General features: G+C 45.9%; 52 protein-coding genes (2 of these 52 running past the window's edge). 10 read left to right on the forward strand and 42 right to left on the reverse strand.

Translation table 11 applies throughout. The features are described from left to right. Window positions 1-683, forward strand: the 3' portion of a protein-coding gene (gene aqpZ / locus L1076_RS07240) for an aquaporin Z (RefSeq protein ID WP_009707332.1). It extends 16 nt beyond the left edge of the window; the window shows 683 of its 699 coding nt (coding positions 17-699); the start codon falls outside the window, past its left edge; its stop codon occupies window positions 681-683. Window positions 684-736: 53 nt separating this feature from the next. Here aqpZ and recR read toward each other — a convergent pair whose 3' ends face one another. The 7 genes from recR to L1076_RS07270 all read right to left on the reverse strand — a co-directional run bounded on the left by recR (window position 737) and on the right by L1076_RS07270 (window position 6566). Continuing rightward, entirely contained in the window at window positions 737-1336 is a 600-nt protein-coding gene (gene recR / locus L1076_RS07245; protein WP_038871307.1) for a recombination mediator RecR, read from the reverse strand. A 30-nt stretch (window positions 1337-1366) separates the two neighbouring features. Then, window positions 1367-1696, reverse strand: coding sequence for a YbaB/EbfC family nucleoid-associated protein (locus L1076_RS07250; protein WP_005380618.1), 330 nt, complete (start codon window positions 1694-1696; stop codon window positions 1367-1369). An 82-nt stretch (window positions 1697-1778) separates the two neighbouring features. Further along, window positions 1779-3938, reverse strand: a complete 2160-nt coding sequence (dnaX, locus tag L1076_RS07255) for a DNA polymerase III subunit gamma/tau (RefSeq protein ID WP_237303453.1) — start codon at window positions 3936-3938, stop codon at window positions 1779-1781. 8 nt (window positions 3939-3946) lie between these two features. Further along, window positions 3947-4492 (reverse strand): adenine phosphoribosyltransferase, encoded by a 546-nt coding sequence (gene apt / locus L1076_RS07260; protein WP_038871311.1) that lies wholly within the window; start codon window positions 4490-4492, stop codon window positions 3947-3949. Window positions 4493-4658: 166 nt separating this feature from the next. Then, entirely contained in the window at window positions 4659-5063 is a 405-nt protein-coding gene (locus tag L1076_RS07265; RefSeq protein ID WP_038871313.1) for a YbaN family protein, read from the reverse strand. A gap of 15 nt (window positions 5064-5078) precedes the next feature. Continuing rightward, complete coding sequence (locus L1076_RS26980; protein ID WP_005380608.1) at window positions 5079-5210, reverse strand: hypothetical protein; 132 nt, start codon at window positions 5208-5210, stop codon at window positions 5079-5081. A 249-nt stretch (window positions 5211-5459) separates the two neighbouring features. Next, window positions 5460-6566, reverse strand: a complete 1107-nt coding sequence (locus tag L1076_RS07270) for a response regulator (protein WP_237303454.1) — start codon at window positions 6564-6566, stop codon at window positions 5460-5462. Window positions 6567-6851: 285 nt separating this feature from the next. On the opposite strand from L1076_RS07270, the gene L1076_RS07275 reads away from it, so the two are divergent. Then, window positions 6852-7727, forward strand: a complete 876-nt coding sequence (locus L1076_RS07275; RefSeq protein ID WP_038871318.1) for a LysR family transcriptional regulator — start codon at window positions 6852-6854, stop codon at window positions 7725-7727. 69 nt (window positions 7728-7796) lie between these two features. On the opposite strand, the gene purF is transcribed toward L1076_RS07275, so the two are convergent. From purF to fabB, 10 genes are all read right to left on the reverse strand, one after another. Beyond that, window positions 7797-9311 (reverse strand): amidophosphoribosyltransferase, encoded by a 1515-nt coding sequence (gene purF, locus L1076_RS07280; protein ID WP_038871321.1) that lies wholly within the window; start codon window positions 9309-9311, stop codon window positions 7797-7799. 36 nt (window positions 9312-9347) lie between these two features. Continuing rightward, on the reverse strand, window positions 9348-9839 hold the full coding sequence (locus L1076_RS07285) for a CvpA family protein (RefSeq protein WP_005432921.1): 492 nt from the start codon (window positions 9837-9839) through the stop codon (window positions 9348-9350). 61 nt (window positions 9840-9900) lie between these two features. After that, entirely contained in the window at window positions 9901-10494 is a 594-nt protein-coding gene (locus L1076_RS07290) for an SPOR domain-containing protein (protein WP_038871324.1), read from the reverse strand. A gap of 14 nt (window positions 10495-10508) precedes the next feature. Then, window positions 10509-11771: a bifunctional tetrahydrofolate synthase/dihydrofolate synthase gene (folC, locus tag L1076_RS07295; RefSeq protein WP_045420152.1), complete on the reverse strand. Its 1263-nt coding sequence runs from the start codon at window positions 11769-11771 to the stop codon at window positions 10509-10511. Between the two features lie 46 nt (window positions 11772-11817). After that, the gene (gene accD / locus L1076_RS07300; protein WP_038871328.1) at window positions 11818-12744 is read right to left on the reverse strand and encodes an acetyl-CoA carboxylase, carboxyltransferase subunit beta; all 927 of its coding nucleotides are present in this window, start codon (window positions 12742-12744) and stop codon (window positions 11818-11820) included. Between the two features lie 195 nt (window positions 12745-12939). Beyond that, complete coding sequence (gene truA / locus L1076_RS07305; protein ID WP_237303455.1) at window positions 12940-13734, reverse strand: tRNA pseudouridine(38-40) synthase TruA; 795 nt, start codon at window positions 13732-13734, stop codon at window positions 12940-12942. Between the two features lie 90 nt (window positions 13735-13824). Next, window positions 13825-18330, reverse strand: a complete 4506-nt coding sequence (locus L1076_RS07310; protein WP_237303456.1) for a FimV/HubP family polar landmark protein — start codon at window positions 18328-18330, stop codon at window positions 13825-13827. Between the two features lie 199 nt (window positions 18331-18529). Further along, on the reverse strand, window positions 18530-19543 hold the full coding sequence (locus tag L1076_RS07315) for an aspartate-semialdehyde dehydrogenase (protein WP_038878778.1): 1014 nt from the start codon (window positions 19541-19543) through the stop codon (window positions 18530-18532). After that, complete coding sequence (locus L1076_RS07320; protein ID WP_038878786.1) at window positions 19540-20673, reverse strand: 4-phosphoerythronate dehydrogenase; 1134 nt, start codon at window positions 20671-20673, stop codon at window positions 19540-19542. Before L1076_RS07320 ends, L1076_RS07315 begins: the two co-directional genes overlap by 4 nt. Before the next feature lie 317 nt (window positions 20674-20990). Continuing rightward, window positions 20991-22202, reverse strand: a complete 1212-nt coding sequence (gene fabB / locus L1076_RS07325; protein ID WP_038878775.1) for a beta-ketoacyl-ACP synthase I — start codon at window positions 22200-22202, stop codon at window positions 20991-20993. A 128-nt stretch (window positions 22203-22330) separates the two neighbouring features. Between fabB and mnmC the strand changes: the two genes are divergently transcribed. Then, window positions 22331-24349 (forward strand): bifunctional tRNA (5-methylaminomethyl-2-thiouridine)(34)-methyltransferase MnmD/FAD-dependent 5-carboxymethylaminomethyl-2-thiouridine(34) oxidoreductase MnmC, encoded by a 2019-nt coding sequence (mnmC, locus tag L1076_RS07330; protein WP_039974155.1) that lies wholly within the window; start codon window positions 22331-22333, stop codon window positions 24347-24349. A 652-nt stretch (window positions 24350-25001) separates the two neighbouring features. Here the strand turns inward: mnmC and L1076_RS07335 are convergent. The 3 genes from L1076_RS07335 to L1076_RS07345 form a co-directional block, all read right to left on the reverse strand. Continuing rightward, entirely contained in the window at window positions 25002-25526 is a 525-nt protein-coding gene (locus tag L1076_RS07335) for an NADPH-dependent FMN reductase (protein ID WP_104023751.1), read from the reverse strand. 176 nt (window positions 25527-25702) lie between these two features. Then, window positions 25703-25966: a YfcL family protein gene (locus L1076_RS07340; RefSeq protein ID WP_005433127.1), complete on the reverse strand. Its 264-nt coding sequence runs from the start codon at window positions 25964-25966 to the stop codon at window positions 25703-25705. Between the two features lie 193 nt (window positions 25967-26159). Next, window positions 26160-26690: an elongation factor P hydroxylase gene (locus L1076_RS07345; protein ID WP_104036819.1), complete on the reverse strand. Its 531-nt coding sequence runs from the start codon at window positions 26688-26690 to the stop codon at window positions 26160-26162. Window positions 26691-27018: 328 nt separating this feature from the next. Between L1076_RS07345 and L1076_RS07350 the strand changes: the two genes are divergently transcribed. Continuing rightward, window positions 27019-27642 (forward strand): trimeric intracellular cation channel family protein, encoded by a 624-nt coding sequence (locus L1076_RS07350; RefSeq protein WP_009707348.1) that lies wholly within the window; start codon window positions 27019-27021, stop codon window positions 27640-27642. Window positions 27643-27727: 85 nt separating this feature from the next. Here L1076_RS07350 and aroC read toward each other — a convergent pair whose 3' ends face one another. Together aroC and prmB are read right to left on the reverse strand one after the other, a co-directional pair. Next, window positions 27728-28813: a chorismate synthase gene (gene aroC, locus L1076_RS07355; protein ID WP_005433120.1), complete on the reverse strand. Its 1086-nt coding sequence runs from the start codon at window positions 28811-28813 to the stop codon at window positions 27728-27730. 224 nt (window positions 28814-29037) lie between these two features. Then, on the reverse strand, window positions 29038-29970 hold the full coding sequence (gene prmB / locus L1076_RS07360) for a 50S ribosomal protein L3 N(5)-glutamine methyltransferase (protein ID WP_038871350.1): 933 nt from the start codon (window positions 29968-29970) through the stop codon (window positions 29038-29040). Between the two features lie 61 nt (window positions 29971-30031). Here prmB and smrB point away from each other — a divergent pair, with 61 nt between their 5' ends. After that, window positions 30032-30562, forward strand: a complete 531-nt coding sequence (smrB, locus tag L1076_RS07365) for an endonuclease SmrB (protein WP_038871353.1) — start codon at window positions 30032-30034, stop codon at window positions 30560-30562. A gap of 102 nt (window positions 30563-30664) precedes the next feature. On the opposite strand, the gene sixA is transcribed toward smrB, so the two are convergent. Next, window positions 30665-31129 carry a phosphohistidine phosphatase SixA gene (sixA, locus tag L1076_RS07370; RefSeq protein ID WP_038871355.1) on the reverse strand — a complete coding sequence of 155 codons (465 nt, stop codon included), beginning with the start codon at window positions 31127-31129 and terminating at the stop codon, window positions 30665-30667. A 376-nt stretch (window positions 31130-31505) separates the two neighbouring features. Between sixA and L1076_RS07375 the strand changes: the two genes are divergently transcribed. Then, window positions 31506-34283, forward strand: a complete 2778-nt coding sequence (locus L1076_RS07375) for an insulinase family protein (RefSeq protein WP_237303457.1) — start codon at window positions 31506-31508, stop codon at window positions 34281-34283. 69 nt (window positions 34284-34352) lie between these two features. On the opposite strand, the gene fadJ is transcribed toward L1076_RS07375, so the two are convergent. Both fadJ and fadI read right to left on the reverse strand, forming a co-directional pair. Continuing rightward, window positions 34353-36467, reverse strand: coding sequence for a fatty acid oxidation complex subunit alpha FadJ (fadJ, locus tag L1076_RS07380; RefSeq protein ID WP_104036816.1), 2115 nt, complete (start codon window positions 36465-36467; stop codon window positions 34353-34355). After that, window positions 36467-37774: an acetyl-CoA C-acyltransferase FadI gene (gene fadI, locus L1076_RS07385; protein ID WP_039974172.1), complete on the reverse strand. Its 1308-nt coding sequence runs from the start codon at window positions 37772-37774 to the stop codon at window positions 36467-36469. The genes fadJ and fadI overlap by 1 nt, the downstream gene beginning before the upstream one ends. A gap of 612 nt (window positions 37775-38386) precedes the next feature. Between fadI and L1076_RS07390 the strand changes: the two genes are divergently transcribed. From L1076_RS07390 to L1076_RS07405, 4 genes are all read left to right on the forward strand, one after another. Then, window positions 38387-38980: a sigma-70 family RNA polymerase sigma factor gene (locus L1076_RS07390; protein WP_042603324.1), complete on the forward strand. Its 594-nt coding sequence runs from the start codon at window positions 38387-38389 to the stop codon at window positions 38978-38980. Further along, entirely contained in the window at window positions 38973-39707 is a 735-nt protein-coding gene (locus tag L1076_RS07395; protein ID WP_039974173.1) for a DUF3379 domain-containing protein, read from the forward strand. Before L1076_RS07390 ends, L1076_RS07395 begins: the two co-directional genes overlap by 8 nt. 298 nt (window positions 39708-40005) lie before the next feature. Further along, window positions 40006-41274, forward strand: a complete 1269-nt coding sequence (locus L1076_RS07400; protein WP_042603322.1) for an outer membrane protein transport protein — start codon at window positions 40006-40008, stop codon at window positions 41272-41274. A 309-nt stretch (window positions 41275-41583) separates the two neighbouring features. Further along, complete coding sequence (locus tag L1076_RS07405) at window positions 41584-42873, forward strand: outer membrane protein transport protein (protein ID WP_237303458.1); 1290 nt, start codon at window positions 41584-41586, stop codon at window positions 42871-42873. Window positions 42874-42963: 90 nt separating this feature from the next. Here L1076_RS07405 and L1076_RS07410 read toward each other — a convergent pair whose 3' ends face one another. From L1076_RS07410 to L1076_RS07490, 17 genes are all read right to left on the reverse strand, one after another. Beyond that, entirely contained in the window at window positions 42964-43743 is a 780-nt protein-coding gene (locus L1076_RS07410) for a VacJ family lipoprotein (protein WP_038871377.1), read from the reverse strand. A gap of 204 nt (window positions 43744-43947) precedes the next feature. Beyond that, complete coding sequence (gene ccmI, locus L1076_RS07415; protein ID WP_045405687.1) at window positions 43948-45165, reverse strand: c-type cytochrome biogenesis protein CcmI; 1218 nt, start codon at window positions 45163-45165, stop codon at window positions 43948-43950. After that, window positions 45165-45650 (reverse strand): cytochrome c-type biogenesis protein, encoded by a 486-nt coding sequence (locus L1076_RS07420; protein WP_038882176.1) that lies wholly within the window; start codon window positions 45648-45650, stop codon window positions 45165-45167. Before L1076_RS07420 ends, ccmI begins: the two co-directional genes overlap by 1 nt. After that, complete coding sequence (locus L1076_RS07425) at window positions 45647-46201, reverse strand: DsbE family thiol:disulfide interchange protein (protein ID WP_010449576.1); 555 nt, start codon at window positions 46199-46201, stop codon at window positions 45647-45649. Before L1076_RS07425 ends, L1076_RS07420 begins: the two co-directional genes overlap by 4 nt. A gap of 1 nt (window position 46202) precedes the next feature. Further along, entirely contained in the window at window positions 46203-48185 is a 1983-nt protein-coding gene (locus L1076_RS07430) for a heme lyase CcmF/NrfE family subunit (RefSeq protein ID WP_038882174.1), read from the reverse strand. After that, window positions 48182-48667, reverse strand: a complete 486-nt coding sequence (gene ccmE, locus L1076_RS07435) for a cytochrome c maturation protein CcmE (protein ID WP_038864807.1) — start codon at window positions 48665-48667, stop codon at window positions 48182-48184. The genes L1076_RS07430 and ccmE overlap by 4 nt, the downstream gene beginning before the upstream one ends. Further along, a complete protein-coding gene (gene ccmD / locus L1076_RS07440; protein ID WP_038864808.1) occupies window positions 48664-48870 on the reverse strand; it encodes a heme exporter protein CcmD in 207 nt (68 codons plus the stop codon). The genes ccmE and ccmD overlap by 4 nt, the downstream gene beginning before the upstream one ends. Window positions 48871-48881: 11 nt before the next feature. Beyond that, window positions 48882-49625, reverse strand: a complete 744-nt coding sequence (locus L1076_RS07445; protein WP_038864810.1) for a heme ABC transporter permease — start codon at window positions 49623-49625, stop codon at window positions 48882-48884. Window positions 49626-49734: 109 nt separating this feature from the next. Beyond that, the gene (gene ccmB / locus L1076_RS07450) at window positions 49735-50403 is read right to left on the reverse strand and encodes a heme exporter protein CcmB (protein ID WP_038864811.1); all 669 of its coding nucleotides are present in this window, start codon (window positions 50401-50403) and stop codon (window positions 49735-49737) included. Between the two features lies 1 nt (window position 50404). Further along, window positions 50405-51022 carry a cytochrome c biogenesis heme-transporting ATPase CcmA gene (gene ccmA, locus L1076_RS07455; protein ID WP_038864813.1) on the reverse strand — a complete coding sequence of 206 codons (618 nt, stop codon included), beginning with the start codon at window positions 51020-51022 and terminating at the stop codon, window positions 50405-50407. Between the two features lie 199 nt (window positions 51023-51221). After that, a complete protein-coding gene (locus L1076_RS07460; RefSeq protein ID WP_038882173.1) occupies window positions 51222-51713 on the reverse strand; it encodes a DUF2802 domain-containing protein in 492 nt (163 codons plus the stop codon). A 14-nt stretch (window positions 51714-51727) separates the two neighbouring features. Then, entirely contained in the window at window positions 51728-52222 is a 495-nt protein-coding gene (locus L1076_RS07465; protein ID WP_038864816.1) for a chemotaxis protein CheW, read from the reverse strand. A 35-nt stretch (window positions 52223-52257) separates the two neighbouring features. Next, a complete protein-coding gene (locus L1076_RS07470) occupies window positions 52258-53415 on the reverse strand; it encodes a chemotaxis protein CheW (protein WP_237303459.1) in 1158 nt (385 codons plus the stop codon). Continuing rightward, complete coding sequence (locus L1076_RS07475) at window positions 53405-54184, reverse strand: ParA family protein (protein ID WP_038872059.1); 780 nt, start codon at window positions 54182-54184, stop codon at window positions 53405-53407. Before L1076_RS07475 ends, L1076_RS07470 begins: the two co-directional genes overlap by 11 nt. 8 nt (window positions 54185-54192) lie before the next feature. Next, window positions 54193-55314 (reverse strand): chemotaxis response regulator protein-glutamate methylesterase, encoded by a 1122-nt coding sequence (locus L1076_RS07480; RefSeq protein WP_237303460.1) that lies wholly within the window; start codon window positions 55312-55314, stop codon window positions 54193-54195. A gap of 29 nt (window positions 55315-55343) precedes the next feature. Further along, the gene (locus L1076_RS07485; RefSeq protein ID WP_237303461.1) at window positions 55344-57593 is read right to left on the reverse strand and encodes a chemotaxis protein CheA; all 2250 of its coding nucleotides are present in this window, start codon (window positions 57591-57593) and stop codon (window positions 55344-55346) included. 9 nt (window positions 57594-57602) lie between these two features. Then, window positions 57603-57671: the 3' portion of a protein phosphatase CheZ gene (locus L1076_RS07490; protein WP_038872065.1), read on the reverse strand. It continues 672 nt past the right edge of the window; 69 of the gene's 741 nt are visible here — the last part of the coding sequence; its start codon lies off the right edge, out of view; it ends in the stop codon at window positions 57603-57605.

The following is a 57671-nucleotide window of genomic DNA, read 5'->3' on the forward strand; positions in this document are numbered from 1 at the left end:
CAGAGGTTTTTGGTACTTTTTGGTTAGTGCTTGGTGGCTGTGGTAGTGCAGTGTTAGCGGCTGGCTTCCCTGATGTCGGCATTGGCCTGTTGGGCGTTTCTTTGGCGTTCGGTCTTACCGTACTTACAATGGCATTTGCTATTGGCCATATCTCAGGTTGTCACCTAAACCCAGCAGTAACTATCGGTCTATGGGCCGGTGGTCGTTTTGAGACTAAAGACGTAGTGCCTTACATCATCGCGCAAGTGATTGGTGGTGTTATTGCGGGTGGCGTACTTTACGTAATCGCAACCGGTCAAGCAGGCTTTGACGTAGTTGGTTCTGGCTTTGCTGCGAACGGTTACGGCGCGCATTCTCCAGGCCAATACTCTATGGTTGCTGCTTTAGTGACTGAAGTTGTGATGACAATGATGTTCCTAATCGTGATCATGGGTGCGACAGACAAACGCGCACCACAAGGTTTTGCACCTATCGCGATCGGTTTATGTTTGACTCTTATCCACCTAATCAGTATTCCAGTGACTAACACATCGGTTAACCCAGCACGTAGTACTGGTGTTGCCGTATTCGTTGGCGACTGGGCGGTTTCTCAGCTTTGGCTATTCTGGGTAGCACCAATCGTTGGTGGTATTCTAGGTGCACTTATCTACAAGAACCTTCTTGGTACAGAATCAAACGATTAATCGATTCTCGAACCTCAAGAACAAAAAAGCCGCTGAATTCAGCGGCTTTTTTATTAAATCTTGTGTCGACCTAGAAGAGAGTGAGACAAGGTTGTCCCGTCCACGAGCTCAAGCTCGCCCCCCACTGGTACACCGTGCGCGATACGGCTTGCATCCACTTGGTGTTCTTTACACAGCTCCGCGATGTAATGCGCTGTTGCTTCCCCTTCAACCGTTGGATTGGTTGCAAGAATCACTTCAGAAACATCACCGCGACGCAGACGGTAATCCAGTACATCAAGACCAATATCACTTGGACCAATTCCGTCCAGTGGTGATAAGTGCCCCATTAGTACAAAGTATCGACCCGAGTATTGACCTGTCGCTTCTACTGCCGCGATGTCTGCTGGACTTTCTACTACACAAATTTGGCCATTTTCTTGGCGCTTTGGGTTCGTACAAATATGGCAAACGTCTTCTTCAGTGAAGGTACGGCACTCGGTGCAATGACCAATTTCTGTCATTGACTGACTCAGCGCATCTGCCAGTTGCAGACCGCCTTTTCTATCACGCTGTAACAAATGAAAGGCCATACGCTGCGCCGACTTGGGGCCAACCCCAGGTAGACAACGTAAGGCCTCCATCAATTGTTCCAGCATATGACTGGTACGCATTGAAAATCCGCTTAGTTAGAATTCAGCAGATTAGAATGGCATTTTCATACCTGGTGGTAATTGCATACCGCCAGTTACTGAAGCCATTTTCTCTTTTTGAGTTTCTTCAACACGACGTGCTGCATCGTTGAATGCCGCAGCGATAAGATCTTCTAGCATCTCTTTGTCGTCTTCCATTAGACTCTCGTCAATATCAACACGACGCACACTGTGACTACCAGTGATTGTAACTTTAACTAGACCAGCACCAGACTCGCCAGTTACTTCCATATTCGCGATTTCTTCTTGAAGCTTTTGCATGCGATCTTGCATTTGCTGGGCTTGCTTCATTAGGTTGCCCATACCGCCTTTACCAAACATGTTTATCTCTCTGGTTTAATTAGGTGTTGCATCTGTTAATGGGGTTTTCACTGAACGTTTTCAACCCCATTCCGTTCAAAATTTAGATAGGTCTTACACTATCTTTATCGAGCTCTGCAGCGAAACGACGTTCGATGAACTGAACATGCGGATCGTTTTCTAAACTGTTCAGAGCTTGTTGCAATTTTTCTTGATACAGCCTGTCTCTAAGCTCAAGGGGTGTCTCACCGTTTTCGCCCACATCAATACTAAGATGGCACTCTTGTTCTAACACGCCATTTAACGCGTTCAACAGCTCGCTTTGCGCTCTGTCAGTATTCAAGTGTGCCTGACTGTCTCTTAATTGTAGCGAAACTGTCGAGCCTTCTTTGCTGTAATGCGAGTTTAATGCAAGTTGCTCCACCAGCTTGGGTGTATTCATTAAGCTGATCAGCTTTGCCCACTCACTGCTTTCCAATGATTCATCGACAAGCTTTTGCGCCATTTCTGGCGTCTTTTCGTGCTCAAGAGCTTTCTTGAGCTGCGTAGGTGTCAGTTGCGTATTCGTTTTTGTTTCAACCGGTTGCTTGGTTGGACGCCAACGATATGCTTCATCCTCAATGACAGGTTGTTCCGCTTGAGAAGAGGATGGTAGCGACACCTGCGCGGAATTGCCATGCAATTGCGCTAGACGGTCAATGACCGACTCTTTTTGAGCAGATGTCGCGTTAGGCTTTTTTGGGCCACCATTTTGCGTCGTCGCCTGTTGCTGACCCTGGCGTTGCGAGCGCAATTGATGACGAAGACCACTCAAATTACCTCGAGCAGGCGCTGGCGCATTCTCTGGCATAGGTTGAGCTTGTTGAGGAACCTGCTGTGTAGGCACAGGATTCTCACTCATTGGTGGTGCCATGTCATACTGTGGCGGAGCCATATCATAACCACCTTGATATTCAGGTTGGTATGATGGTGCTTCATTCGTCGGCTGCTGTGCTGCCTGAGACAGCGGTTGTGACGCCATATTCGGCGCTAACTGGCTTGGTCTAGGCTGACTTTGCGTTTGCTGTACAGGTGCTTGCTGAACTGGCGCTTGCGGTTTTGCCACCGATGCTGCTTGTGTTTGCACTGCACTTTGCGCAGTCTGCGATGAGGTTGAGATGACGGTGGCGCTGTTACTTGCAGATGGACGGAATGCCATCATGCGCAAAACGATCATTTCCATCCCAACGCGACCATTCGGTGACAACGTTAGGTCTTCACGGCCTTTTAAAGCAATTTGGTAGTAAAGCTGAACATCTTGTGGTGTTAATGCTTTACTCAATAATTCGATTTTTTCAGCATCAGGTTGAGTCTGATCTAAGGTCGATGGCAGAGCTTGGTACATCGCGACGCGGTGAAGCTGGGATGCCAATTGTTGTAGCAATCCATCCCACTCAACACCGTTTGATGCAAGTTGTTGGATTTTGTCCATCGCCTGTTGCGGCTGCTTACTGCTGACCGATTCCAGCAAATGAATCGCTTGGTCAGTATCAATCGTACCAAGCATGTGGCTAACGATATCGGTCTGAATCGTGCCGTTACCTAGGGCGATAGCTTGGTCAGTTAAGCTCAGTGCATCACGCATACTGCCATCTGCAGCATGCGAGATCATGCCAAGTGCTCTTGCTTCTGCAGAGACTTGTTCTTTTTCCAAAATATGGTCAAGTTGCTGATGAATGTCATCAACACTGATTGGCTTAAGGTGGAACTGTAAACAGCGCGACAGAATCGTTACCGGCAGTTTTTGTGGATCCGTCGTAGCCAACAAGAACTTCACATACTCTGGCGGCTCTTCCAACGTTTTTAACAGCGCATTGAAAGAGTGACGCGAAAGCATGTGTACCTCATCAATGAGGTACACTTTAAAACGTCCGCGAGCGGGCTTGTATTGAACGTTATCTAATAGTTCACGAGTGTCTTCAACTTTAGTACGAGAAGCCGCGTCGATCTCTAGTAGGTCAACAAAGCGACCTTCATCAATCTCACGACAAGTATCACACTCACCACAAGGGTTAGCGGTAATACCTGTTTCACAGTTCAGGCCCTTAGCAAACAGTCGGCCAATCGATGTTTTACCAACGCCTCGCGTACCGCTGAAGAGATACGCATGGTGTAAGCGATTTTGCGCCAACGCGTTTTCCAGAGCCGTAAGGACATGGCTTTGCCCTACGACTTGGTCAAACTTATTCGGACGCCATTTTCGCGCTAAAGCTAAATAACTCATTGAATGTATTAGTGTCCTTCAAACTCGCAAATGCTGTATACGTTCAGACCTAGACCTTCTAGGCGCTTATCACCACCAATTTCTGGCAGGTTGATAACGAATGCAGCGTGCTCTACTTCACCGCCTAGTTGACGGATAAGCTTTGTTGTTGCTTCGATCGTACCGCCCGTAGCAAGTAGATCATCTACAACCAATACTTTATCGCCTTCTACGATCGCATCAGTATGGATTTCTAGCGTATCAACACCATATTCAAGCTCGTAGGATTGAGCCACCGTAGGACGAGGCAGTTTGCCTGGCTTACGCACAGGGACAAAACCAACACCCAGTTCTAGTGCTAGTGGTGCACCAAACAAGAAACCACGAGCTTCTGTACCCACAACTTTCGTGAAACCCATATCTTTGTAGCGCTCAACCAAAAGATTGATTGTCGCTTGATACGCTTTCGCGTCCTCAAGAAGGCTGGTTACGTCGCGGAAAAGAATGCCTGGTTTCGGGTAATCTTCGATGCTTTTGATGCTAGATTTGATCAGTGAGATTGTTTCTGTAGTCATAATACCGATTTACTTAGATTGGCTCATCACCCTCTGTTCTAATCGCAGTATATATGAGGGCAACAAACAATAGGTTTTCATCACTATGTGCTTACTTTCGTAAAAGTCACAAGCGCTGAAAATACAAACGCCCACTCGAAGAGCGGGCACACTATTCTCTACAATCTTAGTGATTTTCTTCTCGGTCAGCAACCAACTCAGTCACAGGGAGACGCATAAACCAACTCAGTAAAACGATTAGCATCACTAAAAGCGCAATTTTTACCCAAACCATTGGAGCGACAATGATGGAGAAAGTAAAACTGAGTACGATGAAGACCGCGCCACGTTGTTTCACTTTGCGTGTGACTGCTCGGTGTTTATGCCAGTTTTCGAGTAAAGGTCCAAACGTTTTATGTTCATGTAGCCAACGATGAAACGCAGGGCTGCCTCGCATGAAACAGGCACTCGCTAAAAGAATAAAGGGTGTGGTAGGAAGAAGAGGAAGAACGATGCCGGCAATGCCAAGCAGCATGCAGAGTCCACCAGCTATATTGAAAAGGTAACGCTTAATACGAATGGTGGACTCCAATAAACTAACGCTAAATTAAAAGCCCGCGTAACCATTCATTACACGAAGCCAGGTTAACGTTGCAGGTAAAGTTGGGATCAAAAGGACTGCAATGAAACCTAAAAAGTAAAAAATATTATAAGGCTCTTTAAAATCTTTGTCTGCCATGATGTTTCTTCTCACTAGAGTTGAGTTGACTTCGCTTCCCCCACCTTACATCGTTAAATTATCGTTGCACAAATGGGTCATTATTGTTTTAAGCGATGACTATACCTTAAACAATTAACGCTAAACACCAACAAAAAGTAGGGTTATAAAGCGAAGTATCATTAGTTCGAAGCCAAGCAGCTAGAAATAAAAAAGCAGCGTAATGGACGCTGCTTTTGTTGATGTATCTATGTTTTTACCTGTTGCTCGTTATATCAATCGATTCAGACGAACCATATTGAGGGTAAAGCTGGATGTCCCAAGACAACCAATTGAAAGCTGCCCGTTAGTGCTGATTGGTAAATCTCGGGTGATGAAGTTTTTCATACTGCCGTCACCTAATTGATTACCAGCGGCTATGTGCTGATTTGAATGGCCGTCTGACCACTGACTATCCAAACCCGCTGGTAGTATAGAGACAGAAGACGAAGCAAGATCTGCGACACCGAAAACGGCATTTACGGCACCGGTACTATCAGAGCACTGAATACCTTTTTCAATAATGTCGACCATGTCTTTCAGGTCTGCACTAAAACTCTTTAAGTTACGTAAGTAGTCATCAAACAAAGCACGCACCAGCAGCGTTGTTGCCACACCATCGTGCGCTGATGACGCTGAATCAACGAGATAAAAGGCAAATTGCCCGTTCATCAGCCAACGGTAATCAAACACTAAAGGCATAACGTCGGTTGATTGCAATAAACGATAAGAGCATTTCCAATCGCCTTGTGATGCGTCTTTTTCTGGCAATAAAGCGTGTAGCAAGTCTCTTGCTGCATTTGGGTGTTGTTGTAGATATTCTAGGTGCCAGTGCAGTTCTTGATCGTCTGGCATTTCCCCACCGTCATCAACCCTAAACCATTGGCTCGAAAAATCTCGATGGTCAGAGTAGTGACAGTCTGATTCCTCAAGCGTGTTGTCGATCGCTTGAGATAGATGTTGATAGTTTCCTATTGGTTTAGGTAAGAAATCTTTAATACCAAAACGAAGCGCTTTCGCGACGTCAGACATCTCATCCGTTCCAGACACAACAATCAGTGGCATAGACGGATACTCTAAGCTAACTTCCTCGACAAATTCTATCCCGTCCAACACGGGCATGGATAAATCACATAAGACCAAATCAGGTTGGCATTCCCTTAGTTGTTGAAGCGCCTCCAGGCCGTTTTCTGCTTCGACCACCTTAAAACCCTGACTTTCCAAATAGGCATTAGTCACGCTACGAAATATCGGATCATCGTCCACTAACATGATGAGTTTATGATTGACCACTTCCTGCGCCGAGACCATTGCCGTTTGACTGTGAGTCTTAAACATACCTTTGCACCTCACAAAGCTCAGTCAAAAAAACAAATTTATATGTCGTTATTTTTGTTGTATTCACATCTTACAAAACGTTATGCAGCAAGACATCAGGCCCTTTCACCTTGTTATAAACCGTAGCCTGAAATTGACGTTTATACAAATATTCCATGGTCTATCAGTATTTACTCAGGGAGCCTTGCTGTGTTCAAATGACGCAACATGTTGACTTAAAGCAAACTTTGATCACAAAGTTAATTATAAATTAGCCATAAACGGTAGTTTAATGTGTCTGGAAATATGAAATTAGATGATCTAAACCTGTTTCGATTGGTTGTCGAAAATGGGAGCTATACCGCAACTTCGCGAAAAACCATGATTCCGGTGGCAACCATCACCCGACGCATTCAAGCGCTAGAAGACTCTGTCAATCTTCGATTGCTGAACCGTCATGCGCGTAAGCTTTCTCTGACCGAGGCCGGAGAACGCTTTTACCATGAATGCTCACCTCTGCTACAACGCCTAACATCGACAGCTGAGGAGATTACGGATGACTGTCGTGGCGCATCGGGCAAGATTAAGATTTCTGCACCGTACAACCTGACTAAGCGCATGATGATGCCTATGTTTAATGGGTTCATGAAGCAGTATCCTGACATCAACATCGAGCTGACGACAGAAAACAACGCCGATCAACTTGATCCTACCGAGTGGGACGTGATTTTCCGCGTTGGACCACAGCGTGACTCAAGCTTGATCGCTCGTAAAATTGGTGAAGTAAAGGATATTCTCGTCGCAAGTCCTGACTATCTCGCCGCAAATCCGGCACCAAACCACGCTGAAGAGCTCTCAAACCATTCTTTGCTGAAAGGCTACCCACTGATCAAGTGGACACTAATCAACAGCAAGGGAGAGTCTGTGGTGAATGCAGAACGTGGTCGTTTTCAAGCCAATGCACTGAATGTCGTGCGTAGCTCTTGCTCTGAAGGGTTGGGGATTACATTAATGCCTGACGTGATGATCAAAGAGTATATTGAAAGTGGCGATCTACTGCGTGTATTACCAGATTGGAGCGCTAACCCGCGCGACATCTACATGCTGTACAATCACAAAGACCACCTTCCTGAGAAAGTGCGTCTTTTTATCGACTTCGTGATCGCTTACAACATTCACTAAACTCGATAGCAGATACAAAAAACCAGAGCGCGAGCTCTGGTTTTTTTATGTCTTGGATTTTCGGGCAGATTAAGCGCCTTCGTTATGCAGTTCTAGATTAGCAAGATCTTGCTGAATTTCTGCTTGTGTCTTTGCATCATCGTTACGTAAACCATCAAGGAAGTCGAGGTATTGTTGGTCGATGTCACCCGTCACATATTCACCGTTAAATACTGATGTATCGAACTGAGTGATGTCTTGATTGCCTAAACCAACTGCTTCAACCAAATCATCCAAGCGTTGGTAAATAAGCGCGTCAGCACCAATTTGCTTACAGATGGTTTCGTTATCGCGGCCATGAGCAATCAACTCTGTTGCACTTGGCATATCGATACCGTAAACATTCGGGAAACGTACTTCTGGTGCCGCCGAGACCATAAACACCTTGTTTGCGCCAGAGTCACGAGCCATCTCAATGATCTGCTCTGATGTTGTACCGCGAACAATAGAGTCATCCACAAGCAGGACATTCTTACCTTTAAATTCAGAACGAATCGCGTTTAGTTTGCGGCGCACCGATTTCTTACGCTGTTGCTGACCCGGCATAATGAAAGTACGACCTACGTAACGGTTTTTCACAAAGCCTTGACGGTAAGGTTTATCAATAGCTTGGGCAATTTGTAGAGCAATATCGCAAGACGTTTCAGGAATAGGAATAACCACGTCGATATCCAATTCTGCGTAATCTTCACGAATACGCTCGCCAAGCTTTTTACCCATCTCAACACGAGCACTGTATACAGAAATCTTGTCGATGAAAGAGTCCGGACGTGCAAAGTAAACGAATTCAAAGATACACGGATTCAGTTTTGGATTGTCGCCACATTGTTTCGTAAATAGTTCACCATCAAACGTTGCGTAAATCGCTTCACCAGGAGCGACATCGCGAACAAAATCAAAACCAACAGCATCTAACGCCACTGACTCTGACGCCACCATGTATTCTGTTCTTCCGTTCACTTCACGCTTACCTAAACATAAAGGGCGGATACCATGTGGGTCGCGAAACGCAATCATACCGTGGCCAATAATCATCGCAGCAACAGCATAAGCACCGCGGATCGTACGGTGAACATTCGTAACCGCACGGAAGACATCGTCAGCTGTCACATTGCCTTTTACTGTATCGATTTCGTGAGCGAGTACATTCAGAAGCACTTCAGAATCTGAAGTCGTATTGATATGACGGCGGTCTTTTTCAAACAGTTTTTGACGAACTTCATGAGCGTTAGTCAAATTACCATTGTGGGCAAGTGTAATACCGAAAGGAGAGTTTACGTAGAAAGGTTGAGCTTCAGAGGCACTTGAACTGCCTGCGGTTGGGTAACGAACATGACCGATACCAACCTCACCTTGTAAGCGTTGCATGTGTCTTGCTTCGAACACATCCTTCACTAAACCGTTCGCCTTACGCAGACGAAAACGATTGCTTTCTATGGTACAAATACCAGCGGCATCTTGGCCACGATGCTGTAACACCGTTAACGCGTCATAAATAGACTGGTTTACAGGCGTTGTGCCCACGATTCCAACAATACCACACATGTCCTAATCCTCGATTTGCGACAGTAGCTGGCACTACTAGATAGTGCCAGACAGAAAACTTGATGTTGCTTTTAAGTGCTCGAAGAATGGGGCGATGATACGGCTGAACTCTGGGACCAACTGTGACTCTTTCCACCAATCCGAGCTTGGGAATGCAGTAAACGCATCCATAAAAAACAGCACCGCAGAAACAATCAGTACTCCGCGTAAACCACCAAACACCACACCGAGAATTCGATCGGTTCCTGATAGCCCTGTTTTTTGTACCAGTTGACCAATGACGTAATTCACCACTGCACCAACCACTAAGGTAGCGACGAATAACGCCGCTATTGCGGCTCCGTTACGAAACATTTCATCTTCGATGTTGGTGAAATACACCGCCAATTTGGCGTAGTAATTACTGGAGATAAAAAATGCTCCAAACCAAATCACCAAAGACAAAGCTTCTTTAGCAAAACCGCGAACTAAACTGATCAGAGCTGAAAATCCGATCACACCTAAAATGACAAAATCTAACCAATTCATGTTTTCTTCATCTTAAGTTGGCGCGCATTTTAACAGAAAAAATGCTGACGCAAACGTTTTCTTATGGATTTAATGGCTTAAATTTAAGCAATTGACCTTTTGAGCCTGTAATTTTTTGTAATTCCTTGACCTGTCGTTCAAGTTTACTTTTTGACACATCAGGACCAACAATCACTCGAGTAAAGGCTGTCTCTTTTTTTACATGAGCTTGGTAGCCACGCTTCTGAAGATCCTCTACAAGTGCAACCGCATTTTCATGATTTTTTAGTGCCATCAACTGAATGATCCAGGCTGAATCTTCATATTGATTTTTTTCTTCAACCGGACGAACGGCAACTTCAACCTGTTCAGGTTGTTTGACTTCTTCTGGCTGAGAAACTGACTCTGGTTCTGGCTGAGAAACCGCGACTTGAGGCTCTTGAGATTCATTCACTGTTGCAGTTACTGGAGATTCCGGTAATGAAACGTCGTCTTCAACAGGCTCTAGTATTTCGAAGTTCTCCACATCGCTATCAAGTTCAGGTTTGATAGGAATACTGGCAAACTCTTCTTTATAGTGCAGTTTCTTACCATCCAGTACGTCTGGAAGCACGATGACCCCCACCGCCACTAGAATGATGGTGCCGACTAAACGACTTTGAAATTTACTTGCCATCAAATTACCTTTGATTACTCATTATTTGATTGCCAATACTCCAACACTTCACCCACTGTGTGGAATGAACCCACCACCAAAATGACATCATCATGAGCCGCATGAGTTTTCGCGCTCTCAAATGCCTCTACTGGAGTTTGGAACTGAATCTGCCCTTCGGGTAAATATTGACATAACTCGTCGGCAGTTGCCGCGCGAGGGCCAGTCAGTGATGCTGGGTACCATTGGGTTGCAATTGGCGCTAATACTTCAATTGTTGCCTTGATGTCTTTATCGTGCAGCATTGCTACCACGACATGGATGTTTTTATTCACGTATTGGAGCTTCACCTTCTCTACCAAGTATTCTGCAGAGTGAGGATTGTGCGCCACATCAAGCACAATGTCTGGTTCCGTTTGCAAAACCTGCATTCGGCCAGCTAGGCGAGCATTATTCAAGCCATTAACGATATTAATGTCAGTGATTTGCAATTCTGAAGCGCCAAGTGCCATCAGAGCAGTTGCTGCATTCGGTAAGGGCAGAGAAGGCAATGGAAGGTCGTCTAGGCCAAACGCTCCACTGGTCCACTTCCAACCTTTCTCAGTCAATTGGTAATCGAACTGAATGCCAACTTGGAAGAACTCAGCTTGAATGTCATCAGCGTGCGCAGCAACGGTTGCTGGCGGCGTCGGTTGGCCACAAATCGCAGGTTTACCAGTACGGTAGATACCCGCTTTCTCAAAGCCAATTACATTGATGTCATCACCTAGCCAATCCACATGGTCGATAGCCAAGCTGGTAATAACAGAGACATCATGATCTACGACATTTGTTGCATCTAATCGACCACCAAGGCCAACTTCTAACAACACCACGTCCACTTTTTCAACTTGGAAAATACGAAGTGCAGCCAACGTACCGAATTCAAACAAGCTTAGGCTAATATCACCACGTTGTTGCTCGATATAATCGAATGCTTCGCAGTGTGTACGATCTTCTGCATCTACGCCGTTAATACGAACACGCTCGTTGTAGCGAATAAGGTGAGGTGAACTGTAAACTCCGACTGAGTAGCCGGCATCTAATAGAATCGCTTCCATCAACGCGCACGTCGAACCCTTGCCATTGGTGCCGGCAACAGTAATCACAGTAGGGGCTGGTTTGGTGAGATTGGCTTTTTTCGCTACCGCTTGAACGCGGTCTAAGCCGAGGTCGATAGCTGATGTGTGGAGATTTGTTAAATAATCAAGCCACATCGTTAGAGTGGATGTGGCTTGAGGAATTGCGTTTTGTGTCATCTAACTTTAACCATTAATTTCTTTGGTTTTTATGTTAGTTGATACTTTACCCTTTTTCGTCCGCTTCTGGTACAGAATATGGCTCTTCATTTGGAGATTCGTTAACGGAAACCACCATCGGAGACTTGTGGTTAGTCATCTTAGCGATCAGACCACCCACACGTTGACGCATTTCACGCCGGTCAACGATCATGTCAATCGCACCGTGCTCTAGCAGGAACTCACTACGCTGGAAGCCTTCAGGAAGATCTTCGCGTACTGTTTGCTCGATTACACGACGGCCAGCGAAACCGATCAATGCTTTAGGTTCACCAATGTTGATGTCACCTAGCATCGCCAAACTTGCCGATACACCACCCATTGTTGGGTCAGTCAGTACCGAAATGAATGGTAGGCCTTTTTCTGACAAACGCTCAAGCGCTGCACTGGTTTTCGCCATTTGCATTAGAGACATTAACGCCTCTTGCATACGCGCACCACCACTTGCAGAGAAACACACCAGTGCACAATTGTTTTCAATTGCGGCGTCAACTGCTTTCACGAAACGAGCACCAACAACGGAACCCATTGAACCACCCATGAAAGAGAATTCAAACGCACACGCTACCAATGGCATACCAAGCAGTTCACCCTGCATAACCACCAATGCGTCTTTCTCGCCACTGTTCTTTTGAGCAGCAGAGATACGCTCTTTGTAGCGCTTAGAATCTTTAAATTTCAGTTTGTCCTGTGGCTCAAGCTCTGTGCCTAGCTCTACACGCTCACCTTCATCTAAGAATGTTTCTAGACGACGACGCGCTTTCATGCGCATGTGGTGATTACACTTAGGACAAACTTCTAGGTTACGCTCAAGTTCAGCATGGTAAAGAACCTGCTCACAAGAGGTACATTTCGTCCACACGCCTTCAGGGATAGAAGCTTTGCGTGAACTTACTAGGTTGCTTTTTTCTAAAATCTTTTCAAGCCAACTCATGGAAGACCTTTTCTCTCAATTCTTCCGCTTCATTGCGAAAGATATAAATTCGGAATATTGCGGATGGATTAAAACATATCTTGCCGCGACTGTAGATAAAAAACTGGTTGTACCTATTTTTGATATCATTAATAACGCATAGTTTCTGCGCATTTCCAGTCTAAACTACCGATAATTTGAAACAAATTCGCAAATTTAGTTCAAATTATCCGGTAAAAATAGCGGACCGATCGGCACTTGTGGTAATCCAAACGCTTCTGGGTAGTCCACATCAACCAAATACAAACCTTCAGCCTTGGCCGTTGCACCCGCTAATTTGCGGTCTTTTGCTTTTAAAAGTGACTTGATCCATTCAGGCTTTTCTTCGCCACGACCCACTTTAATCAAACTGCCTGTAATGTTACGCACCATGTGGTGAACAAAAGCGTTCGCTTTAATATCGATAATGACGTAGTCACCATGTCGAGTCACGTTCAAGTGCATCATATTTCGACAAGGGCTCAACGATTGGCAGTGTGCTGCACGAAATGAACTGAAGTCATTCTCACCAAGCAAGTATTGTCCTGCTTCGTGCATTTTCTTTTCATCCAAGTCACCGTGATAATGGCTCACTCCAGAATTTAAGATGCCAGGACGCAATGCGTGATTGAAGATGATGTAGCGGTATCGACGCGCCGTCGCTGAGAATCGTGCATGGAAGTCATCAGGTACTTCTACCGCCCAGCGGACAGCGATATCACTTGGCATGTTCGCATTTGCGCCCATTGTCCAAGCAACCATTTTTCGATTTACATTGGTGTCGAAGTGAACAACTTGTCCTGTGCCGTGTACACCTGCATCGGTACGACCAGCGCACTGAACTTCTACAGGGTGATTTGCTACTACAGAAAGTGCTTTTTCCAGCGCTTCTTGGACACTTTTCACTTCTCTTTGGCGTTGCCAACCAAAGTAATTTGTACCGTTATACTCGATACCTAATGCGATTCTCATTTTAACCTTCGAACTCTAAAATGGGGCGGGAAGTATATACGTAAGTCCTTCCAGATACAAAAATGGGCAGCATTTGCTACCCATTTTTCTTTATCGACCGTTAATGGCGTCGATAAGCCCTTTCGCTTCACGGCGAATATCATCTTCACCGTAGACGATGGCCTCTTCTAGCAATTTGATCGCCCCTTGAGGATCGTTCATTTCTAGATAGATTTTTGCTAAATCAAGCTTACCTGCGGCTTCTGCGTTGGTGTCTACATCCACATCACCGATGTCACCAATCACATCAGGGAACTCATTCAAACCAACATCAAGCTTTAATTCTTGCTCTTCGAAGTCACCGCCATTTTTATCCACTTGAGCCATCAACTCATCAATCGTCATGAATTGATTTTTCTTCGGGTCGAAGTCGGTAAGATCATCCTGCTCACCCCAGTTTTCCTGAGCGATTTCTGGTTGCGCAAGTGCTTCTGTCGAGCTCCAAACGTCTCTTTGATCTTCTGGGACTTCCGTTGTTGACGCCGCGCTGTCTGATGACAGTTTAAAACCATCCCAGTCATCGCCCACATCCAGCATGGTTTCGAAATCCATACCCGCACTTGCGATGGTGTCATTGTCCAATTTTCCATCAAACACTTCTGAGTCTGCGTTTTCTGACAACAGGTTCGCCATTGCAGATTCTTCAAAATCATTGAGTTCAGACTCTAAGTCTGCTTGTGCTTCGGGAACGGGATCAGGCTCGACACTGAAAGCCTCTGGCTGCGCGAATACATCAAACAAAGCATCATGGTCATTGTCTGATTGAATAACAGTTTGAGACGCTTCAGGGTGCTTTACCGGCGTTTCTAGTTCTGCATCGCCCATTGAAGCCAATGCATCTTCTTCATTGAACTCTGGCAAGTCCAGATCATCAAAGTTGAACTCCTCATCGCTCGCCATGCCGGCGGCTGGCTGTGAAGTTTCTGCTTCTGACAATCTTGGCTCGTCAGCCATTGATGCAAGAGCATCTTCTTCGCTGAACTCCGGAAGATCCAGATCATCGAAGTCGAACTCTTCATCTTCAGCCACTGGCTCATTCGCCGCAGTTTCTGGGTCAGTAGTTTCAGATTCAGCTAACTCTGGCTCTTGTACCATTGACGTTAGTGCATCTTCTTCGTTGAACTCCGGAAGGTCTAGCTCATCGAAGTTGAATTCTTCGTCTTCGGCCGTTGGCTCAATCGCCGCAGTTTCTGGTTCAGCGGTTTCAGATTCAGCTAACTCTGGCTCTTGCGCCATTGACGCTAGAGCATCTTCTTCGTTGAACTCCGGAAGGTCTAGCTCATCGACGTTGAATTCTTCGCCTTCGGCCGTCGGCTCAATCGCCGCAGTTTCTGGTTCAGCGGTTTCAGGTTCAGCTAACTCTGGCTCTTGCGCCATTGACGTTAGTGCATCTTCTTCACTGAACTCCGGAAGCTCTAAATCATCAAAGTTGAATTCTTCTTCAGCCGTTGGCTCATTCGCCGCTGTTTCTGGTTCAGCAATTTCAGACTCAGCTAACTCTGGCTCTTGCGCCATTGATGTTAGTGCATCTTCTTCACTGAACTCCGGAAGCTCTAAATCATCAAAATTGAATTCTTCTTCTTCAGCCGTTGGCTCATTCGCCGCAGTTTCTGGATCAGCGGTTTCAGATTCAGCTAACTCTGGCTCTTGTGCCATTGATGTTAGTGCATCTTCTTCGTTGAACTCCGGAAGATCCAGTTCGTCGAAGTTGAACTCTTCGTCTTCGGTAGCTGTCTCAGTTGAACTTGCCGCTACGGGTTCTTGTTCCGTCTTCGTCTCGGGCTCTATGTCATCAACAAGCCAGTCTTCTTCTTGCGGAATACCAAATTCATTTTCGACGGTGTTTGGCGTCGGAGTGAACGCGGGCTCTTCTTCTGTTTTGCTGAGTGATGTTTCAACGTCTGAGTCCGCTTTTTCTAAGATCGCATCTTGCGGTTCTGATTCGATAGAAGGTTCTTGAATCAACTCAGGTTCAAAATCTAACTCATCTTCTTCTGTCGCTTGCTCACTAATAAGCGCATCCAGTTCCGCAGCGAAATCGGCGCGCTCTTGCTCTGCTTGTTTTAGATCGTCTTCATTAGATTCAAACAACTCATCCAATTCCGACATCAAAGGATCGTGCTCTGGGATTGAATCTTCTAAATCACCAAAGAAATCCTCTTTGTCAAAATCTTCAACGGTTTGTTCTAGTGCTGATTCAGCCTCTGATTCGCGGCTCAACGCATCTACTTTCGGCTCAACCTCTGGTTGGTTCTCGTTCAGTAATACATCGATATCTAAGCCTGAATCCAGACCAAGCGCCTTTTCGTCTTCCAATTCAGAAGCAGATTTAACCTGTTGTTGAGTTTCAGCAGGTTGAGTCGCTTCTGGCTCAAGATCATCAAAACCTAACGAGGCCAATAAGTCATCGTCACTTTGCTGCGCGCTCGCGATTTCTGGCTCATCATCTTCACGAATCAAATCATCGAATGGGTCAACGTCCGTAGGCTCTTGTTCGTCTATTGTTTCATCGCCGCTGTCATCAAGTAGCTCATCCAACAAATCGACGCTGTTTTCATCAAGATCTTCTAATGCGTCATCGCCCTCAAAACCAGACAGTTTCTCTAGTTCATCAAGTGGATCAAAATCATCGTCAGATGCATCCTCATCATCAAAACCAATCAACTCGTCAAGCAAATCTGTGCTGTCTTCATCAATGGAAGGTTCTTCACTCAAGCCTGCAATGTCTTCTAGATCGTCAAGAGGATCTCGCTCATTGATTGATTCACCTTCGCCGTCACCCATCAACTCATCGAGGAGTGCTGATGCATCATCCTGCTCTAAGTCTGAATCAGACAGACCAGACAATGATTCTAGTTCATCAAGTAGTGGGTCATCGGCATCCGCACTTACTGGCTGTTCATACTGAGCAAGCAGTTTATCGATGTCATCGTCGGTTGCTTCACCAGCAGAGAAAGCACTCTCTGACACTTGAGATGGCTTCTCGTCCTCAACATCAAGATTGAGGTCGTCACCATCAAGGTCAGCAAATAAGTCATCAAGCATGGCTTGATCAACCGCGTCACTTTGTAACTCTTCAGATGGGTCGTCAGCAGAGAGTAACTCAGCAAATGCATCATCCGACATCACATCAGCGTTATCTTCCTCTGAAAGATCGAAACCGACTTCATCGTCATCATCCAAAACTTCAAGCTCTGGAGAGACTTCATCAAGTGCACGCTCCATCTCTTCAAGACCGAGCGCTTTTTCTTCGCCGTTTACTTTTATGCCATTGCTTGAAGAGTCAAATTCATCGAAGCCAACGTCAAGATCGCCATCATCCCCAATCCCCGCGAATGGGTCTTCGCCATCATCCCCTTCGAGGTTGAAATCGAGATCGTCGTCATCCAGATTAGCAAAGACATCCTCTTCTTCTGACTGCGCTTCTTCTTGGCCGAATAGTTGTTCCGTGTCGTCATCGTCACCAAACAAATCGTCGTCTAGACTTAATTCTTCATCCAACTCATCTGCCGCTGCCAATCCGATTGGCGCAGCAAGTGGATCAACACTTTGCTGTTCTTGCGCAGCAGCTTCTTCCTCTTTCGCTTTAGAGCGACGACCAAGCAACATGACGATTAACATGGCAATCAATGCACCTGGAATAAGTGCTGCAAGGCCTACTAGCCAACCGTTAGACAGAACCTTGTCCATCGTACTTGGCTGCATTCGTTGCTGCTCTGCAAGACGCTGACGTTCTTCCGCTAGCAGTTTTTCAACTTCAGAGCGAATTCGTTCTTCATCGTTGAGCGAAGTTTTAAGCGTTGCGACCTCGCTCTGCACTTCAGACAGCATCAAACGTAAACGATGGTTCTTCTCTTCGAGAGAGTCCAACTCACTTTGTGAGCCTTGCAGTTTATCTTTAAGTGCTGTTACTTGTTTCTCACCTTCCGGTGAAGTCACGACTTCAGGTACGGGGGTCGTAGACTCAACCGTCTTGATTGGTTCTGGCTTTGCCAATTCCGGTTTAGACGGCTCAATTTGAGCAACTTCTGGCTTAGGTTGAGGTTTCGTAACTTCAGCCGTAGGCTTTGGTGTTTCCGGTTTTGGCTTAACAGGCGATGTTTTTGCTGGTTTTTGTTGAGCTAATCGAACTTCATGAGCATTCATCACGGCAATCGCCTGAGGCGTGGTAGCACTCTGAACTTGCTCTAATGAAGGCACGCGAAGTCGGCTGCCCGGGATCAATTCATGAATATTCTGGTTATCAAACGCTTGAGGGTTGATTCGGTAAATGGCGAGAAGCGTCTGTTGAACAGAAACATTACGAGAAGGTCGCAATTGAGAAGCAATCGACCACAAAGTCTCGTTTTTATTCGTCGGACCATAAAAGCGCGACGGTTGGTTATTTTCAGGCGGAGCAGGTAACGCTCGCTCCATCTCCTCAGCGTAGCTAGGAGACGTTTGCACTTCACCAGAGGGTCCTACAAGTCGAATTCCTTCGGCTTGAACCACTGACGATGTCTGAGTCGCGCTCATCAACACAAGGGCTGCTAACAAACGCTTATAATTTTGACGCATAGAAGGCTCAGTTTGGTGCTAGAAACAATTTGAAATGGTGATCGGTTAAATATATCGGATAACACACGCAAAACTATAGCTTTGAGGGCAAAAAATGTGTGGCTCTCACCATATTCGTACTAATCTCACACAAATTTACGCCGTTCGAACAAAAAAGCCTCGCAGTGTGCGAGGCTTTGGATTCATTCGTCAGCGTGGCTTAGTAGTAATCGCGAATCAAAACTTCAGCAATTTGTACGGCGTTTGTCGCTGCACCTTTGCGTACGTTATCAGCAACTACCCATAGGTTTACACCACTGTGATGACTAATATCATTGCGAATACGACCAACCATTACGTGGTCTTTGCCGCCTGCATCACGCACTTGTGTTGGGAAATCTTCACCGTGGAACACTTCGATGCCATCCGTTTGCTCAAGCAGGTTAACCACTTCTTGTGCATCGATTGGTGAACGAGTTTCAACATGTAATGCTTCTGCATGACCGTAAAATACCGGAACGCGTACACACGTTGGGTTTACAGTGATTGATGGGTCGTTAAAGATCTTTTGCGTCTCCCACACCATTTTCATTTCTTCTTTGGTGTAGCCGTTTTCCATCATCTGGTCGATTTGTGGAATACAGTTAAACGCGATCTGTTGAGAAAATTCTTTCTTGTCCGCAGGAAGACCATTCAGTAGTTTCGCAGTCTGACCTGCAAGCTCATCAATACCAGCTTTACCCGCACCAGACACGGATTGGTAAGTTGAAACGTTGATACGCTCAATACCAACAGCATCGTGAATAGGCTTTAGTGCCACTAGCATCTGGATGGTTGAACAGTTCGGGTTCGCAATGATGTTACGGTTACGGAACTCAGCAATTGCTTCTGGGTTAACTTCTGGCACCACCAAAGGAATGTCGTATTCGTAGCGGAAATGAGACGTGTTGTCGATCACGATAACGCCTTCGTCTGCGGCAACTGGTGCCCATTTAGCAGACAACTCGCCACCAGCTGAAAACAACGCAATATGCGCTTGAGACCAATCAAACTCTTCTACGTTTTGAACGCGAATTGTTTTACCGTTGAAGCGGTAAGTCTTACCTTCACTGCGTTCACTTGCCAACAGGAAGATTTCGCCTACTGGGAATTTGCGCTCTTGAAGCACTTCCAAAATTGTTTCACCGACCGCGCCGGTCGCACCTAATACGGCAACATTGTATTGCTGGCTCATTGACTTACCTCAACCTGAAAACCTAGTTCTGCTAATGGTGCAAGATTGCATGTTTCATTACCCACTAGCGTGACAGCGCTGTATTCGCGGCGATCCCAGTAGTTTTTACGCATCAGGTCAAAAGAGCCTGGCTTACTGATTTCGCGGCGGAAAAGAGCGTCATCTTTACGCACATCATAGATTAACTGCGTGATGTTGTGCAGCGTTGCTTCATCCCATGCTCTGTCCAATACCATTGTAGGAACAGGCGCGGTCGGCAGTAAATCGCTGGCATGCGCACGTAATTCGTTATTTAAGAACTCACAGTAGCTGTTGAAAATCATCGTCGTACCGCGAGCTTTCCCCTCCAGACCATAGCCTGCAACATGAGGGGTTGCGAATGCTAGCAGAGGCAGAAGCTCCATATCAACCTCTGGTTCAAATTCAAATACATCTAATGCCGCCGTGAAGCCATCGTTTTTCATTAAACGTTGCTTCAATGCTTGGTTGTCCACAACAGGACCGCGTGCCGCATTGATAAGAATTTGATCGCAACGAAGACCATTTAACACCTTATCATCAATCAAATGATGCGTTGGGTGTAGGCCATCTTTGGTAATAGGTGTGTGCAGCGTGATGACGTCAGAACGTTCGATCAACTCTGCTAGCGGAGTAAAACTGCGAGAATCTCCCTCCTCTTGCTTGAATGGGTCGTTGATGAGCACGTTAATGCCCATGCCTTTCAAACATTTCTCAAGGTAGCTACCCACTTGACCCGCACCGATGATGCCAACAGTTTTATCGAAAACAGAGAAGCCTTGCTGTTGGGAAAGTACCATCATGACGCTGAACGCATACTCAGCAACGCCGACTTTGTTACAGCCTGGTGCTGCGGTGAAGAAAATACCTTTCTCTTTTAGAAGCGCTTGGTCAACATGATCCATGCCCGCCGTCGCCGTGCCAACGAACTTCAGCTTATTTGCTTTGCTGATCAGTTCTGCGTTTACTTTGGTGACTGAGCGAATCATTAGCGCATCTACATCCACTAAATCATCGGCTGTCAGTGTACGACCGGGTTTTAGAATCACTTCACCGAGTTGGCTGAATAGCTCTTCAGCGTACGGCATATTTTCATCAACAATAATTTTCATAGCGCCAGCGTTTAACATCCATTTGTATGAGTTCGTTTATTCGCAAGATGCGAAGCTAAAGCGATTGTGCCCTTTTCTTGAAAAATCTCAACAACTATACCTAAGTGACTTTCAAAAGCAGGTTTCAGAAAAGAAAAAGCCCGGCTAAATTAGCCGGGCAAAGTTCCAGAACAAAAGGATCCTATCCCGCTCTCCTTGGGATAAAGTCTGCGTCTGTTCGATCAGTTAACCTGATCAAGCTCTGGAAACTGGTTTGTTGGTCGGTTCACTCCACGAAGAGAATCACAGCCCAACAAATTCAGTTAGCTTTGGGTCGCTTATGCTTGGTACTTTTTGATTACCAATGTCGCGTTTGTACCACCAAAACCAAAGCTGTTTGACATAACTGTCGTCAGTTCAGCGTCACGAGCTTCCATTACGATGTCTAGACCTTGTGCTGCTTCATCCAAGTTAGAGATATTCACACTTGGAGCAATGAAGCCATTGTCTAGCATTAGCGTTGAGTAAATTGCTTCGTGAACACCAGCTGCACCTAGTGCGTGGCCAGTCATCGCTTTTGTCGCAGAGATTGCTGGGCTGTTGTTGCCGAATAGCTCTTGGATAGCGCCTAGCTCTTTCACGTCACCTACAGGAGTAGAAGTACCGTGCGTGTTGATGTAATCGATGCTATCAACGTCTTGCATTGCCATCTTCATACAACGGATTGCGCCTTCACCTGATGGTGCTACCATGTCGTAGCCATCAGAAGTCGCACCGTAACCTACGATCTCACCGTAGATTTTCGCGCCACGAGCTAATGCGTGCTCTAGTTCTTCGATAACTAGCATGCCGCCACCACCAGAAATAACGAAACCATCACGATCAGCATCGTAAGTACGAGATGCTTTTTCTGGTGTTTCGTTGTACTTGGTAGATAGTGCGCCCATTGCATCAAACATCATCGTTTGAGACCAATCTAGCTCTTCACCACCACCTGCAAAAACGATGTCTTGTTTGCCAAGTTGAATAAGCTCCATCGCGTGACCGATACAGTGTGCAGATGTTGCACAAGCTGAGCTCATTGAGTAGTTCACACCACGAATCTTAAATGGTGTTGCAAGACACGCTGATACTGTTGAAGACATAGTACGCGGCACCATGTATGGACCTACGCGTTTTACGCCTTTTGCACGCATCGTATCAGTTGCCACTGTTTGGTTTAATGCAGAAGCACCACCAGAACCAGCAACGATACCTGTACGATCGTTTGAAACTTGTTCTTCAGATAGACCAGCGTCTTCAATCGCCTGCTGCATTGATAGGTATGCATAAGCAGCCGCATCACCCATAAAGCGCATCTGCTTACGGTCAATAAATTCTGCTGGGTTGATTTTCAGATCACCCCATACCTGCGAACGCAGACCGTTTTCTTTAAACTGCTCAGACGCAGTGATGCCAGATTTGCCCGCTTTAAGAGACGCTAGAACTTCTTCGACGTTGTTACCGATACTTGAAACAATACCCATACCGGTGATTACGACTCGTTTCATTATGACATTCCTATAATTCAAAAATCCGCTAGATAATAACTAAGATAGTCAACAAAAGTGGTCAGCTTTCCCAGAAATTCGTACAATTGCCGAATTCTAACCGCGCCAAATCACATATTTGCACCATTATGACTTCGATTAAAAACGCAGAACTTGGTTGGAACGAAGCTGGTACACCGGTTTCTGACCAATTTGATGATGTTTATTTCTCCAACGTAAACGGTCTCGAAGAGACGCGTTACGTGTTCCTCAAACAAAATCATCTACCAGAAAGATGGCAGGAATTTGACCAAAGACGCTTTGTGATTGGCGAAACCGGATTTGGCACGGGGTTGAACTTCTTAGCCGTGTGGCAATGGTTTACCGAATTTCGTCGCGAATATCCAGAGGCAGCGTTAAAAGAATTGCATTTCGTTAGTTTTGAGAAGTATCCACTCAGCAAAGCTGATCTAGAAAAAGCACATCAATCTTGGCCAGAGTTGGCAGAATTTGCCGAAAAGCTGCAACAGCACTACCCAGCCGCAGTGCCTGAATGTCATCGCATTGTTTTAGAAGACGGCGCCATCACACTCGACCTTTGGTTTGGCGATATAAAAGACTGCATGCCGCTTGTTCCTTATGGGGAGCAAGGCTTGATTGATGCTTGGTTCTTAGACGGTTTTGCACCAAGCAAAAACCCAGAAATGTGGAACCAAAACCTATTCAACGGCATGGCAAAATTGGCAAAACAAGGCTGTACGGTCGCAACCTTTACGGCAGCAGGCTTTGTGCGTCGCGGCTTAAACGAAGCAGGCTTTTCAATGAAGAAAGTCAAAGGCTTCGGTACCAAACGCGAAATGATCGCGGGTTCGATGGAGCAGCGTGAAGCGCATTCAAACCACCAACCTTGGTTTAACCGCACTGCGTCGGCCAATCATGATTCCATCGCGATTATTGGTGGCGGCATCGCAAGCGCGGCTTTGGCTAAAACGCTGATTCGCCGCGGTCAAAATGTCACACTCTACTGCAAAGACGCTCAACCTGCAGAAGGCGCATCAGGCAACCGCCAAGGCGCAGTGTACCCATTGCTAAATGGTCCACACAAAGGCGTTTCACGCGTGTTCGCTCCGGGCTTTTTGTTTGCCCGTCAGTTTGTTGACCAAACAGCGCAAGATATTCAATTTGATCACGATTGGTGTGGTATTACTCAGCTGATGTGGGATGACAAATCCGCAGACAAGTTGGAAAAAATGCTTGCTGGTAATTTCACGCCAGAGTTAATTCATAAACTATCTGCTGAAGAGACGGCTGAAAAAATTGGCTTGCCGATCGATATGGCATCGGTTCATTACCCTCTTGGCGGTTGGTTATGCCCTGCAGAACTGACCCGTGGTTTGATTGCTCAACTGGAGAAAACAGAACTTTTTGAAGTGAAGTTCGAGCATCAAGTCGAGTCACTAACTTGGGATGAAGCGCGCCAACTATGGACATTGAAAGCAAACGGTCAAAGCTTTGAACACTCCACTGTAGTGGTTGCTAACGGCAGTGAATTCCAAACACTAAGCCAAACCGCGGATCTACCAATGGGTCAGGTAAAAGGTCAAGTTAGCCACGCCCCTGCAACTGAAACGCTGTCTAAGCTGAAAACAGTACTGTGTTACGACGGTTACATGACACCTGTTAACCCGAATAATCAGCACTTGTGCATCGGTGCAAGTTACGATCGCAGTCACCTAGACTACGAATTTGACGAAGAAGCACAAAAAGACAACGCCGACAAATTGGTGAAATGTTTGCCGAACCAAACTTGGACAAAAGAAGTGGATACCTCTGGTAATTTATCACGCCAAGGCATTCGCTGTGTTAGCCGTGATCACCTGCCGTTTGTAGGTAACGTAGGCGACTTTGAAACTATCAAAACGCAATATGCGGATCTGCAAAATCAACAAGAACAAGACGTTGATGTGATTCACCAGTTCCCTAACCTATTCTGTTTCCTTGGTTTAGGCTCTCGTGGTTTGAGCTCTGCGCCTCTAATGGCCGAAGTGTTGGCATCACAAATCTGTGGCGACCCATTACCATTGCCTGTTGATGTACTGACTGAGCTGCACCCTAGCCGTATGTGGGTAAGAAAGCTACGTAAAGGTAAGGCGATTACTGAGTTATAACGCGTTTCGAATGCGTAAAGAACCCCTCCTAGCCTCCCCTTAAAAAGGGGAGGAACAAGTTCTTAACCCCCACTTTAGTCCATCCATCTTTCCAAGAAGGAGTCAGGGGCGCAGCTCTGAGAACAAATAACCACTCCTAGCCTCCTCTTAAAAAGGGGAGGAACAAGTTCTTAACCCGCTTTAGTCCATCCATCTTTCCAAGAAGGAGTCAGGGGCTGCTCCGAAAACAAACAGCCACTCCTAGCCTCATCTTAAAAAAGTGAGGAGCAAGTTATGAACTCCGCATTAATCCTCCCCCTGTCAAGGGCGAGTTCGAGGGGTTGCTCTGAAAACAAACTACCACTCCTAGCCTCATCTTAAAAAAGTGAGGAGCAAGTTATGAACTCCGCATTAATCCTCCCCCCTGTCAAGGGCGAGTTCGAGGGGTTGCTCTGAAGACAAACTACTACTCCTAGCCTCATCTTAAAAAAGTGAGGAGCAAGTTATGAACTCCGCATTAATCCTCCCCCCTGTCAAGGGCGAGTTCGAGGGGTTGCTCTGAAGACAAACTACTACTCCTAGCCTCATTTTAAAAAAGTGGAGGAGCAAGTTATGAACTCCGCATTCGTCCTCCCCCTTTCTAAGGGGGAGTTAGAGGGGGTTACAAGTTTTTTTAATTCAATGCCGCCACGGCCGCTTTCACCTGATCTGCAATTTCAGCATTACGGAATTCTCCCGTTTCCAAATCAAAGTTATCGTAGAAGCTTGGAATAGATTGCGATGCTTTCACTTCAGCACCAAAGTAAGGCGCAGAGCCTGTCGCCGCTGCGAGTACCGTTTGTGCACCACCAGGGCCAGGTGAAGTCGCTAAGTACACCGCCGGTTTATTTTGGAATACGTTGCGATCGATACGTGTCGCCCAATCGAATAGATTCTTATACGCTGCTGGGTAAGAGCCGTTGTGTTCAGCAAAAGAAATCACCAAAGCGTCCGCCGTTGCGATATCTGCAAGAAACACTTTTGCGCCTTCCGCCTGACCGATTTCTTTCTCTTTGTCTTCACTGAACAAAGGAACATCGTAGCTATTGAGGTCTAACACTTGCACGTCTGCACCTTCGACAAGGTTAGCAGCGTAAGTCGCAAGGGTTTTATTGATAGAGGTAGAGCTAGTAGAAGCGCCGAATGCGATAATTTTCATGGTTGTAGTCCTTTGTTCACGTTTTGTACTAACAAGAGTAAAAGGTGAACGAGTGTGCTACAACCACAAAAATTTTAAGGAGAGATTCGAAAATTTCGAAGGAGTTTATTTCAACTCTTTTTGCTTCAACCAGAAACTTAGAGCTGCCAATCGAAGCATATATAACTGAATGAGACTTAAGCTTGCGCTTGAAGCTCTTGCCATAGATCGCTCACGATCACGCGATCGGCAGGCGTCAATTCTGAACGCGCTTCTTCAAGGCTGTTTTCAATGCGAGACTTCAGCTCAGTTACATCGTTAATGCCTTCTTCTTCACACGCTGCAGCAGACAGAGAAATGTGACCACGCAAATAACCACCAGCAAACAATTCATCATCCGATGCCGTTTCAATGCGAGCATCAATCAGTTCTAGTAGTTTTTCTTCAAATTCAATAATCATGGAGCTTCTCTGAGGTTATTTAAGGGTATACCCAAGAAACTTCAAGTGGCAGGGTTCAGCGAGAATAACTTGGTTTGCAGGCGCGGCAATGATTTAAAGATCTAGTGGTTCTAAATCAAAAAATCATTAACAATGTCTGCAAGCCAAGATAACTCGCCCTTCGGGAGCATTGCTCTGAACCCGTAACTTGAAATTACTTGGGTATAAAGTCAGACGTTTCCAGCGGCTTGGTTTGGTAAAAGGCACGTAATGCATCCGATAGCATTTTCACGCGAGGCGGAAGACCGCTTTCTAGAATGCCCATTACTTCATTGTGCACTTTGTGCATAAAACCAAGACGATCTGGTTCAAAATCGCCGTGTAGATTGTCACAACTGACGTTAAAAGGGAAGTCAGCACTTTTCGCTAGAATCCACTCGTAAGCTTGAGGGCGAATTTCAACTTTTTCGAATTCAGCTTGAACCTCTGCTGTGCGACCATCTGGTTCGTACCAATAACCAAAATCTTCCAGCAAACGACGCTCTGGTCCTGCTACGCACCAATGGGCAATCTCGTGCAGCGCTGACGCGTAAAAGCCACGAGCAAAAATAATCCGATGATGCGGATGTTCTTCATCTGCTGGCAAGTAAATTGGCTCATCGCCGCCTAGCTCTAACTCAGTGTTAAAAGGCCCAAGAAATGTGTCATTGAAAATAGCGATAAGGTCTTGATATTCGTGGTTCATCATCGATTCTGTACGTCAAATTGATATGCGGTACGCATTGTCGCTGTTTTTCTTACACAGGTAAAGCCACACAACATGTTTGGTTATTAGCTGAGTTAATCTGAAAGTCGCTTTCTCCATACAATTTCTCATTCGTCACAGATCACATTTCCCACTACACTCACGCCTTATTTTTACGCTTAACGATGGCGACTTCAACGCCACTTGAAGCGAGATTCTTTTTGGGTTTAAGCCTCTCCCCAAGGTTTAAGTCTTGTTGGTAAGTTTTGCTGCTGTTTTCCTTAATCTCAAGGATCATGACAGAGCCCTTTTATTTGAGTGTCCCCTTATGCTGCTAAGTGTGTTGTACATCATTGGTATCACGGCTGAAGCCATGACTGGTGCATTGAGTGCCGGCCGAAGAAAAATGGATTGGTTTGGTGTTATGTTGGTAGCCAGTGCAACGGCTATTGGCGGCGGTACGGTTCGCGACATTCTTCTTGGCCACTACCCATTAGGTTGGGTGAAGAATCCAGAATTTTTGGCAATCACTTGTGTAGCTGGCGTTCTGACGACTGGCTTAGCGAAATGGGTGATTAAATTCAAAGGGCTATTTATCCGTTTGGATGCACTGGGCTTGATCGTATTTAGCATCATCGGCACCAAAGTCGCGATTGGTATGGGCTTACACCCTGGCATTTGTATGGTGTCTGCGCTAGTAACCGGCGTATTTGGTGGTTTGCTACGTGATTTGATTTGTCGTCAAACACCGCTTGTGTTGCATGAAGAGCTTTACGCCTCTGTCGCACTTATCGCATCAGGTTTGTACCTAGCGCTACTTGAGTTCAACGTACCAGACGTAACTGCGACGATTGTGACTCTAATTACTGGTTACATGCTGCGAATGGCGGCAGTACGATTCAAATGGCGCTTGCCTTCATTCCACTTGGAAACCGAAGGTTCTATTCACTGATTCGAATCGAAAGCTATTGAAAATATATGAAAAAAGGCCGCTCACTGAGCAGCCTTTTGCATTTCTATCGAGTTAAGTTTCAAACTTAAATCTTTGGAGTCTCGGTTTGTACGCCATGGTTTTGACCACGATGACGTAGCAAGTGATCCATAACGACAATAGCCAGCATCGCTTCTGCGATAGGCACGGCGCGGATACCAACACATGGGTCATGACGACCTTTAGTGATCAACTGAGTTGGTTCACCTTCTTTAGTGATGGTTTCACCTGGAACCGTAATGCTTGACGTTGGTTTAAGCGCGATGTTTGCAACAATCTCTTGGCCGGTAGAGATACCGCCAAGAATGCCGCCTGCGTGGTTGCTGCCGAAGCCTTCTGGAGAAAGCGTATCACGATGCTCGCTGCCTTTTTGGTTTACCACGTCAAAACCGTCGCCGATTTCCACGCCTTTCACCGCATTGATGCTCATTAGTGCGTGTGCGATGTCTGCATCTAAACGATCAAATACAGGCTCACCAAGACCAACAGGCACGTTGGTTGCCACAACCTGAATTTTTGCGCCAATGGAGTCGCCTTCTTTTTTCAGGTCACGGATAAGTTGGTCAAATGCTTCTACTTTGTCTGCATCTGGGCAGAAGAACGCATTATTTTCGATTTCATTCCAATCCACTTTATCGATTGAAACGTCACCCATTTGCGACAAGTAAGCACGGATTTCTACACCGAACTCGTCTTTCAGGTATTTCTTAGCGATTGCACCAGCCGCCACACGCATTGCCGTTTCACGAGCAGACGAACGGCCGCCACCTCGATAATCGCGCACACCGTATTTTTGGTGGTAAGTGTAATCAGCATGTCCTGGACGGAACTTGTCTTTAATGTCTGAGTAGTCTTTAGAACGCTGGTCAGTGTTCTCAATCATCAAACCAATTGAAGTACCTGTAGTTTGACCTTCAAATACGCCAGAAAGAATTTTTACTTCGTCCGGTTCACGACGCTGTGTGGTGTAACGTGATGTGCCAGGACGGCGACGGTCGAGATCCGTTTGCAGATCTGCCTCAGTGATTTCCAAACCTGGAGGGCATCCGTCTACGATACATCCTAGTGCGATACCGTGACTTTCCCCGAATGTCGTCACTCGGAAATGTTGTCCGATACTGTTTCCTGCCATTACTTCCTCAAATTATTGTCGCCACGCTCGAACTGTGGGAGCGCAACTGCTTATCAATTCTTCGTGAATTCATAGTGGCGGTATTACGTTTTGATGTAAAGCCCGTTTTGGCGGAAAAAACAAATCAGCCTGAATTTTCAAGCTCACTGCGAAGCGGATAAAAAAACACCGAGCACTGGGCTCGGTGTTTTCATTGTTTGTTCGACTGGTTTGCTTAGACAGACTTAGTCTTTGTACAGTTTGAACTCTTCTGCACATTCAACTAACTGATCACGTGTTAGCATGAATACGCCGTGACCGCCGTTCTCGAACTCGACCCAAGTAAATGGGATCTGAGGGTACTGTTCCATCATGTGAACCATCGAGTTACCGACTTCACAAATAAGAATACCGTTTTCTGTTAGGTAGTCTGGAGCGTTGGCAAGAATACGACGAACCAGTTTTAGACCGTCAGTACCCGCGGCTAGACCTAGCTCAGGCTCGTGCGTGAACTCGTCTGGTAGGCTGTTCATGTCTTCTTCGTCCACGTAAGGTGGGTTAGACACGATCAGGTTGTACTTCTCTTTTGGCAGATCACGGAACAAATCTGAACGGATTGGGAACACTTGCTGCTCCATACCGTGATCTTGTACGTTTTGTTCAGCCACTTGTAGAGCGTCTGTAGAGATGTCGATCGCGTCGACTTCTGCTTCAGGGAAAGCGTGCGCACAAGCAATCGCGATACAACCAGAACCCGTACATAGGTCCATGATGCGAGTTGGCTCTTCCACCAACCAAGGTTGGAATTCCGCTTGAATCAATTCACCGATTGGAGAACGTGGCACAAGTACACGCTCATCAACAAAGAACTCAAGACCGCAGAACCATGCTTTGTTCGTTAGGTATGCAGTTGGTGTACGCTCGTTGATGCGTTTTACTACGCGCTCAACAATACGTAGACGCTCGCTTGTCGTTAGGCGAGAGTTCAATACATGCGGAGGCACATCAATCGGCAAGTATAATGTCGGCAGGATAAGCTGAACCGCTTCATCCCACGCATTATCAGTACCATGACCGTAAAACAAGTTAGCGGCGTTAAAGCGGCTGACCGTCCAACGAATCATATCTTGAAGGGTATGCAGTTCCGATACCGCCTCTTCTACAAAAATCTTATCCAAAATTGCCTCCGAAAAGCGCTACAATACTGCCATAAATTGTAAAAATGAAATTGTTTACCTAATGAGCAAAAAAGACACCGAACACGATGACGATTTCGCCTTGTTTAAGGATGCAGTACAGGGCGTAAAAAAGTTGCGACAGGATACCATAATCCAGCAACCAAAAAAAAATACTAAGCAAAAAGAAATCACGCGCTCAAACCGTGAAGCGAGTGATTCTGAGTTTTACTTTTCCGATGAGTTTGTCCCGCTCTTAAATGCGGATGGACCAACTCGTTACGCGCGTGATGATGTCTCAACTTATGAAGTGAAACGTCTGCGCCGTGGTGTGTACGTACCTGATGTCTTCCTAGACATGCATGGTATGACCCAACTGGAAGCTAAGCGAGAGCTCGGTGCGATGATCGCTTACTGTGTCAAAAACGAAATCCACTGTGCGTGTGTTCAACACGGCATTGGTAAGCACATCTTGAAGCAGAAAGCACCGCTGTGGCTTGCTCAACACCCAGACGTGATGGCATTCCACCAAGCGCCTTTAGAGTTTGGCGGAGACGGTGCGCTACTGGTATTACTGTCTATTCCAGAGAAATAAACCACCGACTTCGAAAATGTTTCGCTGACGAACAAGAACGACAAAGGCAGGTTAACCCTGCCTTTTTGTTTTTCTCGAGTCGTGATCCCGAGAGCGAGTGTTCTATGGCGTGATATGCCACAACACTTCACCGCGTTGTGTTTGCGGATCGTATTCAATGCACACCAAGCCAGATGTTGGGAACATCGGTGGTGTCATGTCTTTCACAAACTCAGAAGTGAGATACCCCACCAGCGGTAAGTGCGACACAAACAGAAGTGATTCTAACTTCTCAACCTCAATCAATGCATTGGCAAAATCAAATACATGGTCCGATTGACCGTATGGCGTGATGTCTTCACAAGTCTCAATACTTTTCGCCGAGAAATGGACGCTGATCTCTTGCCATGTTTGTTGCGCTCGGATGTATGGACTGACTAGCACTTTATCGAATTGAGCAAAACCTTGCTCTTTACATGCTCGGGCAACTGCTTCCGATTCAGTTCTGCCTCTTTGGGTCAGTTGTCTTTCTGCATCGGTATCCGCGAAATGTTCCGCTTCACCGTGACGCAAGATAAATATTTTCATGTTATTTCCTAGGGATAGCTAACGCTACCAAAAGGTTGACTGCTATCTTTATACGGATAGCAGGCTAACTTTAATAATGTCGAAACAAAAATACTGATATAATTATCGGTTCATTATACCAATTCGCTTGCTAAAGATAGCGACTTTCTTAACAATCTATTAAAAAGAATAGACTCAGTTCATCACATTCTACGATGAAGTTATGAACTCAGTGCATTCCTTCAAATAGCTCGAACCCCATAGCATTGGCTATTGGGCTTATGCAGTACTCTTACGAATAACAAAAATACGGCAAGCAGTATTTGTCGAAGCGCAAACTTTGCGCAGCCCCATTCGGGGTTCATCATTACTGTAATGCGAAATCTGGAGACGCATCGTGCACTTAAGTCCAAACGATTCAAATCAATACCGCTACATTACCTTGAGTAATGCACTGCGCGTGTTGCTGATCCACTCCGACACCGCTCAACAGTCGGCAGCAGCCTTGGCAGTAAATGTTGGACACTTTGATGACCCAAATGATCGTCAAGGTCTGGCACACTACCTAGAACACATGCTTTTTTTGGGAACGGAAAAATACCCTAAAGTTGGCGAGTTTCAAAGTTATATTAGTCAACACGGTGGCACAAATAACGCTTGGACGGGAACAGAGCATACTTGTTTCTTCTTTGACGTCACCCCCACAGCGTTTGAAACCGCGCTTGACCGTTTCAGCCAATTCTTCACCGCACCGTTGTTTAATGAAGAAGCGTTAGACAAAGAGCGCCAAGCTGTCGACTCCGAATACAAGCTCAAACTGAACGACGATTCTCGCCGTCTATATCAAGTAAACAAAGAGGTCATCAACCCTGATCATCCGTTTTCTAAGTTCTCTGTCGGCAACTTGGAAACCCTCGGCGATCGCGATGGCAAATCGATTCGCGACGAGATAGTCGAGTTTCACCACTCGCAATATTCCGCTGATTTGATGACATTGACCTTGTTTGGTCCTCAATCTCTTGATGAACAGCAAGCTTGGGTAGAAACCATGTTTGCTGACATTCCAAATCATCAATTACACGGAAAATCGATTGATGTACCTATAGGTAACGAAGACAGCACCGGCATTTTGGTTCAAGTCGAACCGATTAAAGAATTTCGTAAACTGATCTTAACCTTCCCGATGCCAGGGATGGATGTGCATTACGGCGCGAAACCCCTCTCCTACTTTGCGCATTTGTTGGGTTATGAAGGCGAAGGCAGTTTGATGCTAGAGCTGAAAAATAAAGGTTGGATTACATCCTTATCTGCCGGAGGAGGTGCAAGCGGCAGCAATTACCGAGACTTCACAGTCAGCTGCACATTGACCCAAGATGGCTTGGATTATGTCGATAACATCATTCAAGCCGTATTCCAGTACCTGTCTATGATCAAACAAGATGGGATGGATGAATGGCGTTACCTTGAAAAACAAGCAGTGCTGGAGTCTGCCTTCCGCTTTCAAGAGCCATCTCGTCCGATGGATTTGGTCAGCCACCTTGTGATCAACATGCAGCACTATCAGCCGGAAGACACGGTTTACGGTGACTACAAAATGACAGGGTATGATGAAGAGCTACAACGCTCTTTATTGCACTACCTCAACATCGAAAATGTTCGTGTGACTCTAATTGCCAAAGGATTAGAGTACAACCAAACCGCAGAATGGTATTTCACGCCCTACTCAGTGCATCCATTCAACGATGAACAACGTCGTTTATATCAACAAATCGATCCTAGTTGGCAATTCGTTCTCCCAGAAAAGAACCCATACATTTGCTACGAGCTCGATCCAAAACCGTTTGAAAATGGTGGCTCATTGCCAGAATTAGTGGAAGATGTCGAAGGCTTCCGTTTATGGCATTTGCAAGATGACGAATTCCGAGTGCCAAAAGGCGTCGTGTATGTCGCTATCGACAGCTCGCACGCCGTCGCTTCACCGAAAAACATCGTGAAAACACGCCTATGTGTTGAGATGTTCCTTGATTCATTAGCGAAAGAGACCTATCAAGCTGAAATCGCAGGTATGGGTTACAACATGTACGCTCACCAAGGTGGTGTTACTCTGACGCTATCAGGTTTTAGCGAGAAATTACCTCAGCTGTTAGAAATGATTCTACATCGCTTCGCGGCACGTGAGTTCAGCCCTGCTCGATTCGAAACCATCAAACAACAACTATTACGTAATTGGCGAAATTCATCTCAGGACCGCCCTATTTCGCAGCTATTCAATGCACTGACTGGTCTTCTTCAACCCAACAATCCGCCTTTCGCAACACTCGTTGAAGCGCTGGAAGAAATAGAAGTGGATGAACTGTCGGTGTTTGTTGAATCAATTTTGGCCGAGTTGCATGTAGAAATGTTCGTTTACGGCGACTGGCAGCGTCAGCACGCAAAAGAGATGGCAACAACGTTGAAAGATGCCCTTAGAGTAAAAGAACAACGCTACGAAGAGGCACTCCGCCCGTTGGTCATGCTTGGCGAAAATGGTAGTTTCCAACGTGAAGTCCACTGTAATCAGCAAGATTCCGCGGTGGTGATTTATCACCAATGTGAAGATATCGAGCCACGCAATATCGCCTTGTATACACTGGCTAACCATCTGATGTCGGCGACCTTCTTCCATGAAATCCGCACCAAGCAGCAACTTGGCTATATGGTCGGTACGGGAAATATGCCTCTCAATCGCCATCCAGGTATTGTGCTGTACGTTCAGTCTCCAAATGCCGCTCCCGCTGAATTGGTCACATCAATTGATGAGTTTTTGAACGCTTTCTACATGGTATTGCTAGAGCTAAATGAATACCAGTGGCACAGCAGCAAGCGAGGCTTATGGAATCAAATAGCAACGCCCGACACAACATTGCGTGGTAGAGCTCAGCGCTTGTGGGTCGCTATTGGCAACAAAGACACGGATTTCAATCAACGTGAAAAGGTACTAGAAGAGCTTAAAGGGCTTACTCGTACCGATATGATCCGCTTTGTTGTCAACGAGTTAAAACCGCGTACAGCAAACCGTTTGGTCATGCACTCGCAAGGTATAGCACACGCAGATGCTCCCCGAGTTAATCTTGGTTTAGAAATTGGATCGATTGAAGAGTTTCAATTACGACCAAAAGATTGTGGTTTGGGTTAATCAGATTTAACGAGCAAAATTAGAAAAGGCTTGCGCAGTGCAAGCCTTTTTATTACCTAAATAGACAGATTAGTCGTAGAAATTACGATTTTCACCGGCACGAGTTAACAGCCCATCGCATGGCGCGTAACGATCACCATATTTCGATGCAAACTCGTTCATTTTCTCAACCAGTTCTTTCAAACCAAATTGATCCATGTAACGGAATGGGCCACCTAAGAATGGTGGGAATCCAATACCGAAGATCGCGCCGATATCACCATCACGTGGCGAGCGGATGATCCCGTCATCCAAACAACGAACAGCTTCGTTCAACATTGGCAGCACACAGCGCAAAGCAATGTCGTTGTCGCTCAGTTTTGATTCAGGCGTTAAGTTCAGCAGTTTGTACACTGACTTATCGACTTCCTTCTTCTTACCTTTATAGGTATAGAAACCTTTACCACTCTTACGACCTTTACGACCGTCGTTCAGTAGTGTTTCGAATACGTCTGGGCCTTTAAATCGCTCGCCCAATTCGTTAACCAAGATTGGCATGATCTTCGCGCCAATATCGACACCAACTTCATCAAGCAAAGTAATTGGGCCAACCGGGAAACCAAAATCGAGTAGTGCATTGTCCAGTTGTTCGATTGGCTCATTTGCCAACAAGATATGTGCGGCTTCATTCATGTAAGGTGCAAGAATACGGTTTACGTAAAAGCCTGCTTTATCTTTCACAACGATTGGCGTTTTACCTTGTTTCTTCGCAAGCGCAACCACGGTAGAAATGGTTTCATCCGACGTCGTCTCGTGAGGAATCACTTCCACCAGCGGCATTTTCTCTACCGGGCTGAAATAGTGTAAACCGACGATGTTTTCCGGACGCTCTGCTTTTTCCGCAATTTTGTGAATCGGCAAAGAAGACGTATTGGTCGCAAAAATAGTGTCTAGTTTCGCATTCGCTTCAATATCCGCAACCATCGTCTGTTTAAGGTCAAGATCTTCAAACACAGCTTCAATTACTACATCAATATGGTTGAAGCTTGTAAAATCAATACCGCCAGACAGTTGCAGCATCTTCGCTTGCAGACCCGCTTTCGAGATAATACGGCGTTTACGTTGCTTATCAAACAACTTGTAGTTGTAGTTCAATGCGTTAAGCACACCGTCGTTACTAACATCTTTAATACGCACTGGCACTTTTGCTTTGGCGACGGAAACGTGGCTAATACCCGCCCCCATCAAACCACCACCAAGTACACCAACTCGACCGACCGATGCGGGCTCAGCCTCTGTACCATTCTCTTTCTTCATTTCAGTGGTAGCAAAGAAAATAGAGCGTAATGCTTTTGATTCAGAGCTCATCACCAATTCGCTAAAGCGCTTTGCTTCAAGTTCTTGGCCTTGAGCAAAACCTTTCTCAAGACCGTGTTGAATAACTTCTAGGATAGCCACGGTTGCAGGGTAGTTACCACGCGTTTTTTCATTAGTTTTTTTCGCTGCTTGCTCAAACACAAACTTACGACCTAAGCCGCTGCCCGACATCAATTTCTCTTTGGTCGATTGCTTTTGTTTGCCTTTCTTCTTGCCTTTTTCGACATGCATCTTCGCGACATCAAGCAAGACAGTCTCTGGCACACATGCGTCAACCACACCCAATTTTTTCGCTTTCTTCGCACGCAGTTGTTTGCCTGTAAGGATTAAATCTAACGAGGGCAACAGACCAATTAAACGAGGAAGACGTTGAGTACCACCAGAACCAGGCAGCAAACCAAGTTGCACTTCAGGCAAACCAAGACGCGTTTTATCGGAATCAGTACACACTCGGTAGTCACACGCGAGAGCAAGCTCTAAACCGCCACCCAGACATGGACCATGAATCGCTGCGACAACCGGATAAGGCAGCTCAGACAGCTGCTGGAACAAGTCTTGACCTTGCTTGGCTAAGGCTTCAGCTTCACTTGCCGTCGTGCACGCTTCGAGCATGCGTACATCGGCACCCGCAACAAAGTTATCTGGTTTTAAGGAATGGATGATCATCCCTTTTATGCCGTTGGTGTCTTTCAGTTGAGCGAAAATCTCTTTCATCTCGTCTGCAAACGCCGCTTGCAGCGTGTTCATTTTCTCGTTTGGCACATCGATGGCTAGCCAAGCAATGTTCTGCTCATCAATCTTTAGACTAAATGCTTTTTGCTCGCTCATTACTCAACCTCCAAAATCATTGCTGCACCAAGACCACCTGCGGCACACGCAGTATTCAACGCAAGACCACCACCACGACGTTTCAGCTCACGTAACGTTTGTGTCATCATACGAGCGCCAGTCGCAGCAAATGGGTGACCGTAAGCAATTGAACCGCCAAGGACATTGAATTTGTCCATGTCGATCTCGCCAATCGCTTTCGAGCGACCTAGGTTCTCTTGGGCAAATTTATCAGAAGCAAACATCTTCACATTTGCAAGTGCTTGAGCAGCAAACGCTTCATGCATATCAATAAGCGTGAGGTCTGAAAGTTCCAATCCGGTATTTTCTAATACTTTCGATGTCGCGTAAGTTGGCCCCATCAACATATCCATTTCGACGCCAATAGCCGAGAATGCATAACCGCGAATGTAGCCAAGAATTTCCATCCCAAGCTCTTTCGCTTTACCTTCACGCATTAGCATCACAGCGGCACCACCATCAGTTAATGGCGTACTGTTTGCGGCTGTTACACTACCGTATTGGCGGTCAAAAGCCGGACGCAATTTTGCGTAACCTTCTAATGTCGAATCATGACGAATGTTGTTATCTTCAGAGATCCACTTTTTGTATGGTTCAGGGAAAGCAGTCATCACTTCGTCTTGGATTTTGCCGTCTTTCCAAGCTTGCGAAGCTAGAGAATGAGAACGGTGCGCCAACGCATCTTGCTCTGCACGAGTAATGCCGTGTGACTTCGCCATTTGCTCGGCAGTCTGACCCATGGAAAGACCCGTCGAGTATTCAGCCACTGCCGGCGGCACTGGCATCAAATCTTTGAAGCTGAGTTTTTTAAGAATGTTGAGCTTTTGACCCAGCGTTTTGGTTTTGCTGAGCGCCAGTAAATTAGCAGCCAACGTTTTTGATACACCAATAGGCAATACAGAAGAAGAGTCCGCACCACCAGCAATCCCCACATCAATGCTGCCAGCCATAATACTTTCGGCAACATTGACAGCAGCTTGGAAGCTGGTCGCACATGCGCGAGTCACACTGTAAGCGTCGGTATGAATGTGCATACCCGTCCCCAATACGATTTCTCGTGCGATGTTTGGTGCTTCTGGCATTTGAACCACTTGTCCAAATACCACTTGTTCAATTAACTTAGGGTCGATATCTGTGCGAGCAAGCATTTCGCTCACTACCATTTTACCTAAATCGACCGCTGGCACCTGGCTGAACTCAGTGCTTTGACGAGCAAAGGGAGTTCGGAGCCCTGCGACAATAGCAACACGTTCACCATGGCGTGTTTTTACTTCCTGCTTGCCCATTGTTTCTCCTTAAATACAAGAGGTCTGACCTCATGCATTGTAATCAACTTGTTAAATTTATCAAACGTGCGTTTAAATAAACGTGAAGCGAGTAGATCTATTACTCTAGTTCATTGATTCTTATGCGATTAAGATTGCTTAACTATAGTGACTTAAAAAGAGAAGAAGTGTGCTGTGGGTAAAATTGAAGCAAAAAAAAACCACACAATATTGTGTGGTCGGAATATCTATAAAACAATTAACATACGCCAATTGTAAAATTAATCAGTTTCCTGATTAGGAGAAAGTAAAGTCAGCCTTCAAAAGGAAGTGTCATCTTGCTCAACATGTTAGTCGCAATGACTAACTAGATGACAAGATGTACTATAGCCCCTTCACTGTATGAGATTTTGAAATAGATCAATTTTTATGGTGATTTTATGGTTTCTTGCAGGAATAGGATTTGAAGACTGACCAAGTAGCCAACCAAATGAGGTAAAACGCCTCACTGACAACAATAAAAAATAAATTATCATCACTTCAAATAAGTGCTTGATCGTTGAAGACGTATATTGTGCTGCTGCTAAACTACAAAAAGTGTAGTCGGATCGATTATAAATATAAGCGGTATATATGACCTCACAGAGCAAGACGGAGGCTCCTGTGGCAATATTTAAAATGTTTGGAAAGAAAAATTCCGACAGTCCGGTCAACTCTGATATGGACAGACAAAGAAAATACGAAGCTCTTGTTCGGGGCTATCACAGAGACTTATATCGCTACGCATACTGGTTATGCAAGGAAAAGGCGGTTGCAGAAGATTTGGTTCAAGAAACCTGTCTGCGTGCGTGGAAGTCTCTCGATAGCCTTCAAGATGAAAAGGCTGCGAAATCTTGGCTTATTACCATTCTGAGACGAGAAAATGCGCGCCGCTTCGAACGCAAACAATTTGATTTGGTTGATATCGATGACTATGGCAATGATGCTAAAGTCAGCGATGACCCACATCATCAGCAGGAATGGCTACAAGCTCAAATAATGAAGCTTGATGTCGAATATCGTGAACCTTTGTTCCTCCAAGTTGTAGGCGGTTTCAGCGGAGAAGAAATCGGTAACATTTTGGAACTGAACAAAAACACGGTAATGACGCGCCTTTTCCGCGCCCGCAATCAACTAAAAGAGATGTTGGATTCTCAAGATACTCAGAGAGGACAAAAAAATGGATGATTTAGAATTTCGTCGTCGTATTTTGTCGGATCCAAAACAGAAGGATGAAGAGATTCTGCAAGCTTTAGCTGAGAACGACGCTAACAGTAAGTTTGTTGAAGACGTTTTGGACCTCGATCTAAAGATTAAGCAAGCCATGAATGTGGATGTGCCAGAAGATCTCGCCGACAAGATTTTGTTTAACCAAACATCAAATGTATTAGAAGATGAAAAGATAGTCAGACCTAATTTCGCTCGTAAAGCGATGGCTTTAGCGGCATCCGTTGCATTTACTGCTGGTTTACTTGTAGGTCAGATTAACTGGGGTAACGTTATTGTTTCTCCAGCGCAAGCAAGTCTGGCAGACACCGCAATGAAACACGTAGTGGCAGAAGAACCATTTGTCCGTAACATCGATGAAGATGTTTCGAATAAACAAGTCAACGCGAAAATGATGCCTTTCCATTACCAAATAAACGGTGATTTTCCATATCACGTTTACTACCTAAACCATTGTGGTTTTGGTGAGTCGAACAATGCGCTTCATGTCGTCTTCCAAGGTAAAGAAGGCAGAGTCACCATGTTTGTGACTGATGTGAAGAGTGACCAGAAAGTCGACTTTGATAAAGATGGTATGAGTGGTGTTGTGAAACCGGTGGGCAAAGCCAGTATGATTCTTGTTGGTAGCAATGGCGAAGATATCGATGCTATCGCAGCTAAGCTTGCTCCGATGATGGAACCTATGTAACAAGTTCCTTAATACCGCATCGATAAAACGTGAAAAGCCGCTAAATCTCGAAATTTAGCGGCTTTTTTCTTATAGATACCAATAAAAACATTCACCCCACCAATTAAGTTTAGAGTCAAAGCTCTAAATTATGCACTTTAGATGCAATTTCCCGACATTTAGACATCATTTCTGCAATTTTTATTCAAATTTATCCAATGGTCGGATTTGTATGGTCCACTCTTAATACTACTATCTGCGCCACTGAGCAAATGCTCAACTTATCGTCCAAAGAGACGAAACCCATAAGGAATAAAAAATGACTCAGAATACGCGTCTGTTTAAAAAGACTCTCCTAGCAGTGACGGTTGCAATGGCATCAGGTCAAGCAATGGCAGCTGGTTTCCAGCTAAACGCACAATCAGCGACTGGTATCGGTCGTGCATTCGCAGGTGATGCAGTAATTGCAGACAACGCATCTGTAATGGCTCGTAACCCAGCAGCAATGGCTCTATTTGATAAAATGGAACTGTCGCTTGGTTTTGAAAGCATTACTTCGATGATTGAAGTTAAAGATGCAAAGTATTGTGGTATTCAATGCCAAGCAACAAATGGCTTTATCAAGCCAACAGATTCTAACTATGACGACGCTGGCGACACTTCTATTGCACCAAATATCCACCTTATCGTGCCAGTTAACGACAAGTTTGCATGGGGTGTAAACGCATACTCAAACTTCGGTACTAAAACAGAGTTTGGTGATAGCTTCGTTGCAAAAGAATACGGTGGTCTTACTGACGTTAAAAGTGCAAACTTCGGCGTTGCAGGTTCTTACCGTCTAAACGACCAATGGAGCTTCGGTGCAGGCCTAGACCTAATTTACGGTCAAGGTACGATGAAACGTGAACATGGGATGCTTGGTACCCTTGTAGACGTTGATGAAGCAGATGGTTGGGCAGTAGGCTTTAACGTAGGTACAGTTTACGAGTTAAACGAAAACAACCGATTTGGCCTTTCGTACCGTTACAGCCCAGAAATGGAAGCCGAAGATGACAATGGCCAGAAAATTACTCTTCCTTTACCAGATATGGCTGAGTTCTCGGGTTACCACAAAATCACCGACACTAAGTTCGCCGTGCACTACTCTATCCAGTACATTGGCTGGGGTGCATTCGATCAAATTGAGTTCCGTAACTTAAAAGGCTCGCCTCTTGGTTCAAGCTACGATAAAGACTACCAATGGCAAGATGGTTGGCACTACTCTATCGGTGGTACGTACTACTTAAACAACGATTGGACACTGCGTACAGGTTACATGTATGACACCAGTGCTCAAGACTCACTGACTTCAGTGTCGGTTCCTGATTCTGATCGTCAATGGTTCTCAGCAGGCTTCACTTACCATATCGATAGTAAGTCAAATGTAGACTTTGGCTTTACCTACTTAATGGGTAAAGATGTGAAAGTTAATGAGTCAACGCCAAACCCAACATACCCTTCGGCTGGACCAGAAAATATTTCATCGCTTGCAGCAACAACACATGCAGATGCGATTCTATTCGGCTTACAATACAGCCGCAGCTTCTAAGCATTACGCATGAAACTAATATAAACACTCTCTATATAAAAGGCTGGAATTCCAGCCTTTTTTCTTATCTATCATTTACCCCTCACCTGATCTGAGCGCACACGTGTAACTAAATGCGGTTATTAGGACTCACAGTTGTTCGCTGAAACTTCTTCACAACGCCTTTACAGTTAGATAAATTAACTACATATTTAATCACCAATAGATAATTAACCTGAAAACACTGTTTTATTGGATTTTCATTTTTAAAGTAATAACTCTAGACGTAAACTTTCGCCCCACGTTATAAATAACTCAGCGAACATTACAATGAAAACCAACAAGACTCTCCTTTCAGCTGCAGTGGCATTCGGCCTATTAAGCACTTCAGGCGTTGCAAACGCAGCAGGTTTCCAACTTGCAGAATACTCTGCGACTGGCCTAGGTCGTGCATACGCTGGTGAAGCAGCGATGGCTGATAACGCAGGTGCACAGTGGCGTAACCCAGCAATGCTAATGTACCTAGAAGGCACACAAGTGTCTGTTGGCGCTATTTATGTAAACCCTAATATTGATGTTGATGGCACATCGACATTTGTAAATGGTTCTAATAAAGCAAGTTCACATGACTTTGCACACGATGCTGTTATCCCTAACTTCTACCTATCTCACCAGTACAACGACAAGTTTGCTATTGGTCTAGCCTTTGGCACTAACTACGGTATGGAAACAGACCTAGGTAAAGATTTTGCTGCAGCAAACTTTGGTAACCAAGCTAGCGTAACGTCGATGGAAGCGAACCTGAACGCGGCTTACAAACTAAATGAAGCGGTAAGCATTGGTGGTGGTATCCGTTACATCATCGCAGATGGTAGCATTGGCGCGGTAATGCCACCTCAGATGGGTTTAGTGAAACCGACTTTACCGGGTCAAACACTTAAATACATGGAAGGTGATGACACCGCTTGGGGTTGGCAAGTGGGTACTGCATGGCAGATCAATGATAACAACCGTATCGGTTTCGCATATAAATCAGCGGTAGATCTGACCCTAGAAGGTCACGCGAATGGTCTTGCGTTCAACCCAGTGAACCCTAACGCGAAAAAAGCAGGTTCAATGGACCTTACCTTGCCAGCGACAGCTGAACTAGCGAGCTTCCACCAACTAAATGACCAGTTAGCAGTACACGCAAGCATTAACTGGACAGATTGGAGCAGCTTTAAAGAGCTAGTGGCAGATTTCCCTGATTCATCTGATCTAATCAAATCGGAAAACTGGGAAGATAACTACCGCTTTGCTGTAGGTACGACTTACAAGCTTGACCAAAAATGGACATTGCGCTCAGGCGTTGCTTACGACATGTCTGCAGTTGATGACAAGTACCGTACAACAACAATTCCAGAGACTGACCGTCTATGGCTAAGTGTTGGTGCAGGCTATGAATGGTCTAGAAACCTAACTCTAGACGCTGGCTTTACTTACATCTTTGCGAAAGATGCGCCAATCAGCGAACCTCGTGATGCATCTGATAACGAAGCAGCCGTTTTCGGTGGTGCATTTGAAGGTGAGGTAACGGGCAACGTTTGGCTAATCGGTGTTCAAGCGAACTACAAGTTCTAATCTAAACGCTATTTATCGATAAAAGAAAGTTACCGATAAAAAGAAAGGCTTGGTTTTCACCAAGCCTTTTTGTTTTTCTGTAGAAAACGTTTAGAAGTCTTCTTCTAAGTACTCGTCCAAGTACGCTTCTTCGTCCTCATTCACTTCATCCGTATTGTTGATTTCTGCTTTGAAATCTTGACGCTGAAGATAAATATCACGCGTTAATACGTATGGATCTGGAGAGGCTTCTAACTGCGCTTCTTGTGGAACAATCAGTGCACGCTTTTCCATACCTTCCAATGCCCACTTACCAAGACCAGCCCAGAAGTTAAGGTAAGAAAGCGGCAAATACATACCATCTACCGTATCTGTTACTTCGCGCAACGTATATGGGCCGTAGCCAGGTACCATGAAGTAAGGACCATTTCCTACTCCATAATGACCCACCACACTACTGAACTCTTTGTTATCGTATTTGGTGATACCCGCCGCTGTCGCGATATCGAACAAGCCAAGTACACCAAAAGTCGAGTTAATCCAGAATCGGTTAAAGTGATCGACCGCTTTAGTGCCGTTTCCCATTACCAAATTGTTAACCACGCTTGCTGGCTCATCTAAGTTCGCCAAAAAGTTTGCGATACCTGAGCGAACTGGGACTGGCGTGTAGTCCACATACGCAAGAGAGATAGGACGAACCAAATACGGATCAAGGTAATCGTAGTTGATTTCCCACATCGCGCGGTTGAAGCCTTCTAACGGATCATAAACACCAGAAGTCGTTTGATTCGTTTCGTTTTCTTCTGTTGCCGCCTCTTCAGGCGCAGTCGAACAGCCAACCATTCCAACTGCAAACAACAACAAGAAGGTGGATTTACCCTTGTTATACATTCTGCGTTCCATAACGACGATTAATATACCTAAGCAACCTTAAAGATTGATGTACGCGATACTGCTCTTAAAAAGTCACTTGGGTATATAAATAAAGAAAGGCCAGCAAGCGCTGGCCTTCATCATTCTACTCGATAGTTGGTAGTCATACCACAAAAGCGATAGGACAATCACAAAGTGTCCACTATCAGAGACAGGATAGATTTATTGATACTGCTTATCAATCATCACATCCACTGGTTGACCAAATTCAACCGCGTCACTTTCGCCGTGCCAATCATGGTCACGAGTCGCTACGTTACCGTCAGAGTCGATACGAACACGTACCATCAGTTTCTCTAACGACGACAGCTTCTGCCCTTCCATCATCGCATTACCGTCGTCTAAAACCACGGTACGAGGGAAAGTCCCTAGTGGATAGCGCGCTGCTGCAACTGGCATTGGGGAGCCGTCTGCGCGGTGAATAGATACGATCAATACTGCATTTGGGTCCAATTGAGCTTCTGGAGCAACGTTAATCGTCACTGCCACGCTTTTATCTGGAGACACCGCCTCACCCATTTGCTTACGCGCACTTTCGATACTGCGACCTAGCATTTCGTAACGGCTATCCTCTGGACCAATCATCTGCTGCATGATGCCCCAGTATTTAATCGCTGCAGGGAAATCTTGGCGCTCAAACGCATCGAATGCCAACAGCGAGAATACACGTAGGTCGACATAGTCTTGCTGCATTAGCTTGCCAAGCAGAGAACGTGCTGTCGCTTGATCCATCTCGTCTTGAGACAGCATTAAAGCTTGAGCGTAACCGAGTTGTACATCAGGATCTTTCGGCTCCAGCTTGTACGCTTTCTCCATTGCATCAATCGAGGTTGTGACATCACGATTAGCCAGAGCGATACGACCAAGAAGCAGCCAACCTGTTGAATCATCTGGTTGGTAATGCAGACGCGTACGAAGTGCTAATGATAAGTCATCCATTTCATCTTCGCTTAAAGGCTCAGACGATGCTGACATCAACTTCTTCGAAAGTTCAGGTAGGTTTGACGTGACTTCCTGCCACTTAACAACGTCCTGAGAAGCACCAAACTTGTAGTAAAGACCGTAACTCAATACCACTGTTAAAATAACCGAAGGAATCAATACCGCCATTGGAGAAACTTTGGTTTCGCCTTGTGTTTTTTCACTTGGGATGTCATCCAGTAGCGACTGTTTCAAATCAGAGATCAACTCGTCTTGGCTCTCGACCAAGCCTTCATCGGTTTCTTCTTCAAGTTCAGAAAGTCGGTCTTTATAGAACGCTTTGTTTAGCTCGTCACGTAATACTTCATCGTTGTTTGCTTTTTGCTTTAGCAGTGGCAAAGCGACCAACACGCAAGCAATCAGCGTTAAAACAACGGTAGAAATCCAAAATAGTGTCATTACTTCTTATCTCCGTTGTTCTCTTCATCAAGTAGCGCTTTAAGACGAGCTTCTTTGTTCTCATCCCAATTTTCATCGCTATCTTGAACAGTTTTTACTTTGGCTTTACGGCTGCGAAGCACGATCAAACCAAAGCCACCTAAAACAACAGCAAATGGACCAAGCCAAAGAATCGCGGTTGCCATGGTAAACGGAGGGTTATAAGTCACAAAATTACCGTAACGGGCAATCATGTAGTCAACGATTTCATCTTTAGACTTACCGTCTTTGGTCATTTCATAAACCTTGTGACGCAGGTCTTGAGCAAGCTCTGCGTTTGAGTCAGAAATCGTGTTGTTCTGACATTTAGGGCAACGAAGCGTATGACCGAGCTCTTTGAACTGTTGTTCTTGCTCTAAGTTATCAAACTCATACACTTCGATTGCAGCGTGTGCTGCAAGCGAAAATGTCATCGCAGCGAGCGCCGCTAGAATAAACTTTTTCATTGCTTCGCCTCCTCAACCAATTTGGTATAAAGCGGCTCTAGGGTCTCAGCCCAGTTACGAGGGTTCACATCGCCAACATGACGGTAGCGAATCACACCATTGGCATCGATGATGAACGTTTCAGGAGCGCCGTAAACACCAAGGTCTAGGCCCAACATGCCGCTTCCATCAAACAAGCTGATTAGGTATGGATTACCAAGGTCGTTTAACCAACCAATCGCTTTATTACGATCATCTTTGTAGTTCATACCGATGATCTTCACGCCTTTGCCTGCAAGTTCGTTTAAGTATTTGTGCTCAGCGTAACAAGTTGGACACCAAGTCGCCCAAACGTTAAGCAACAGCGGCTCACCTTTAAAGATCGACTGGTCGTATTGCTTACCCGGTTCCGCTAAATCTTCTAGGTGGAACTCAGGTACTGGCTTACCTACCAGTACTGATTCCAATTTTGTTGGATCGTCACCGTCTTGGTTACGAACCAACTGAGTCGCGAAGATACCCGCCAAAACCATAAAAGCGACCAACGGGATAAATAAGACTTTCTTATTCATATTATGCTTCCTTTTCCGCTAGCTTTGACTTTCCGTCTTTCTTAGCCGTCTTGCGGAAGCGGTAACGTCTATCAGAGATAGCAAGCGCACCACCTAAAGACATGATCAATGAACCAGCCCAGATCCAACGAACGAATGGTTTGTAGTAAATACGTACTGCCCACGAACGGTTGTCGTCTAGACGCTCGCCCATCGCGATGTACAAATCACGAGTAATTCCGCGATCAATAGCCGCTTCAGTCATCATCGACTTCGCCGTGCGGTAGAAACGTTTTTCAGCGTGTAGCGTGTTCACGTACTTACCATCATTGGTGATTTCGAAGTCCGCGATGTAACCATCGTAGTTTGGACCATCTTTGTCACGTAGACCTGAGAAGTAGAAATCGTAACCGTAAATCTTGAAGTGCTCACCAGGCGCCAAACGTACGTCACGTTCGATGCTGTAGTTTTGCACCATCGCAATACCAATCACAGTAACGGCTAAACCAATGTGACCAAGCATCATTGCCCAGTGGCTGCGTTGCAATTTACGAACACCTTCACCAAAGCTGTGACGGTGCGTCGCACGCTCATACAATTCAAAGCAATGCATTGCAATGATCCAGATTGCCATTACCCAACCGATGTAAGCCATCACTGAGAAGAAGTCTGCGAACAGGAACACGCACACTGCCGCTAATGCGAAGGCAAGCACACCGGAAACAATCATCGGCTTAATAAGCTTAGATAGATTATCGCGCTTCCAGCGAATCATAGGACCAATACCTAACAGGAAGGCAAACGGCATCATCAACCATGCGAACAGCATGTCGAAGAATGGCGCACCAATAGATACTGAACCAAGACCAATTTGTTTGTGAACTAATGGCAGCAATGTACCAACTAGTACGACGACCAGTGCAGCAATCAGAAGCACGTTGTTCCCAAGTAGCGCGTTCTCACGCGAAACCAAATCAAAGTTACCGCGAACCCGAACCGCCGCCCCTTTCACTGCAAATAACAGGAGTGAACCACCAATGACGAAAACGAGGAAACCTAGGATAAACATACCGCGAGATGGGTCAGACGCGAATGCGTGTACCGACACCAGAATACCGGAACGAACCAAGAAGGTACCAAGCAAACTTAATGAGAATGCAGAAATTGCCAGTAATACTGTCCATGCTTTAAACGTACCGCGTTTTTCCGTCACCGCTAGAGAGTGCATGAGAGCCGTACCCGCTAGCCAAGGCATGAATGATGCGTTTTCTACTGGATCCCAGAACCACCAGCCACCCCAGCCAAGTTCGTAGTACGCCCACCAAGAGCCTAGTGCGATACCTAGTGTTAGGAAAACCCATGCAGCTGTAGTCCAAGGGCGAGACCAACGAGCCCAAGCCGTATCAAGACGGCCTGTCATTAGAGAAGCAATCGCAAACGAGAACGCAACCGAGAAGCCTACATAGCCCATGTAAAGCATTGGCGGGTGAACAATCAAACCCGGATCTTGAAGAAGTGGGTTCAGGTCACGACCATCAACAGGGAAGAATGGCAACGTACGTAGGAACGGGTTTGAAGTAAGAATGATGAACAGCAAGAAACCAACTGAAATCATGCCCATTACAGCAAGCACACGTGCAACCGATTCTTGTGGCATACCGCGGCTAAATGTCGCTACAGCCACAGTCCAACCAGCTTGGATAAGCACCCAAAGCAACAGTGAACCTTCGTGCGCGCCCCAAACTGCCGTTAGACGGTAGTACCAAGGTAGTAGGCTGTTTGAGTTACTTGCCACGTATTGCAACGTGAAATCATTGGTATAGAAACCCCAACATAAGATCACGAATGAGAAAAATAGCATGATGAACATCGACCAAGATAGCGGTCGTGCTGTATTCATCAGCATCGTGTTATTGTTTGATGCGCCCCATAACGGCAGTACGCTTAGCAGTACTGCCATCGCAAGCGATAAAATGAGGGCAAAGTGACCGATTTCAGCAATCATTGGTCGCTTCCTTGTTTTTGTTCAGTGGTGTACTGCAAAGGCTCATGGGTTTTCTTCATCGCTTCTGCAATTTCAGGTGGCATGTACTCTTCGTCGTGCTTCGCTAGCACTTCAAACGCTTCAACCGTTGTTGCATCTTTAAGTACGCCTTGAGCTACGATACCCTGACCTTCACGGAACAAGTCTGGAAGGATACCTTCATACACGATCGTCACTTTTGGACCCACGTCGTGTAGATCAAAACGCACTTTCAGAGAGTCTTGGTCGCGGCGAACTGAACCCACAACAACCATACCGCCGATACGCAAGCGTTGACCGACTTCCGGTTTCGTACCATCAGGCTTACCATTAACTAACTCTGTTGGAGTATAGAAAAGGTCCATATTTTGGTTAAGCGCATACAACATCAAACCAATGGTTGCACTGATGCCGATAAAGATAGCGAGGACAATGCCCAGCCTCTTTTTACGTCTCGGGTTCATAACGTGTTCTCCATATTCTTCGCCGCGTCGATACGCGCTTGGCGGTCAATTTTTGCTTGAACTTCTTTCAATAACGCATCCCCACGACGGACGCTTGAAATCAAAAGAATCAGCATAGACAAGAAAGTAATACCAAACGCGCTCCATACGTATGATGCGTAGCCACCCATGGCAAATAATTCGCTCAGAGATTCAAAATGCATGATTAATTACCTCACTGAGTTTTTTCAGATGCGAGTTTGCGAACCCAAGGACGGTGACTTTCTTTACTGATGATTTCATTACGGAAACGCACCATAGTCACTGCACCAAAGAAGAACGCAAAGCCAAAGATGTTCAACAACAGCGGCCAAAGCATGTTGGATGAAATGGATGGCTTTTCAAATTTCGTAATGGTTGCGCCTTGGTGTAGCGTGTTCCACCACTCCACAGAAAAGTGGATGATAGGTAGGTTAACAACGCCAACAATCGCAAGAATACCAGCGGCTTTTGCGGCGGTTTTCTGATCGTCAAACGCGTGGTACAGCGCAATAACACCAAGATATAGGAATAGAAGAATGAGTTCTGAGGTTAGGCGTGCATCCCATACCCACCAAGTGCCCCACATTGGCTTTCCCCACACCGCGCCAGTAAGCAAAGCGATAAAAGTAAACACTGCACCAATTGGTGCCATGGCGAGTGCGGCCATTTCTGAAAGGCGAACCTGCCAAACCAAGCCAATAAATGCGGCAATGGCCATCGACATGTAAACACCCATCGACCAAATGGCTGAAGGCACGTGAATATAGATGATTCGGAAACTGTCGCCTTGCTGGTAATCCGAAGGCGCGAACGCAAGCCCCCATACGGTACCAACCGACAGGCATACGAGGGCCAAAACAGAAAACCAAGGGAGAAACTTACCACTCAGGTGATAAGCTGCTTCAGGCTTGGCATAAGGATGTAGCCATTTCCACATGTTAAGTTCTCACTCTTACTTCAGGGACACTGTCTAGAGGGTCGAGACCGTAGCAGTGCTTTAATAATAATTCTTTGATCAAACGTCGCTTAATCCGCACTTTACTGAGTTAGTTAACACTAACTCTTAGCGCTGCGCTGATAGCAAACGGGGTGAGGGTGACAGCCCCCATCAACATGGCCCCTAAAATAGCCAGTTGTCCGTTATACGCGATACCTAATGCTGCAGCATCAATCGCAGATGTAGCGAAAATCAGAATTGGGATGTAGAGCGGCAGAATAAGCAAACTTAGAAGAACGCCGCCCTTTTGTAACCCAACTGTCAGCGCCACACCAATGGCACCGATAAAACTTAGCGTCGGAGTTCCGATCGCGAGTGTCAAAACCACAGACAACCAAGTATTGAAATCAAGAGAAAGCAGGATCGCCAATAATGGGCTAATCAGAATTAGCGGCAATCCAGTTAACAACCAATGTGCTATGACCTTAGAAATCACAACAAGTTGCAACGGAATTGGCATCAGCATCATTTGCTCTAGCGCACCGTCTTGAAAATCATCACGGAATAGACGCTCTAATGATAATAAGGCAGACAGCAACGCAGCAACCCAAACGATGCCAGCTGCAATACGTGCTAACAAATTAGGTTCTGGACCGATGCTAAGAGGGAAAAGTGTGATCACGATAATGAAGAACCACAGCGGGTTCAGGATGTCTGCCTGACGACGAAATGCAATCAACAACTCACGGCGGATAATGGTGGTCATGGACGAAATCATACTAATCACCCAATTTTATTTTTCTAAGTTTAGAGCTATCTGCAAACATATCTTGGTGTGTAGTCAGAATAACGATGCCACCATTATCAGCATGATTTGCAAACAATGATTCAAGCACCTTCACACCTTGTTTATCAATTGCCGTCAACGGCTCATCTAAAATCCATAGAATTTGTTTACTCAACCACAATCGAGCAAGCGCAACACGTCGTTGCTGACCGGCAGAAAGTTGTGCTACAGGCACATCTTCTCTACCTGCAAGACCAACTTGAGTCAATGCAGCAAAGATTTCGTCATCAGAAGAACGGTTATTGTGAATAGATTGATAAAAGCGTAGGTTTTCGAATGCCGTCAACTCGCGTTTTACGCCAGTTTGATGCCCAAGGAAGAGCAAGTCTTGATGAAAGACGTCACGAGATTTTTCCGTGATTTCGCCTTTCCATTTGATGATGCCCTCTTCTCTGTCCCCTAACCCGATAATGATTCGCAGCAATGTCGTTTTACCTGTGCCGTTTCGTCCTTCTATTTGGACAAGCTCACCAGGCTTAATTTCAAATTGCAGGTTTTCAAACAGGACCCTTTCGTCACGGATCGCAGTTAGGTTAGAGACTTCTAACATAGGGCTTCAACTAAAAAATGAATGAGCGGCTATATTAACACAGCTTAGTTGTGACAAAACAGGATAAGAAAGCGATGATGTATGTAAGTTCGTGAGTTTTTGTTAACTTATGGTCACATTTTAATAAAATTAACCATAAGTGATTATAAGTTTTTATTTTAAAAATAAAAAAAGAAGCCGAAGCTTCTTTTTTCATCTTTTATCGACGTCTTCCACGAGGTGGATAAGTCGGGTCATCAGAGGGTTGACTGCTTAGTGGTGGAATTTTCTCTTTCCCTGCAAGTTTCTTCTGCAAAGACAGCATTAATTCAGCTTCCGCTTTCGGCAATTCACACTCTTCAATCAACTCGTTGATATCAGCACCAAGTTGAACCATTTTTGAAGCGCGACTATACAGTCTTCCGTCTGTATCTGCGTGTTCTAGTTCGCGAATGCGTTCATTAAGATGTTGAATTACATCTTGTTGTTCAGTGACTTTTTGGCCTAAACCAACCACCACAGAACGCACTTCCAACAGTTGTTTGTTCAGCTTTTGTACTTCTTTCTCAGCATTTCGCGCATGAGCGCGCTGCTGATCCATTTGCTTTTGTAAGCCAGCACGCACGCGTAACTGCATTAAAAGCAGAATCAGAAATACAAAAGCCAAGCCGCCTGCAAATAGCGGCAAAGATAGGAAGGTTTCTTCAGCCATGATTCATCAGCCAATTATAGGTGAGCCATCTCATCCCATTCGTCATCGCTTAGTAGCTTGTTCAAATCAACAAGAATAAGCAGTTTACCATCACGGTTGCTTACGCCTTGAATGAACTTAGCGCTTTCGTCAGTACCTACAGATGGGGTTGTATCGATCTCAGAAGAACGTAGGTAAACCACTTCAGCAACGCTGTCGACTAGGATACCGATAACTTGGCGCTCAGACTCAATCACGATGATACGTGTATTGTCAGTCACTTCGCCTTCCATTAAGCCAAAACGAGAGCGAGTATCAATAACGGTAACCACGTTACCACGCAGGTTGATGATACCTAGTACGTAATCTGGCGCACCCGGAACTGGAGCGATTTCTGTGTAGCGAAGCACTTCACGAACTTGCATCACATTGATGCCATAAGTTTCTTCTTCAAGTTGGAACGTCACCCACTGAAGAACTTCGTCGTTCGATGTATCTTTCTTCACTTCAACTTCAAAAGCTTGAGACATAGTTAATCCTCGTTAATGTCGTTCCCGACCAAAATCTAATTCAGTGATTTTACATCTAAACCGGCGTTTAGCATGTCTATAAGTGCTTGGACATGAATTAAAGCACACATTTTTTCTTTCACCATACCCGCTAACCAAGGGCGTTTGCCGGCTTGTTCACGCCAACGGACTTTGTCGATATTGAGTGTTTCAGTTCCCATTAACTGGTTACTTGCCAACCCCCACATGCTTTCACCAAGCATGACGACATATTGGTAATTCTCTTTGTAGTCTTCATCACGAAGCTTATCTGCCATCACCCACTTTGCAGTGTCTACGACATCAAATTGCTGTTCGCGACTGGTTTGTAAACCCAAATACCAAGCAGGTCGACCGATTAAGTGATTGAGCTCTGTGATGCGATGAATGCCACCAAGCTCATCAAGCGGTACAGCGAACGTCACGTCGTTTACATCAAAGTACAACACTTGAAAGTCTTCACTACGTTGTGTGCTTTCCCAAGCATCAGGAAGCTTTGCTCCCGCTTCGGTCTCCAGCTCTGTTTCTGTCTCGATGCGTTGTTCAATTTCCACATCGGCATCAAACTTTGGTTCAACCACTTCAACTTCTGGTTGAATCCTGATTGGTTCGGGTTGTTCAATCTCAATCGCAGACACTGAATCTTCTTCAATGTCCCACTCTTGGATTTCTTCCACGGCTTCAACCGCCGCTTCGACTTCGATTACTGGTTCTTGTACGATTGACTTTGCTTCTGCAGCTATATCAATGGTGTTTTGTTCCAGAATGTCATCGATATCCAACTCTGCTACGACATTTGTAGATTCAAGCTGGCTTAATAATCGTTGTACATCCTCCAGATTGGGCGCTTCCAATGCTGGGGAATACATTTCGCTGTATTGGTAAGACTCGGGTTCAGCGTAATGCAGTTGCAATTTTGGCTCTGGCTCTGGCTCTGGCTCTGGCTCTGGCTCTGGCTCTGGCTCTGGCTCTGGCTCTGGCTCTGGCTCTGGCTCTGGCTCTGGCTCTGGCTCTGGCTCTGGCTCTGGCTCTGGCTCTGGCTCTGCAGATGATAGTTCTTGAGCGAGCAAGTCAAGTGCTTCTTCTTGCTCAATAACTTCGACCTCTTCGCCAAGCAAAGCACTGAAGTAATCATCAAGTGCTTGTTCACTGGAAAGTACGTCGTTATTGCTCATCGAACGCTAGCCTCTCCAAGTAAATTAGCAGTTGCTTGTATGCAAACACGCCACGGCTACCAGAAGCAAAATGCGATGCTGGCAGGTGCTTCAAGCTTGCATCACGGAATTTCGTGTCAATCGGTACCGCTGAGGTCCACACCTGATTCGGATAATCCTTTTTCAGCTGTGTTAACGTCTGCAACGAAGCTTTCGTGCGCTTATCGTACATAGTCGGCACGATAGTCACTTTGAACCCGCCCGGACGAGACTTTTGCATGATGGTTAACGTGCGAATCATGCGCTCTAAACCTTTCATGGCCAAAAATTCAGTCTGTACCGGAATTAAAATGCGATCACTTGCTGCTAGTGCGTTCACCATCATCACACCAAGAATTGGCGGACAGTCGATCAGCACATAATCATAATCTTGAGCAACGGCTTGTAGAGCTCGCTTTAAGATCAACCCCATTCCGCTGCGGTTGCCCATTACACGGTCGAGCGTGGCTAATGACATGTGCGCAGGGATAATGTCCATGCCGTCAAGATCCGTTTCTACGATCAACGGTTTTACCGTCTCACGAGTAAACGTCTTGAGCTGAAAAAGGTCGAACAAGCTCGACGTCACAGCATCAGGATCATAACCAAGGTACGTGGTCAGTGACGCATGTGGGTCCGTATCCACCATTAAGACACGATGGCCTTTTTGGCTTAATAGGCCTGCTAACGTCACTGTTGATGTCGTTTTGCCTACCCCACCTTTTTGGTTTGCTACACTCCAAACGATCATGATTTTTCCTACGCTAAGCCGACTTCGACCAGCATGCGCTCAGCAATACGGTCAAGAGGTAAATCTTCAGTGGATATACCCGCTTTCGCAACCGCTTGAGGCATGCCGTAGACGACGCAGCTTTCTTCGTCTTGAGCCCAAATAGTTGAGCCAGCCGATTTCAGCATACGCGCACCTTCACGACCATCAGCACCCATGCCGGTCAGTACCATCGACAAGACTTTGTCACCGTAGACTTTTGCCGCCGAGCCAAACGTTACGTCAACACAAGGTTTGTAGTTCATACGGTCGCCACCATCAATAATACGAAGACGAGCAGCACCAGCACGACCATCAACCATCATCTGTTTGCCGCCTGGGGCAAGATAAGCAACGCCAGCTTGCAACACATCACCATCTTGCGCTTCTTTCACTTGGATTTTGCATAGCGTGTTTAGACGACTCGCAAACGCCGCGGTAAAAGTCGCTGGCATATGTTGAATAAGCACGATTGGGTGCGGGTAGTTTACAGGTAAGCGAGTTAGAATTTTTTGCAGCGCAACAGGGCCACCGGTTGAAGTGCCAATAGCCGTTAACTGATACTTCTTACCAGACGCGCGGAATTTCGCAGCCATAGCGCGACTTGGTGCAGATGCCATTGGCGTAGCTGAACGAGATGCTAAAGGACGTGTTGTCGATGTCGAATTAGCCGTTGTCGCCGCTGGTTTCGCAATAGGACGGCGCATAAACGCACGCTTGGAAGCAATTTGGATCACTCGTTGTTGGAGCAGCGATACCGCTTCATCGCGATTACGTGCGATGTCTTCGAATTTCTTCGGTAAGAAATCCAACGCACCAGCGTCTAGTGCATCAAGTGTCGCTCTCGCCCCATCATGCGTCAGGGACGAAAACATCAGGATTGGCGTGGGAGACGCAGCCATGATTTCACGAACGGCAGTAATACCGTCCATGACTGGCATTTCAATATCCATCGTGATGACGTCAGGTTTGAGAGATTTGGCTTTTTCTACCGCTTCTCTGCCGTTAACCGCAACGTCAATCACTTCTAGGCGCGATTCTGAGTTGATGATTTCGCTTACGCGACGACGGAAAAAACTCGAATCATCAACGACTAGTACTTTAATCGCCATTTTATTCCTTTTATAAACCCCAGCTTCGCTTAAATGCGTGAAGCCGCAGCATATTGCTTAAGTAGGTCTGGCACATCAAGAATCAATGCGATGTGGCCATCACTCGTGATAGTCGCACCTGCCATACCTGGCGTGCCTTGCAATAGATTGTCTAATGGCTTGATAACCACTTCTTCTTGGCCGATAAGCGTATCCACCACGAAACCAACACGTTGGCTGCCGATCTGTACGATAACAACATGACCGTGCCCCGTACGCTCTTGTACTCGTGGAGACTTAGAAGCCAACCAGTTCTGCAAGTAAAACAGTGGAATAGATTTATCACGTACGATGATCGTCAGCTGGCCATCTACCACATTCGTGCGGCTAAGATCTAAGTGGAAGATCTCGTTAACAGAAGCCAGAGGTAGTGCAAATGGGTGACCGCCAACGCCAACCATTAGCGTCGGTAGAATTGCCAATGTAAGCGGTACTTTGATCGTAATCTTCGTACCCTTACCTAATTCAGAGTCAATATCGATAGAGCCATTTAGTGTATTGATCGCGGTTTTTACCACGTCCATACCAACACCACGACCTGAGATATCAGAAATCTTATCTTTGCTTGAGAAACCAGGAGCAAAGATCAAATTGAAACACTCTTTGTCAGACAGGCGCGCAGCCGCATCTTCATCCATCATGCCGCGTTTCACGGCGATACCACGAAGTTTGTTCGGATCCATACCACCGCCATCATCAACGATAGCCAGTTCGATATGATCGCCTTCTTGTGACGCAGATAGGATAACTTTACCAGTACGAGATTTACCTGCTTTCGCGCGGTCGTCTGGCATTTCAATGCCGTGGTCAACCGAGTTACGCACCAAGTGGATCAATGGATCCGCTAGCGCCTCTACTAGGTTTTTATCTAGGTCGGTTTCTTCACCGCGCATTTCAAGCACGATGTCTTTATTTAGGTTACGCGCCAAGTCGCGAACAACGCGTGGGAAACGGCCAAATACTTTCTTGATTGGCTGCATGCGCGTTTTCATCACTGCACCTTGAAGGTCTGCAGTCACGACGTCTAGGTTTGCTACCGCTTTCGACATTTCTTCGTCGTTGCTGTTCAAACCCAAGCTTAGTAGACGGTTACGCACCAATACAAGCTCACCAACCATGTTCATGATGGTGTCTAGCGTCGAAGTATCAACACGTACTGTCGCTTCTGCTTGTGGTTTCTTAACCGCTGGCGCTTTCGCTTCTTCTTTTACCGCAACCGGTTTTGCTTCTGGCTTTGGAGCAGAAGCAGGTGCAGGAGAAGGCGCAGCCGCTACTGGAACTGGTTGAGGAGCTGGAGCGGGTTCCGCTTTTGGCGCTTCTGGAACAACGTTTGCTGATGCAGGCTTAGTCGCAAAATCGAGCTCTTCAAGAGAAGGACCTTTGCCTGAACCATGCAATTCGTCGAGGAGTTTTTCAAACTCTTCATCCGTCATCAAATCGCTGTCGTTCGAAAATGCAGAGCCGGCTGGCGCAGCAGGTTCTGCCGCTTTTGGCGGCTCAACTGGAGCAATTTCAGAAGCAGATGGGCTCTTACCAACACCATGTAGCTCGTCGAGTAACCTCTCGAACTCATCGTCAGTAATATCACCGCTATCGGTTGCCGGAGCATTCGATTGAGTAGGCGTTGCAGGAGCAGCCGGTACAGGCGTTAATGCACCTGGTGCTGAGCCTTTGCCGTGCAGTTCATCAAGCAGTTTCTCGAACTCGTCTTGAGTAATTTCATCCACGGACCCAACACTCACTGGAGCTGTGCTTGCTTCTACTGGCGCAGCAGGCTGCTCGATAGCAGGTTCAGGAATCTCTGGCGTTACAACTGGTGCTTCTGCGACCGTAGCAACCTCGTCTTCTGACTCTGGCTTGCACAAACGGTGAAGCTCTTCCAACAATGCTGGATCTGCCGCATCTAGTGGCTCACGATCTTGCACCGCTTGGAATTGCGTATTGACTGTATCCAGCGCTTTTAACATGGTGTCCATCAAGCTTGGCGATACAGAACGCTGACCGTTTCTTAACACGTCAAACACGTTCTCAGCACCGTGACAAGTGTCAACAAGCTCTGCTAATGATAGGAAACCAGCACCACCTTTTACGGTGTGGAAGCCGCGGAAAATCGCGTTTAGGAGATCTTTGTCTTCTGGGTTATTTTCCAGTTCAACCAGCTGCTCAGACAGCAGCTCTAGGATTTCTCCAGCCTCAATGAGAAAGTCCTGAAGAATATCTTCGTCTAAATCGTAGCTCATACGTTACCTTTAAAATCCAAGACTGGACAACAAATCGTCGACTTCGTCCTGCGATGAAACCGCATCTTCCCTAAGTTC

Origin of the sequence: Vibrio sp. MMG023 (assembly GCF_021654215.1) — a bacterium.
Classification (GTDB): Bacteria; Pseudomonadota; Gammaproteobacteria; order Enterobacterales; family Vibrionaceae; genus Vibrio; species Vibrio jasicida.

What these genes read in the sequence shown, in the direction of transcription:
- recR (WP_038871307.1), bottom strand. Translation starts at nt 1,336, where the DNA reads ATGCGTACCAGTCATATGCTGGAACAATTGATGGAGGCCTTACGTTGT.
- L1076_RS07250 (WP_005380618.1), bottom strand. Translation starts at nt 1,696, where the DNA reads ATGTTTGGTAAAGGCGGTATGGGCAACCTAATGAAGCAAGCCCAGCAA.
- dnaX (WP_237303453.1), bottom strand. Translation starts at nt 3,938, where the DNA reads ATGAGTTATTTAGCTTTAGCGCGAAAATGGCGTCCGAATAAGTTTGAC.
- apt (WP_038871311.1), bottom strand. Translation starts at nt 4,492, where the DNA reads ATGACTACAGAAACAATCTCACTGATCAAATCTAGCATCAAAAGCATC.
- L1076_RS26980 (WP_005380608.1), bottom strand. Translation starts at nt 5,210, where the DNA reads ATGGCAGACAAAGATTTTAAAGAGCCTTATAATATTTTTTACTTTTTA.
- L1076_RS07270 (WP_237303454.1), bottom strand. Translation starts at nt 6,566, where the DNA reads ATGTTTAAGACTCACAGTCAAACGGCAATGGTCTCGGCGCAGGAAGTG.
- L1076_RS07275 (WP_038871318.1), top strand. Translation starts at nt 6,852, where the DNA reads ATGAAATTAGATGATCTAAACCTGTTTCGATTGGTTGTCGAAAATGGG.
- purF (WP_038871321.1), bottom strand. Translation starts at nt 9,311, where the DNA reads ATGTGTGGTATTGTTGGAATCGTGGGCACAACGCCTGTAAACCAGTCT.
- L1076_RS07285 (WP_005432921.1), bottom strand. Translation starts at nt 9,839, where the DNA reads ATGAATTGGTTAGATTTTGTCATTTTAGGTGTGATCGGATTTTCAGCT.
- L1076_RS07290 (WP_038871324.1), bottom strand. Translation starts at nt 10,494, where the DNA reads ATGGCAAGTAAATTTCAAAGTCGTTTAGTCGGCACCATCATTCTAGTG.
- folC (WP_045420152.1), bottom strand. Translation starts at nt 11,771, where the DNA reads ATGACACAAAACGCAATTCCTCAAGCCACATCCACTCTAACGATGTGG.
- accD (WP_038871328.1), bottom strand. Translation starts at nt 12,744, where the DNA reads ATGAGTTGGCTTGAAAAGATTTTAGAAAAAAGCAACCTAGTAAGTTCA.
- truA (WP_237303455.1), bottom strand. Translation starts at nt 13,734, where the DNA reads ATGAGAATCGCATTAGGTATCGAGTATAACGGTACAAATTACTTTGGT.
- L1076_RS07310 (WP_237303456.1), bottom strand. Translation starts at nt 18,330, where the DNA reads ATGCGTCAAAATTATAAGCGTTTGTTAGCAGCCCTTGTGTTGATGAGC.
- L1076_RS07315 (WP_038878778.1), bottom strand. Translation starts at nt 19,543, where the DNA reads ATGAGCCAGCAATACAATGTTGCCGTATTAGGTGCGACCGGCGCGGTC.
- L1076_RS07320 (WP_038878786.1), bottom strand. Translation starts at nt 20,673, where the DNA reads ATGAAAATTATTGTTGATGAAAATATGCCGTACGCTGAAGAGCTATTC.
- fabB (WP_038878775.1), bottom strand. Translation starts at nt 22,202, where the DNA reads ATGAAACGAGTCGTAATCACCGGTATGGGTATTGTTTCAAGTATCGGT.
- mnmC (WP_039974155.1), top strand. Translation starts at nt 22,331, where the DNA reads ATGACTTCGATTAAAAACGCAGAACTTGGTTGGAACGAAGCTGGTACA.
- L1076_RS07335 (WP_104023751.1), bottom strand. Translation starts at nt 25,526, where the DNA reads ATGAAAATTATCGCATTCGGCGCTTCTACTAGCTCTACCTCTATCAAT.
- L1076_RS07340 (WP_005433127.1), bottom strand. Translation starts at nt 25,966, where the DNA reads ATGATTATTGAATTTGAAGAAAAACTACTAGAACTGATTGATGCTCGC.
- L1076_RS07345 (WP_104036819.1), bottom strand. Translation starts at nt 26,690, where the DNA reads ATGAACCACGAATATCAAGACCTTATCGCTATTTTCAATGACACATTT.
- L1076_RS07350 (WP_009707348.1), top strand. Translation starts at nt 27,019, where the DNA reads ATGCTGCTAAGTGTGTTGTACATCATTGGTATCACGGCTGAAGCCATG.
- aroC (WP_005433120.1), bottom strand. Translation starts at nt 28,813, where the DNA reads ATGGCAGGAAACAGTATCGGACAACATTTCCGAGTGACGACATTCGGG.
- smrB (WP_038871353.1), top strand. Translation starts at nt 30,032, where the DNA reads ATGAGCAAAAAAGACACCGAACACGATGACGATTTCGCCTTGTTTAAG.
- sixA (WP_038871355.1), bottom strand. Translation starts at nt 31,129, where the DNA reads ATGAAAATATTTATCTTGCGTCACGGTGAAGCGGAACATTTCGCGGAT.
- fadJ (WP_104036816.1), bottom strand. Translation starts at nt 36,467, where the DNA reads ATGAGCGAGCAAAAAGCATTTAGTCTAAAGATTGATGAGCAGAACATT.
- fadI (WP_039974172.1), bottom strand. Translation starts at nt 37,774, where the DNA reads ATGGGCAAGCAGGAAGTAAAAACACGCCATGGTGAACGTGTTGCTATT.
- L1076_RS07390 (WP_042603324.1), top strand. Translation starts at nt 38,387, where the DNA reads ATGACCTCACAGAGCAAGACGGAGGCTCCTGTGGCAATATTTAAAATG.
- L1076_RS07395 (WP_039974173.1), top strand. Translation starts at nt 38,973, where the DNA reads ATGGATGATTTAGAATTTCGTCGTCGTATTTTGTCGGATCCAAAACAG.
- L1076_RS07400 (WP_042603322.1), top strand. Translation starts at nt 40,006, where the DNA reads ATGACTCAGAATACGCGTCTGTTTAAAAAGACTCTCCTAGCAGTGACG.
- L1076_RS07405 (WP_237303458.1), top strand. Translation starts at nt 41,584, where the DNA reads ATGAAAACCAACAAGACTCTCCTTTCAGCTGCAGTGGCATTCGGCCTA.
- L1076_RS07410 (WP_038871377.1), bottom strand. Translation starts at nt 43,743, where the DNA reads ATGTATAACAAGGGTAAATCCACCTTCTTGTTGTTGTTTGCAGTTGGA.
- ccmI (WP_045405687.1), bottom strand. Translation starts at nt 45,165, where the DNA reads ATGACACTATTTTGGATTTCTACCGTTGTTTTAACGCTGATTGCTTGC.
- L1076_RS07420 (WP_038882176.1), bottom strand. Translation starts at nt 45,650, where the DNA reads ATGAAAAAGTTTATTCTAGCGGCGCTCGCTGCGATGACATTTTCGCTT.
- L1076_RS07425 (WP_010449576.1), bottom strand. Translation starts at nt 46,201, where the DNA reads ATGAATAAGAAAGTCTTATTTATCCCGTTGGTCGCTTTTATGGTTTTG.
- L1076_RS07430 (WP_038882174.1), bottom strand. Translation starts at nt 48,185, where the DNA reads ATGATTGCTGAAATCGGTCACTTTGCCCTCATTTTATCGCTTGCGATG.
- ccmE (WP_038864807.1), bottom strand. Translation starts at nt 48,667, where the DNA reads ATGAACCCGAGACGTAAAAAGAGGCTGGGCATTGTCCTCGCTATCTTT.
- ccmD (WP_038864808.1), bottom strand. Translation starts at nt 48,870, where the DNA reads ATGCATTTTGAATCTCTGAGCGAATTATTTGCCATGGGTGGCTACGCA.
- L1076_RS07445 (WP_038864810.1), bottom strand. Translation starts at nt 49,625, where the DNA reads ATGTGGAAATGGCTACATCCTTATGCCAAGCCTGAAGCAGCTTATCAC.
- ccmB (WP_038864811.1), bottom strand. Translation starts at nt 50,403, where the DNA reads ATGATTTCGTCCATGACCACCATTATCCGCCGTGAGTTGTTGATTGCA.
- ccmA (WP_038864813.1), bottom strand. Translation starts at nt 51,022, where the DNA reads ATGTTAGAAGTCTCTAACCTAACTGCGATCCGTGACGAAAGGGTCCTG.
- L1076_RS07460 (WP_038882173.1), bottom strand. Translation starts at nt 51,713, where the DNA reads ATGGCTGAAGAAACCTTCCTATCTTTGCCGCTATTTGCAGGCGGCTTG.
- L1076_RS07465 (WP_038864816.1), bottom strand. Translation starts at nt 52,222, where the DNA reads ATGTCTCAAGCTTTTGAAGTTGAAGTGAAGAAAGATACATCGAACGAC.
- L1076_RS07470 (WP_237303459.1), bottom strand. Translation starts at nt 53,415, where the DNA reads ATGAGCAATAACGACGTACTTTCCAGTGAACAAGCACTTGATGATTAC.
- L1076_RS07475 (WP_038872059.1), bottom strand. Translation starts at nt 54,184, where the DNA reads ATGATCGTTTGGAGTGTAGCAAACCAAAAAGGTGGGGTAGGCAAAACG.
- L1076_RS07480 (WP_237303460.1), bottom strand. Translation starts at nt 55,314, where the DNA reads ATGGCGATTAAAGTACTAGTCGTTGATGATTCGAGTTTTTTCCGTCGT.
- L1076_RS07485 (WP_237303461.1), bottom strand. Translation starts at nt 57,593, where the DNA reads ATGAGCTACGATTTAGACGAAGATATTCTTCAGGACTTTCTCATTGAG.